Consider the following 57,671-nt stretch of genomic DNA (forward strand, 5'->3'; position numbering starts at 1 on the left):
AATTTGCTATCATAAATATAGACTATTTTTAAGAAAGAAAGGATCCAGATATGAAGAAGAAAAAAATAATGTTAACATTTGGATTAGCTGCAGCTCTACTAGCTGTTGCGGGTTGTTCAACAAATCAAACAACTACTTCAAGCACAAAAGCAAGCACTGCAGAAAGTACGACTGAAAGTAGCGTTGACCTAAACGCATTAGAATTACCTCAATTAACGAACGAAGTTGCTGCAAATGAAGCATTGGTCGAAATGACCACTAGCGAAGGAACGATCAAAATCAAATTGTTCCCTGAATTAGCACCAAAAGCAGTCGAAAACTTTTTGACACATGCCAAAGATGGCTATTATGATGGTTTGACTTTCCATCGAGTAATTAAAGACTTCATGATTCAAGGTGGCGATCCAAAAGGTGATGGCACGGGTGGTGAAAGTATTTGGGGCGAAGGATTTGAAACAGAAATTTCAAATCAGTTGTACAACATCCGTGGCGCACTTTCCATGGCGCGCTCTCAAAATCCAAACAGTAATGGCAGTCAATTCTTTATCGTCCAAAATTCTGATGACGTCCATGACGGCTTACTAAAAGATGACTACCCTCGCGCAATTATCGATGCGTATAAAAAAGGTGGCTATCCAAGTTTAGATGGTAGCTATACTGTTTTCGGTCAAGTCATCGAAGGCATGGATGTTGTGGATAAAATTGCTCAAGTTGAGACAGATAGCAATGACAAGCCAACAGCCGACGTAAAAATCGAAAGTATCAAAGTTTTACAAGAAGCTAAAACAAAATAAGCACGTAAAAAGAGGAGAGGACTTTTAAACAAGTCTTCTCCTCTTTTGTTTGATTATATTAAAAAAGCAGCGCATTAAGCATCTTGGTTTACGATAAAAGTGAATTCACATTCGCAGACTTTTTTGTCATCAACGTAAGCAGCTGATAGTGCAGTGCCCACAGCTCCTTTTAATTTTGTGATTTCAAAATGACATTTCATGACATCTCCAGGTACAACTTTTTGACGGAATTTGGCTTTATTGATTCCCCCAATATAGGCACGTTTCCCTAAAAATTCTTCTGATTTCAAAATTAAAATGGAACCAGCTTGCGCCAAAGTTTCTAAAATCAAAGCTCCCGGCATCACTGGATTATCTGGAAAATGTCCTTGAAAAAAATCTTCATTAATTGTCACGTTTTTAGTTGCAACTATTTTCTTTCCTGGTTCTAATGTGTCCACATAGTCAATATAGCAAATCGGGTAGCGATTAGGAATCAAATCCATTACTTCTGTAGCAGATAAAACATAAGACATATACATGCTCCTTCTTTCGTTTCAGGCAAATGCCAATTCATTTATTACTTTGATTATCAAAGTATCATATTCCTAATTATTTAGCAATCTTTTTTTTATTATCAAAAAAATAGTTTGACAATCAAAGCATTTTGCCTAATAATAAGAAATCAAGGAAGTTATTTTTTAAGCACTTATCTTTTTATCCTACTTTTTTACTAGACAACGAAATTTTTCGCGAAACAAAGGAGAGTCAATATGTCATTTTTAAAAGGAAAAAAAATCGTCATCATGGGCGTCGCAAACAAAAAAAGTATTGCATGGGGCTGTGCCGAAGCTATGCAAAAACAAGGGGCAGAAATCATCTATACTTATCAAAATGAACGCATGAAAAAATCTTTACTGAAATTAGTTGGTGAAGATGCTTTTACTGTTGAGTGTGATGTCGCTAGTGACGAAAGTATCGAGCAAGCAATGGATGCCATCGGCGCTTACGCTGGTGAGATTCACGGACTTGTTCACGCAATCGCTTATGCAAATAAAGAAGAATTATCAGGTAATGTTTCAGATATTTCAAGAGATGGTTATCAATTAGCTCAAGATATCAGTAGCTATTCCCTAATCGCTGTAACAAAATATGCACAAAAGTATTTAGCACAAAACAGCGGGATCGTCAGCATGTCTTATCTTGGATCAGAACGTGCAATTCCAAACTACAACATGATGGGCATCGCTAAAGCGTCACTTGAAGCAGCTATTCGTTACTTAGCTGCAGAACTTTCACCAAAAGGTATCCGCGTTAACGGAATCTCTGCTGGTGCAATTAAAACTCTAGCTGTGACAGGCGTCAAAGATTACCAAAAGCTAATTCAATTATCAGAATCACGTACACCAGATCAACAAGGTGTCACAATTGAAGAAGTCGGCAATGCTTGTGCCTTCTTGATTAGCCCACTTTCAAGCGGTATGATTGGTGACATCATTTATGTTGACAAAGGTGTTCACTTATCATAAAAACATCTAATATTCTTTAGAAACAATTTATAAAGCTGCGGTTGGCGAATACGTCATCCGCTTTTTTACATCTATCATTTGATTGAGCAACAACAAAAGAAGCTGGAAAATAACTTTCCAGCTTCTTTGTATGTTTAACTTTATTAAAAAGTAATGGTTCTTGTACTATTCCACTACTTGGATCCAACCTTCAGGTGCTTCTACATCCCCAAACTGAATACCCGTTAACTCGTCATATAAACGTTTCGTTACAGGACCCACTTCTGTTTCACTATAGAAAACATGGAGTTGATTATCATGATAGATTCCGCCAATTGGTGAAATAACTGCAGCTGTCCCACACGCACCTGCTTCAGCAAATTCATCAAGCTTGTCAATAAAGACATCTCCCTCGATGGCATCCATCCCTAAACGTTCTTTAGCCAACTGTAGTAATGAATATTTGGTGATACTTGGTAAAATAGATGGTGATTGCGGTGTGATGAATTTCCCATCTTTCGTGATGCCAAAGAAATTTGCCGCACCGACTTCTTCAATCTTTGTATGCGTTGCTGGATCTAAATAAACACAATCAGAATAATCTAGTTCATGTGCTTGTGTTCCAGGTAATAAGCTAGCTGCATAGTTGCCGCCTACCTTAGCTGCTCCTGTTCCTCTTGGTGCAGCACGGTCATAATCTGAAACGATAAAGTTCGTTGGTTTTAAGCCACCCTTAAAATAAGCACCAACTGGTGTACAGAAAACAACAAATAAGTATTCCGGTGCCGGATGCACACCAATGTTTTCCCCTACACCAATCAATAAAGGTCTTAAATAGAGCGTTGCACCCGTTCCATAAGGTGGTACAAATTCTTCATTTGCTTTGACAACCTCTTTGACTGCGTCAACAAACATTTCTTCTGGAACCATTGGCATCAACAAACGACGCGCGCTTTGGTTCATTCGGCGACTATTTTGTTCAGGACGAAATAGATTGATTTTCCCATCTTTCCGACGATACGCTTTTAATCCTTCGAAACATTGTTGTCCATAATGTAACGCAGGTGATCCTTCGTGAATCGTTAAGTAGTTATCTTCTGTTAACTCACCTTTGCTCCATTCTCCATCTTTCCATTTAGCAATGTAGCGCCAAGGTGTTTTGATATATGAAAACCCAAGATTATTCCAATCTATTTGCATGTTCGTGTCCCCTTCATGTTTTTCTCCATATTTTACCATTCGCTTAGTTGTTTGTCATTTTTATTTTGAAAGACACTTTTTCTCTTCCATTTTCTTTTTTTCTACTTCTTGATACAATGTTACAAAGAACGAGTGAAAGAAAAGAGGATTCTATGTATTTAGCACAAATAACTGAAACAAAAACAACATCAAGTGAAACAATTACCGATCAAGCCGTCCAACAAGTAAATGCCTTCCAGCGATTTTGGAATGAGATTGATTGGGACGAGATTCTTGCAACTTTTATTGAAAAAACACTGTATTTGATTTTTCTAGTCATTCTTTTTAGTGTTCTGAGCAAAATCGGAAAATATTTACTTGATAAATCATTTAGCCAATATTCAAAAAAAGCTAGTTTGAACGAAAGTCGTTTAAAAACCTTACACAGTTTACTTCATACGATTTTTCATTATACGCTTGGCTTCTTCTTTATCTATGCATTGCTTTCCGTCATTGGTGTGCCGATTGGCTCCTTACTAGCAGGTGCCGGAATTGCTGGGGTCGCTATTGGTTTAGGTGCGCAAGGCTTCATGAATGACATGATTACTGGTTTTTTTATTATCATGGAGCAACAAATGGATGTTGGAGATTATATTCAATTGGCAAATTTATCCATTGAAGGTACGGTTGTTTCTGTGGGAATCCGTACACTACAACTCAAAGCAACTGACGGAACCGTGCACTATATTCCCAATCGAAATATCACGACCATCAGTAACTTATCTCGAGCAAATATGTTAGTTCGTTTAGATATCCGAATCGTCCCTGAAGAAGGTTATGACAAAATTCAAGCAGTGATCCAACAAGTCAATCAACATCTAGCAGAAAAATATCAAAATGAATTACAAACTGAACCAACTATTTTTGGTCTCGTTGATCTAGGAAATAGTAACTTTGCAATTCGAACGATCTGCTATGCTTTAAATGGCAAACAATATGTCTTAAAGGAAGAATTTCTTAGCGCATATGTCCAAGCCTTGACAAAAGCTGGATTTACGATTCCGAATACACCCGTCGGACCCGTTGTATAAAATAAAGAAAGAATTTGTCAAAAAAGAAAGGATGAGATAGCTGCTTTTATCGTTTAAAAACTCTTTCGAAAAAAAGAGTGATCCTTTCATTTCCAGAATGATGATTCTGTCATTTTATTTTCTACTGTCTGATGTTGTTTTATGCCGTATGTCTCAGATTACGAGTAACACTTACTCTTGTGGTAACAACACGAAAAAGGAGAAAAAGAGTCTTTGCTCTTTTTCTCCTTTTTTAAACTGTGCTCTTCTCCAAAAAGTTTGGCTTTAGAGATATATATAATCTGTAACTCTTTTTATATTCACTTTTTATTGAACATTCACGTCCATAACTTGATAGAAAGCATTCACTGTATCACTAATGTTCCAAACAGCTAAAATAATGTGATAACCATTGCGATCTTGCGGAACAGAGATAGTATGGCTCACCAATTTTGGTGGTACTGTTGCATTGTCATTTACTTGACCAATTCGTTCGAAATCGCTAAATTTTAATGGCTGATTAGGATTCCAACCTGGTTTTGTCATATAGTAATCCCAAGTACTTGTGCGATGTTGGGCAGTTAATGTCCAAGAAACATTTAATGAACCCTTATTGATTTGACTCTTATGCCAACGCGTCGCTGTTTGTTCGTCTAAAGGTTCGAAACCAGTTACACCTGCACTTGCAATTTTTCCGTCGATAAATGTGTTTTTCAATGCTTCAATACTTTGTGGTTCCCACTGTGCACGACCAACATTTTGATTTAAGTTCCCTGCAGCTGCCGTTCCAAAATAGGCCCGACTACCAGGTTGGGTTACATAGCCATGTGCAAATCCGGGAACACTAAAACCAAACAAACCAATTCCGACCAAAACCAACAATAAGACTTTACCAAGCTTTTTCATAAATGAACCTCCTATGATTTGATAGCTACATTGTAACCGCTTACTCTGATTTTGGAAATAAATATGCTTGGCTGTTTGGTTATTAAGTTGCACAAAAAAAAAGCAGATAGCGGTAAAAACCTTGCTATGTCTGCTTTAAATCAACTATTTAACGTTTAAAATAACCGATAAAATAAAATCATCGTTTTTTTAATTTAACAGATTGATTGTTTCTTTTAGTCCTTCTGTTTTAGAAGTCAAAATGTTTCGTCTCTCTAATTCGTGAACCATGAAGTTTACTGCTTTTAATAATTCTTTTCGCGTGATGATTCCTTTAAAAACTTTGTCTTTTGTCACAACTGGTAAAAAAGGTGAGTCAACTAACAAATGCAATACATCTTCTAGTTCCCAATTTTCGTCAACCGTTGTAACATCTACTTCCATTACATCTGCGACTGTCAATCCTTCTAATGGTTCCATGCTGATATTTTGCAAATCCAGCATCTTATTCACGACATCAGATAAGCTGATCAATCCAACAAAGCGATCGTTTTTGTCTAAGACCGGGATTTTTGAATATCCGACTTTCGACAAAACAAGCAAGCCGTGAGAAAGCGGATTTTGGTAAAGAACGTTTGCTACATTCTCTGCTGGGATCAAAAATGTATCTTGATTTTCCAACAGCATTTCTCTTACTACAGGTCCAATCATTGAGTGGCCTCCATTCTTGTTTGTTCAACAATTTTATTTTACCGAAAACGGATGCAAAATCCATAAAGAAATGATGAACTTTTAGCAAAAATTAGAAATTAGTCCATAAAATCAGCGAGAAAAGTGAAAAACTAATTCTTCTACTGGTTGATGTGCACGATTATAATACTGAACATTGATTTCATCAGTTAAACTTTCAATGATTGCATACGACGGAATTTGAATGGGGCCGCGTGGTTGTGAAATACTGCCAGGATTTAAAAATAAAATACCTTTTTCCATCTCACAACCGATTTGATGTGTGTGACCAAAAAATGCCATATTTGCTTCGACTGATTGTGCTTCTAAAGCTAATTGAGTCAAATCAAACCGAACATTCGATAGATGTCCATGGGTAAGATAGATATTGTCACGACCAGTATTGATGACTTTTTTAGCTTCAAACCCTGGACCATAATCACAATTTCCTTGAACAACTTGAAAGTTTTCCCACAATAAATCATCTGCAGGTAACTCTGAATCTCCACAATGAAAGAAAAAATCAACGTCTGAACGATAACGTTTGACTAAGTCCACTAAGATATCACGGTCACCATGATTATCACTTACAACTAAATAGCGCATTTATTTTGCTCCTTCCAACCACTGTTGCCATTTTTGGCTCAATTTTTGCATTGCTTGTCCGCGATGACTCACTAGATTTTTTTCTTCACTAGACATTTCCGCAGCTGTGTGTGTTGAACCGTCTGGGATGAATAACGGATCATAACCAAACCCATTATCCCCTTCAGGAATTCTAGCAATTTTCCCAGGCCATTCGGCTTCCACCACTAAGCTATCTTTATCAGGCGCTGCAAACACTAATGTACAATGAAATTGCGCTGTTCGTTGTTCATTCGGAACATCCGTTAACTCGTGCAATAATTTTGCATTGTTTCCTGCATCACTTTTTGGTTCACCGGCAAAACGAGCAGAATAAACGCCAGGCATTCCACCGAGTGCATCGACTTTTAATCCAGAATCATCAGCCAGTACAGGCTGTTTCAAGATTTGTGCAATTGTTTCTGCTTTTAAGCGTGCATTTTCTTCAAAGGTTTTCCCTGTTTCTTCCACATCTGGTATTTCTGGATAGTCAAACAAGGTTTTGACTGTATATCCTTTTTTACCAAACATTTGGCGAAATTCTTCCGCTTTTCCAGGATTTTTTGTTGCAATAACAATTGTTTTTGTTCCATCCTCCATTTGAGTTGCTTTAGCTGAAAGTTCAGTCAACAGCGCATGCTTTTGTTCTGCAATCAGCTGTTCAATTGCTGACTTTCCATAAAAAAGCATGTCATTCAATTGTTCACCATCAAAGGTTGCTTCTTCACCTGTTCCTTGAATCTCCACAAATTTTCCAGATTCAGTCATCACTAAATTCATATCAACTAGCGCTGCAGAATCTTCTTCATAATCCAAATCCGTTACACATTGACCATCAGGCAAGATTCCTACACTAATGGCAGCCAAGTGTTCTTTCAATGGATCTTCTGTCACTTCTTTTTCTCTGACTAGTTTTTCGACTGCTAATGTTAAAGCAACAAATGCACCTGTGATACTTGCTGTACGTGTTCCACCATCCGCTTGGACAACATCACAATCAACAATGATGCTTCTTTCGCCTAGCTTTTCTAAATCGACCACCGCGCGTAAAGAACGTCCAATCAATCGTTGGATTTCCATCGTTCGACCGGTTAATTTTCCTTTGCTGCTTTCACGACGGTTTCTAGTATTTGTTGCTCGAGGAAGCATGCTGTATTCTGCCGTAACCCATCCGGTACCAGTTCCGCGTAAAAATGGTGGAACTGACTCTTCAATTGTTGCAGAACAAATCACTTCTGTGTCTCCAAAACTGATGACCACTGATCCCTCAGGGTGTTTGAATACATTGGTACGAATATCGACTTTTCTTAATTCTTGTGCTTTTCTTCCATCATGACGCATGCGTTAATTTCCTCCTAGTTCGATATGTTCAACTTCTAACTCATCAAGCGGTAACCAGTCTTGCGCAATTTCTTTGAACAATTTTGGTGAGCCGGTTGTATAAAATTTGTTGATGGTTCTTCCTGGAATAGGATTGTTACTAATTTCAAAATAATCGAGGAGCATAGAAACTTCTCCGACAGTCTCAGCACCCGAGTCGATCAAAGTCACACTTTCTCCCATCACATTTTGAATAATCGGGCGTAATAATGGATAGTGGGTACAACCTAAAATAAGTGTATCTAAATTTTTAGTTAATAATGGTGCTAAAGTTTCTGCTACGATTTTCTTTGCAACAGAGGAGTGATATTCATTGCTTTCGACCACCGAAACAAACTTTGGACAAGGTAAGCTATTAACAGTTAACTCCGGTGCTTTTTCTTTGAGTGCTGATTCATAGGCACCACTTTTCACCGTGCCTAATGTTGCAATCACTCCTACTCGTTTATTTTTCGTTGCTTTTAAAGCCGCGCGCGTTCCTGGAAGGATAACGCCAATCACAGGAATAGGTAACGCCGCTTTGATTTCATCCAGAGCTACTGACGTTGCCGTATTACAAGCAATCACAAGCATTTTGATTCCTTGATCCACCAAGTAATCGGTCATTTCCCACGTAAATTGAATCACTTGTTCAGCAGGTCGTGGACCATATGGACAACGCGCAGTATCTCCTACATATAAAATATTTTCATTTGGTAATTGTTTCAGTGCTTCTTTGACAACTGTAAGTCCGCCAACACCTGAATCAATAAAACCTATTGGGCGATTATCTGACAATGGAACCCATCCTTTTTTTTGATTTCATTCTATCTGTCTATTGTGGACTTTTTGAGGCAATTTTTCAAGTCTTGAACTTTTTGAGCGGGTTGCTTAACACACTTTTTTTACAAAGAAAAAAACCCCAACTCTTTGTTCTTTTTTAAACAAAGAATTTGAGATTTTTTATTTATTAATAACTGTACTTCCGTCGTTCTAAAAATCCGGATAATAATGATAATGCGTAACAAATGACAAAGTACATCAAAGTCATAGCGACAAACATTGGCAAAACATAATTTGTATTTTGCCCATAAATGATTCGTGCTTGGTGCGTCAATTCTGGTAAAGAAATAATTACCGCTAATGACGTATCTTTAATTAGCGAAATCAATTGACTGACGATTGCAGGAATCATTGATTTAAACGCTTGTGGCATGACGATTTTACGCATCGTTTCAACGTAAGTCAATCCGGTTGATAAACCTGCTTCCATTTGTCCTTTTGGTACGGCGTTCAATCCTGCGCGGAATATTTCTGATAGCATAGCTGATTCAAAAATTGTCAACGCAGCAACGGCGGACCAAAAGATATTCATTTGAATGCCCACTTGTGGCAAAGCAAAATACGTGAAAAAAATGATGAGTAACAATGGCAGATTACGAATAATATCAATCACCAAGCCAACGATTTTGGATAAATAAGGAATATTCGCAAAACGAATCACACCAGTTAAACCACCAATCAAAAAACTAAAGATGATAGAGACCAAAGAAACTTCGACAGTCACTTTCAACCCTTCTAGTAAAAAACGGATATTCATCCATGAAAAAGCACCACTAAAATCCATTCAACTTCCTCCTTCTATGAACGAACTGCCCATTTTTTCTCAAGATGAACCATCAAATAAGAAAGGGGCAATGTAATAATCAAATAAAATAGACCAACAATAATATAGGTATCAAATGTATTGAATGTTTCACTAGCAATCAAGTCCCCTTGATACATCAAATCTAATCCTGCAACCATTGCTAGAATAGAGGAATTTTTCACTAGATTGATGAACTGATTTCCTAACGGTGGGATAACTATCTTAAATGCTTGAGGCAAGACGATATACCGCATTGTTTCTGAGTAAGTAAAACCAGATGACATGCCTGCTTCCATTTGTCCACTAGGAACTGTTTGGATCCCTGAACGAACAGTTTCTGCAATAAATGCAGATGTATAAATCGTCAAGCCAATTGTTCCAGCCTGAAACCCATCTAATTGCATCCAGTACATCGGTACAACTACATAGAAAAACATGACAATGATCAGCAACGGAATATTCCGGAAAAATTCAACGTAAGCTTTTGCTAAACCATTGATCCATTTATTTTTTGACAACTGAAAAATTGCCATCAATGTTCCAATAACCAAACTAGCTATGAGCGCCAAAATACTGGAAAAGATTGTAATTTTGAATCCTTCTGCAAAGGTCGCTCCATAAGTTTGTATCAATTCACTCATATTGTCCCTCCTTAATCAACTTTGCCATCCGTTTCATTTGGAAACCAGTGTTGATAAATTTCATCATAGGTGCCGTCAGCAATCATTTCTGCTAATGCTTGATTGACTTCATCCAAAAATTCTTTCTGCCCCTTATTGATGGCAATTCCATACGGTTCATTGGTAAATGTACCTCCTGCCAACGTATAGCTTGGATTTTCATCCGCCATTCCTAAAAGGATCGCATTGTCAGTCGTCATTGCATCTCCTTGTCCCGATTGAAGTGCCGTAAATGCCTCTGCATAGTTCTCTAATTCTAAAATATTTGCATCGGGTGCATGTTCACGAATATTCGCTGCTGAAGTCGAACCTTTGACAGCCAAAACGGTTGTCGAAGCATCTAAATCAGTCACACTTTGGATACTGCTTCCTTTTTTAACTAGCAAAGATTGTCCAGCATCAAAATAAACGTCTGAAAAATCCACTTGTTTTTTTCGTTCATCGGTGATCGTCATCGTCGCAATGATTGCATCGATGTTTCCATTTTTTAACAACGGAATTCTAGTTTTCGAAGTCACTTCAACAAAATTTGCTTGTCCCTCTTTACCAAGTATTTTCTGTGTGATTGCTTTTGCAATATCGATATCAAAGCCTTGAACTTCACCAGACTTGATGTCCATCATTCCAAATAAACGAGTATCATATTTGACACCCCAAGTGATCTCATTTGTTTCTTTGATTCTTTCTGCGATATTTTCGTCCGCTACGCTTGCTCCCTTACAGCCAACCAGTGCAAGTAACACGATACTTAGCAGAAAGAGTAGACGAAAGCTTTTATGCTTTTTCATACAATTCCTCCTAAATTTTAATGGTTGATTACTTTACTAATAAATTGTTGTGCTCGCTCTTCTTGTGGATTGTCAAAGAAACCTTTTACATCGCGACTCTCTTCTAAAACTTCTCCTTCAGCCATAAAAATCACTCGATCTGCTACTTCTTTTGCAAATCCCATTTCATGAGTGACCACGATCATTGACATTCCTTCTCTAGCTAACTTCTTCATAACGTCTAGTACATCCCCAATCATTTCTGGGTCAAGCGCTGAAGTTGGCTCATCAAATAGTAGCATCTCTGGATTCATGGCTAAACCTCTGGCAATCGCAACACGCTGTTGTTGTCCACCAGATAGCATCGATGGGTAAGAATCTTTTTTGTCTAGCATATTGACTGTATCTAAAAATTTTTCAGCATTTTTGATTGCAGTTGCTTGATCTTGCTTCAGCACTTTAATTGGTGCTAGTGTGATGTTTTCTAGTACAGTTTTATTGGGGTATAAATTAAAATGTTGAAAAACCATCCCGATATTTTTACGCACTTCTGTTAATTTTGTCTGTTTATCTCTTAAATCTTTGTTATTTATCAGTAGTTGTCCTGAGGAAATAGTTTCTAAGCCATTGATGCAACGCAACATTGTACTTTTTCCAGAACCTGAAGGCCCGATGACAACAACTACTTCCCCCTTCTCAAATTCGAGGTTAATATTTTTCAAAGCATGGAATTTTCCATAGTACTTTTCCACGTTTTTAAATTCAATCATTGCCATATCATTACACTCCCATTATTATTTAGTAAGATTTCTTTTAAAGATACTTAATAAAACATATTATATCTGATAATAAAGGGAAATGTAAAGTTTCTACGTTATTTTCTACAAATCTATTTTGTTTTTGAATGTTCATTTCACTTCAATTTCCTTTGTACCCTTTCCGCGTTTTTTCATTTGACTAGTTGTTTCTTCCAAAAAAAAACGGTAAGATATAAAGTGCTAGTCTTACAAATCGTAAAGAGGTGTCTTTTTTGAAAAATATTATATTGACTGGAGACCGTCCAACGGGAAGATTGCATCTTGGCCATTATGTCGGTTCTTTAAAAACGCGGGTGGAAATGCAAGCTGACGAAAAGAATCAACTGTTTGTCATGATTGCTGACATGCAAGCTTTAACAGATAATGCAAAAAATCCTGAAAAAGTTTCTTCTAATGTGTTACAAGTCGCATTGGATTACTTGGCTGTTGGTCTTGATCCGACAAAATCAACTTTATTTATCCAATCACAAATTCCTGAGTTATCTGAGTTAGCCATGTATTACATGAACTTGGTCAGTGTTGGGCGTGTGAAAAGAAATCCAACAGTGAAATCAGAAATCGAACAAAAGAAATTTGGCGAAAGTATCCCAACGGGTTTCTTTGTTTATCCGATTTCACAAGCTGCTGACATCACAGCTTTCAAAGCAAATTTAGTTCCTGTTGGTGAAGATCAAAAACCAATGTTGGAACAAACACAAGAAATCGTGCAAAGCTTCAATCATACGTATGGTCAAGTTCTTGTTGAACCAAAAGGTGTCTTCCCTCCAAAAGGAATGGGACGTTTACCTGGGATTGATGGTAATGGGAAAATGAGTAAGTCACTGGGCAATGGTATCTATATTGCTGATCCAGCTGATGTTGTTCAGAAAAAAGTCATGAGCATGTACACAGATCCCAACCACATCCATGTGGAAGATCCTGGTCAAGTGGAAGGAAACATGGTCTTCACTTATCTGGATGTGTTCGGAACAGATAAAGAAACAATTGAAGACATGAAAGCACATTATCGTCGTGGTGGTCTTGGTGACGTCAAAATCAAGCGTTACTTGATTGACGTTTTAGAAGCTGAATTTGCACCAATTCGTGCACGTCGTGAAGAGTTTGAAAAAGATCCAGCAGCTGTTATGGAAATGTTACGTCAAGGCAGTTTAGCTGCAAAAGAAGTAGCAGCAGAAACATTAGCAGAAGTAAAATCTGCGATGGGGATCAACTATTTCAACTAATTATCAAAACAAAAAGCAAGGATCAAAATGAAGAATATCTTGGTCCTCGCTTTTTGACTAAATAAAACCCAGCCACGAGTTAGACTTTCCCGTCTGCCTCGTGGCTGGGTTTTTCTGGATAAGAAAAGAATCAACGAATACTTGCGTGCAAGTTTTCTGTTAATGCATGGGTTACTTTATCCATAGCTTTATTGATTTCTTCATCCGTCAATGTCGCTTCAGGATTTACAAATGTCAAGCTATACGCCATTGATTTGTTACCTGCTTCGATATTGTCCCCTTGATAGACATCAAATAATTGAATTTCTGTTAAAAATTTACCAGCAGATGCTTTAATTACTGTCTCTAATTCTTGATTTGTTATTTCTTCTTTAACTAACAAAGCAATGTCTCGACTAACGGCTGGAAATTTTGTCACAGCATGATAGGTGATTCCTGCTTGTGCTGCTTCAATCAGTGAAACTAAATCTAATTCTGCAACATACGTTTCCGGAATGTCATACGCTTTAGCAATCGTTGGATGAACTTGACCAACAAACCCAATGTATTGTTCACCAAGATAGATGGCAGCCGTTCGACCTGGATGCATTTCTGGCATAGTGGTTGCTTGATAACTCATTTGTTCAGTAATGGATAATTGGGCAAAAATGTTTTCTAACAATCCTTTGATTGTAAAGAAATCAACTGTTTCTGCTTTTGTTTGCCAATCTTTTTCTTGCCATGTACCAGAAATAGCTAACGCAAGATGTTTTACTTCTTGTGGCAAATGAGTCAAAGGATCATTTTCCTGATAGAACACACGTCCTACTTCATAGAAACCAACATCAGTATTTTTACGAGCGACATTGTAATTAACATTGTCCAATAACCCACTAATCAAGTTCATCCGAAGAACTGAACGCTCTTCACTCATTGGCCAGTCTAAACGAGTGATATTCGTTTCTTTCATTGCGAATTGACGAGATTTTTCTTCGGTTGTCAACGCATAACTAATTGCTTCATTCAATCCACTACCTTCAAGCAATGTACGAATGGTACGGGTACCTGCTTGCTCTGCCGTTAAACTTCCAGCAACTGTTTCACCACTTGGTAATGTAGATGGCAAACGATCATAACCATAGATACGAGCAACTTCTTCAATGATGTCTGCTTCAATTTGAATATCCCAACGTCTTGGTGGAACAACGACAACGTATGTTTCATTAGTTTCTTGATAATCAAAACCAAGTGCTTCAAAAATCTCGTTCACTTCTGCACTAGTCAAGTTTGTTCCTAAATATTGATTGATTCGTTGTAATGTGATTGGAACTGTTACATCTTCGACTGTCACTTCCGCACCAGCTACTGCACCCGTTAGAACTTCGCCCCCAGCAAGTGCGACGATCATAGCTGCCGCAGCATCGTTTGCTTCAGCAATCGTTGCATGATTGATTCCTTTTTCAAAACGTGCAGAAGATTCACTACGTAAATTGAATTGTTTCGCTGTTCGACGAATGGAAACTGGATCAAATAATGCTGCTTCTAATGCTACTGTTGTCGTTGTTTCAGTGATTTCTGAATCCAATCCACCCATGACACCCGCTAAAGCAACAGGAACCGAGCCGTTAGTGATTACCAAGTTTTCTGGTGTCAATTGGCGTGTTTCACCATCAAGTGTCACTAATTCTTCTGCTTCTTTGGCATGACGGACAACAAGTTCTTTCGAACCAAGTTTATCATAGTCAAATGCATGCAATGGTTGACCAAACAATAACAGGATATAATTTGTTACATCAACTACATTGTTGATTGGACGAATTCCTTCGTTCATTAAAAGGTTTTGTAACCATTGTGGACTTGGTTGAATTTTAACCCCTTCAATTACCCGAATTTGATACGCTGGAACAAGTTCTTTGTCTTCCACAGTCACAGTAATTTTTTCACTAGCCAAACGATCAACTTCGGTTAGTTTTTCATCATCGAATGTTGGTGTTTGGCGATAAATTGCGCCAACCTCATAGGCAACACCACGCATGGATAGTGCATCAGCGCGGTTCGGTGTGATCGATAATTCAATAATTGAATCATCCATACCAAGATATGAAAATACTGGCTCACCATTCACAGCATCCTCAGGAAGATAATAAATACCTTCTGCATATTCTTTTGGCACCACGCTATCAGAAAAACCAATTTCTTGTAACGCACAGATCATCCCATTGGATATTTCGCCGCGCATTTTTCCTTTTTTGATTTTCACATTGCCAGCAATCCGTGAATTGGGTAAAGCAACGATAACTTTGATGCCCGCTTTAACATTCGGCGCGCCACAAACGATTTGAGATAATTCCTCTTCACCAATGTCTACTTGGCAAATGGATAAGTGATCAGAATCAGGATGCGGTACACATTCTTTTACTTCACCGACGACAATTTTTTTCAAACCATCTTCTGGCACTTCGATTCCTTCGACCTCGATACCAGTAACAGACATTTTATCTGCTAATTCTTGTGGTGTCACTGCTGATAAATCAACATATTTATTTAACCATTTATATGAAACTAACATCCTTTTTTACTCCCCCTTGAACTGACTTAAAAAACGTAAGTCATTTTGATAGAAATTACGGATATCATTAACACCATAACGTAACATTGCTACGCGATCTGGTCCAAGTCCAAAAGCAAATCCTGAATATTCATTTGGATCGATCCCTGACATCTCTAAAACATTTGGATGAACCATTCCAGCACCTAAAATTTCAATCCAACCCGTATATTTGCAGACGTTACAACCCTTGCCTCCACATTTGAAACAGCTAACATCTACTTCAACAGATGGTTCAGTGAATGGGAAATAACTTGGACGCAAACGAATTTTGCGATCTTCCCCGAACATTTTTTTCATAACAACTTCCAATGTTCCTTTCAAGTCACCCATTGTTACATTTTTATCAATCACAAGACCTTCAATTTGATGGAATTGATGGCTATGAGTGGCATCATCCGTGTCACGACGGAACACTTTCCCAGGTGAAATCATACGTAATGCACCCTTTGAGAAATCATGTTTTTCCATTGTTCGTGCTTGAACAGGCGAAGTATGTGTGCGAATTAAAATATCTTCGGAAATATAAAACGTATCTTGCATATCTCGTGCCGGATGGTCTTTTGGTAAATTCATTCGTTCAAAGTTGTAGTGATCTGACTCTACTTCGTAACCTTCAACGATTTGATAACCCATTCCAACAAAAATATCTTCGATTTCTTCCATGATTTGTGTCAAGATATGGCGTGTTCCTTGCTTTACTTGACGACCGGGTAGAGTCACATCAAGTGTTTCTTTTGCTAAAGCAGCATTCAGTGCTTCTTCTTCAAGAACTTCTTTTTTACGTTCAATTTCTACTGTTAAAAAATCACGAATTTCATTTGCAAAGCTACCTACTTTTGGTCTTTCCTCTGGACTAAGGTCTTTCATTCCACGAAGAACTTCGGTAATTGGGCCTTTTTTCCCTAACGTTTCCACGCGGATTTGATTCAATTCTTTCAAATCCTGTGCGGCATTAATTTTAACAATCGTTGCTTCTTTCAAGCTTTCGAGTTGTGCTTGTAAAGACATTGCTGGTTTCCTCCTTCAAATTCAAATACAAAAAAAGACCTCATTCCTATCAAGGAACGAGGTCTTCGCGATACCATCCTAATTTGTGAGTAAAGCGATTAGCTACTCACACACTTACTTGATTAACGACAATAATTGCCGGCCTAGTAGCAAAAACTAGGCGAACTCAGAAAGTGAACTTCATTTTTCAAACACAGAATTTGCTCTCAGTCTATGGCAAATCTCCCTGATCTGGTTTAGCCAAACTACTCTTTTTCGTCATGGTTCTTTGTTTATTTACAATTTACAAAATCAATTCTACAAGAATTTTGTCCTGAAATCAACTGCATTCTTCCTCAGTAACCCACTTTTCACTCCAAACTTGTAACTGTTTGATTGAGTTTTGTAGATCTGCTCCTTTTTCAGTTAAAAGATACTCAGAACGATTAGATTCATTACAGGAGATATTTCGAGTAACAATTCCTTCTTTTTCTAACTCTTTTAGACGCTCGACCAATACTCGGTCGCTAACCATCGGAATCTTTGTAGCAAGATCAACAAAGCGTTGCGGACCATTTTCTAATAATACATCAATAATTAATCCGTTCCATTTTTTTCCCAAAATTGAGAAAGTTTTCTCAAACTTCGGACATAGAACAAAGTCTGTCTGTGTAAGCTCCATCTTACTCACCTCTTTTTGAAGAGTATAGCATAATACTTACAAAGTGTAAGCAACTTATGCTTATTCATAATCTTTTGTTAACATTTATGATTTTTTTGCCACGCAATAAAACTAAAAAGGTATTCGTTACAGGTTTTCCTAAAGAATCTGCTAATGCTTGTTGGTAAAGTCGAAGTTGTCCTAAATATTTTTGGACAACTTTATCAACCTCATCTGGATTATCTGGATTCATAAGAAAATCTGTTTTGAAATCATAAAGATAGATTTCATCTGCAAATTCAATATAGCCGTCAATGATTCCGTGAATAAGTAATTCATCGCTTTCATCTGGATAATTTTCAAACACTTCATCTGCTGTCATCAACATCGCAAATGGTTGCTCTCTTTTCACTTTTGCGGCATTCTTCAATAGTTGCTTTCCAAAGTCTGTTTCAAAAAACCAAAGAATTGCAGAAACGTCGACTTTTTTTGCCACCTGTTGATCTACTAACCTTTTTTTGACTAGCTCTACTAATAACGCTTGGATCGATTCTTCTGTTGGTGGCACCAATGGCAATAACTGCAACAATGTATGTGTGACTGTTCCAATTGCAGTTGCCGACACACCTTTTTGTAAAAATTTAGGTTCGGCTAGTTGTTCTTGTGTATAACGAAATTGATGATTTTTTGCTTTTGTTTGATTGTCTTCCCAACTTAACTTTGTTGCCTGACTATCATCTGGATCTTCAAATAATCGTTTGATTTCTGAAACAGATTGGTAACTAGTCGTTTGAGTAGCCGCCTGATAAGGATAAACATAGGTTAAACGTTGACGCAGAGTCTCTGATAAGCCATTTTGGTTTTCTTTCGGTTTAACTAAAGAAGGTTCTCGCTGTGCAAGTTGGTGTCGTTTTTCGACTAACACTTGTTGGTTCATCCATATAATGCTAAAAGAGTCCTTCGCATCAGCTAAAGTCATTGTTGACTCTTCCTCTAAATATTCGGACATTCGAGGATGACGAATCAAGCTATAACCAATCCAATTCATTAAACTTCCTCGACCTTTTAAACGGAGTGCTGGATCCAGAACAAGGTCTGCTGTATTTCGCGCTTCGTTCCACGTTTTGATTGTTTGTTCGCGACTCTTATAGGAACCCACAATAAACAGTTTTTGTTCCGCACGAGTCAATCCGACATATAACTTACGCATTTCCTCCGACAATAATTTGTTTTGTCTAGCTAATTTGATTGCTTGAAAAGGTAATGTATCAAATAACACACGAGTTTGCGGGTCCATGTAGCGGATTCCTGCCCCTAATTTTTCCTCAAAGACATAGCGTTTTCGTAAATCTTGTAAATTGAATTCTTTCGTCATGTCCAGCAAAAAGACAACGGGAAACTCTAGTCCTTTACTCGCGTGAATCGTCATCACCCGTACTGCATTGTCTTCCACAGCAATGACAGGTTCTGCCAAATCTTTGTCTTTTTCTTGCATTTTTTCGATGAAACGAACGAATTGATATAGCCCTCGAAACGAACTTTGCTCATAAGCTTTCGCACGATCTACTAGCGCATACAAGTTTGCTTGCCGTTGGACACCAGCCGGTAATCCTACCACGTATTCTAGGTAACCTGTTTCATAGTAAATAGTCCAAAGCAAATCTGCAATTGAAGAACGTCGCGCAAGTTCACGCCACTTGTCCAATAACTCTCTAAAATCAGAGAGCTTAGCGCTCAAGTGATCTTGATTCATTTTTTCATAAGTCAAAAGCGCATCAAAGAATGTATGGTTTCGATCAGCTAAGCGAATCTGTGCCAATTCAGGTTCAATCAAGCCAACGATTGGTGAACGTAAAATAGCTACCAAAGGAATATCTTGATAAGGATTATCAATGATTTGTAGTAATGAAATCATTGTCCGAATCTCCGTTGCTTGGAAATAATTTTGGGCGTCGTTCATTTCCAATGGAATATCTAATGTCTTGAACACATCTAAAATCGTTAAATTATTTTTTTTCGTCGGTGTTAGCAAAACAATATCGCCATATTCAACTGGTCGATTCGCTTTCAATTTTTTATCATAGATTTCCCATTTACTATCAACTAATTCACGAATTTTCAACCCTGTCATCAATAATTCGCCCTCTGTTTTATCTTCAAGGAAGTCATCCGAAGGCAACTCTTCCGTAGTTTCTTCCTGTTCTTTTTCATAAATCAAAATTTCTGGATCGAACTGCGTACTATTAGGAAAATCAGGAAAACCTAATGCTAATTTTGCAGCTTCATCATAGGTAATCTGGCCAACTTGTTCATCCATAATTTGACTAAAAATTAAATTGGTGAAATGTAATACTTCTTCTCGTGAACGAAAATTTTCTGCCAGAACGATTCTTCTACCACCGTCTGCCTTTGAAAAATCTTGATATTTTTTGATGAATAAACTTGGATCGGCTAAACGGAAAGAGTAAATGGACTGCTTGACATCTCCAACCATGAAAAGATTTCCGTTCGTTGGATCTGGTTCTCTTAACCAGTATAAAATTGCCTCTTGTAGCTGATTGACATCCTGATACTCATCAACCATTACTTCTTTAAATTTCTCTCGATAATAGTTCGAGGCTTCACTTGCTGCCCAACCGTTCGCAGTTCTTTTGGTCAAAATCATCAACGCTAAATGCTCTAGGTCATTAAAATCTAATACACCTTTTTCACGTTTTTTTTCACTAAATCCAGCCATAAATGCTTGTGTTACTTGACACATCTCTTCTACTAAAGGAAGAGTTTGTGTCATAATGGCTTCCATTTGCACGGGTGAAACAGCAAAATAATTCTTACTGATTTCTTGAATCATTTTTTTCGATCGATCTCGAAGAGTTTTTATTTCTGCTGATAACTCTTTCAGCTCTGCTTTTCGACTGCTTTTAAATGTGGAAAAGGTTAAGTTTTCTAAACCTTGATAAGCAACATCTAGTTGGTCTTGCATAAATGCCTCATAGATTGCGTTGACTCTTTCACGTTCCTCCAAAACCTGGTCATACATTTTTTCCAAGCCTTCCGTCTGAGCTAAACGAACCATTTCTTCGTAATCTTGTACACATTGAAAAACATCTGCCAAAATCAACGGGCGTAGTTGCTCTTGATATAATGCCGATTCGCTAAGTGAGCCTTCTAAGCGATAAGCGTCACTCAAATGTTTAAGCCAATTAGCTGGATCTGGATTGGCACGCGCAAATTCATAAAGAGAAAAGATCAAATCAGTCAATCCTTCATCTGATCGATCATTTGAAAAGTTCGTCGTTAATTGGAAAAACCGCTCATCTTTTTCTCCGTAAAGGCGTTCACGTAATTCGTCCCACACATCTTCTTTCATCAATAACGTTTCTGTTTCATCTGTTAACATTCGAAAAACCGGATCGATATCAATCAAGTAATAAAAACGACGAATGACAGTTAAACAAAATGCGTGTAGTGTCGAAATATTAGCAGTAGGAAGCAACATCAATTGTTTTGTAAAATGTTGTTGACGTTGTGTATCTGTTTCATCATTGATTGCCGACTGCAAAGCTTCTTGGATTCTTTCTTTCATTTCACGTGCAGCGGCTTCAGTAAACGTAACAATCAAGAGTTCATCAATGTTTACACCCATTTTAAGTTTTTCAATCACTCGACGAACAAGAACCGTCGTTTTCCCAGATCCTGCTGAAGCGGAGACCAGCAAATTGTCCCCGCGATCAAAAATGGCTTGCCATTGTTCATCTGTAAAACGTTCATTTTGGGGCTTTAACGGAATCTGACTCACTCTTCTTCACCTCGTTTCAAAATTCTGCGTAATGCTTCATCCTTATCCAATTTTTCTAAACGATGATAATTATTTTCTTTTAACATCACATCAAAAGTGCAGACACTTCGAAATGGACAAAATTGACAAGCAATACGCTGTTTATCTTTATACGCTGGATTCAGTTTGATTTCTCCCGAAGTGATTGCGTCACCAGCTAAACGCATATTTTTACGATTATGTGCCATAAACTGATGTAGTTCTTCTTCTGTGAAGAATTTTTCTTTACTGTAGCTGCCTTTTTGATATTCATCTTTCGCATTTTTTTTCACTGGATAGATTAAAGATTGTTCTTTCGCTTCTAGCGAATGATCAAGAACTTCCAACAATCCCGGATCGTCAACAAAAACACCATCATAACTAAATTTTTTCAACGTATTCTTTTCGATCTCTTCATTCTCTGTTAATACGGGATTATGGACATGTAAATAATAAGAACCAGCAGGCTTGACTGTAGCTTGTCCGGTTAAGCGTACTGCGTCCATCAAAGCAACATCTAAGTAAGTCAATAGTTGCATAGCCATCCCATAGTAAGCTTCCGTAACATCAAATGTTCGCCCACTTGATTTATAGTCCACGACACTTAACCATGTTTCATCTTGTTCTGTTGCCGTATCGATACGGTCGATTTTCCCGCGAACATGAAGTTTCCCGCCATTTTGCAAAGGTAATTCCAAACCGGGGATCCCTTTTGCCCCTGCGATTTGTCCAAATAAAATCTCTGTTTGTAATGGATGTAAACCCGTATTTTTACTTTGTTTTTGTAATGCCCATGCAACTTTTTGGATTGTTTGACTCAATTGATAACGAATATAGTTCATCCGAGCAGAGCTATCTAAAATTTCAAAGCGCAATTCACCAAACACTTCTTGGAGAACTTTTTCAGTGAATTCTTGGCGTTCTTTTTCCGTCATACTAACAAGTGAAAGTTGATTTGAAAATAATAGTTTAAAGAAACGATCCAATGACTCATGATAAAAATCCCCTGTTGCTGCGGGGGTCAATCCATAGATCATACGTTCTTTCAACTTCAAACCAAATTGAACAAAATATTTATATTCACAATTGTAGAAATTTTCCATGCGAGAAATAGATGTATAGATTTCTTTCCCGTATAACTGCTCTGCTAACTCTGTCGGTAATGAGACTGGGACATTCAAATGAGACTGACTCTCAAATACACGCAAAGCAAAATTGCGCCAAGTAGAATGAAGAACAACTTCTCTTAATTCAGCCCAAACTTTCGCTAATTGTTGTTTCTCATCCGCTGCCAAACGAAACATTCGATTCAACGCATCAATAGCACTCCGATACGTGCCAATATAATTTGCTGGATCACTAGTTACCGTTAACCGCGTTTTTTTCTCGATTGGTATTGCTAAGTAATGATTGATTCGTTGTAAATAAGGAGAAATTTTCAAACTTCGATCCGTATCATAACTTTGCGCATAGCTTAAATAAAGTCGCTTTGTGCCTGAAAGAAAGACCAAATAAGCTTGAAAAGGCTCAGAAGACATACTTTCCGTTGCAGGATCAAACAAATATTGACCTTCAGCCAATGCTTGATTCAACTGTTCTCGTTCTTCGCTAGACAACAACCCTTTAGTTTCTTGACGAGCTGGAAAGGTTTGATCATTCAAACCCAAAGCAAAAGTGATTTTTGCTTGATTTGGCCGAACCAATTCCAAGCGATTCACTTGAACTTGATCAATTGCTGTAGGAATCTTCCCATAACTTAGGTTTTCTAATCCACTACTGATAATATCTTGGAAGATTTCCCATTCGAAACTGGTTTCTCCATAAATCAATGCAAACTCATCCAATAAGTCAATCAATGCTCCCCACGTTTGCTCGTGATTTCTTGCTTGAGCTAAGTTTCCGCGAGCAACTTCTTGGTTTCGCCAAAATAAAAGTTGTTGCCGGACACCACTCGTTACTAAAAACTGATAAAAAACACTAGCAGCTTCTTGTCCATTTTCACAGCTTTTGATTTTTTTAAAGAAACTTGGAATATTACTCTGGAATAAGCGTCGAATTTCATTTGATTGCTCTTGTAGTTCTTGGACATCCTCCATTTCTTCTGATTCAAAGTTATAAGAAACAAACGTCCAATCCTTTGCACGGGTCCAATAATTTCCTTGATAATTATAAGCCAAAGCAACATTTTCTGTGAGATCCAATTTCTTACGAAAGTCATCTCTTATAACTTGCCAATGTTCTTGTTCTAATTCTGAATTTTCTGGAGCAATCAATAACTCCGTTTTGAAAAATCGCATAATATCAGTCAAACGATACGCGTAACGATCTAAAGCAAACAAACTATTGATCCATTCAACCAAGGGATGATTTTCCATCAATTGTTCTTCATCAAGATAAAACGGAATCGCCATTTCTTGAAAAATCGGTTTTAGTAAATTACCATAAAGCAGCATATCTTTCGTCAGTACTTGGATATCGCGATACCGACATTCTCCTTCGCTTACCAAACGACGAATTTCTACAGCAAGCTGTTGGACTTCTTCTGTCGGTGTCTCCGCCTCCCACAAATGAATCGTCTTTTGTGCACCGATTTTCCGTGAACGATTTTGCTTATGACTACTTGTTTCTTCCCACATATCTTGTAGTGTGGCCAACGCCTCTGGTACTTCTTTCGCTGGTGCATATTGATCAACTAAAATTGGCGCACGATGTTCCCTTGCTCCATTCAATAAGCGAAAATATAACTTTCCTGTTTCGTAAAATAAATTTAAAGGTTCAGGTACTTCATTCGGATAAGGACGATCAAGTAATAAATCGACAACCAGATTTCCTTTTGCCATCATCGCGCTTAGCAGTTGATATTCCTGCGCATTGACGCGAGAAAAGCCCGTCATCAAAAATTTCACATGTTTGAAATCATGTTGGTAGAGATATTCACTCAAAATCGTCAAAGCATCTTCGGCTTGTAACATACGGTTAAATAATTCTTCTTCATACGCAGAAAAAATCAATCGCAAATCTTGCATTTTCAATTGTTGATCTGCTTCTTTTGGTCCTTTCGTCGTTAAGCCAGCCGTTAAATCATTAGGCTGAATATTTCCTGTGCGCATTTCTTCATACAATTCTTGGAGTTGCTTGATAAACCCTTTTTTGTTGACCTCGCCACGAAAAATAGTCAACTTTTCGCGATTTTTTTCTAAAATCTGACGCAGAATCATGGCTGAGCCAGTTTCGGTGATACTATTACCTGAAAGCAAAGTTGTCTGCTGTAAAATGTACCATGCGAGTCGATAAAAACTGAAAACTTGGACATTTGTCGTACTAAAGTTTTTTGTTCCTTTGCGCTTACGTAACATTGCTAATAATTCTTGTTCTTGTTCAAATTTATTGTAATTAGGGACAAGGAAAAAGACTTGATTTTGAGGAGCTGCTTCTAACCAAGCCGTCGCCTCATCAATTAATGCTGTTCGATGATCTTTTTTACCTGAGCCGAGAATAAATTGTAAAGACATTTTACTCCTCCTTTACTTTTTGATGCTCCTCTATTATAACAAAAAAACTGAACATTCGTTCTACTTATCAAGGTTTTTGATGAAAAGAAATAACTTTTAAAAAAAGGTTGTGGCGCAAAGCGGTCAGCTTCGACAAAATAATGAGCAACTGACAATAATAGCTTTCCATATTTTTGGTCAATTACGAATTATTTCGAGAAGTTGCTTTGAGAATACCGTGGATAAGGTGGTAGCGCAAAATGTCTAGCTCCGACAAGATAGCGCGCAAGCACTCAAAATAGCTTTTCATGTTTTTTAGTGAATGCAAGCTATATGGAGGAATTGTTTTGGGAACACCGAGAAAAAGGTTGTAGCGCAAATCATTTCCCTTCAACAATAGCATACGCGATCACACAAAGAAATTCCTTTTATTTTAAAGTAAATACAAACTTTATGAGAAAGTTGCTTTAAGAACATCTCGATAAACTTGCCACAAAAAAAAGCCTAGGGCATCGATTGCCCTAGGCACTAAAAATTTTTAATGAATTGAACCCATCAGTTTCTTAATTGGTTCTTTGATTGTAAACAATAAAATCCCGCCAACAATGGCAACGACCCCAATGATTCCAAAATATGCTGATTCAGTTGCCGGTGTGTAAAAACGAGCGATTTGCGCATTAATTGCCTGTGATGAGGCATCCGCTAGGAACCAGATAGCAATCGTTTGTGATTCAAATGCGCGCGGTGCTAGTTTTGTTGTTACTGATAGACCAACTGGTGATAAACACAATTCCGCAATTACGATGATGAAGAAGCTCCCCACCAACCACATTGGACTTACTTTTCCAGCTGTTCCATATAATAAACCTGGTAACATCAATAATAAGTAAGAAAGTCCAGCAAATAATAACCCAAGTGCAAATTTCACAACAGTAGATGGTTGTTTTTGTCCCAATTTTGTCCATAAAGTAACGAAGACAGGTGTCAAAACAAAAATGAAAATCGGATTTAATGATTGGAACCAACTTGCTTGGATCGTTACACCAAATAAAGTTGATTGTGTTCGTTCACTGGCAAACAATGCAAGAATAGATGAGCCTTGCTCTTGTAATGACCAGAAAATAATTGCTGCTAAAAACAATGGAATATATGCTAACACACGTGGTTTTTCTTCTGCAGAAACATCTTTTGACGTTAACATTTTTACAAAATAGAAAATAGGTAACACAATTCCAAGTACGCTGATCGAATTAACAAAGAAATCAATCGAAAGATGACCAGTTAATTGTGCACCACCAAAAATAGCAATAATTACGACAATCGCAATAACAAAGTTACGAATAAAACCTTTACGTTCTTCTGGCGTTAATGGGTTTGGTGCTTTCGTTCCAACACCGTCTAATGTTTTACGCCCTTGAATGATATATTGCAATAAACCAAAGAACATCCCAAACGCTGCTAGTGAGAACCCTAAATGATAGTTATATTCTTGACCTAAAGTCCCAACGATTAGCGGTGCTAGTAACGCCCCCAAGTTTACACCCATATAAAAGATTGAGAAACCTGCGTCACGACGCAAATCTGTTTTTGAGTAAAGATGGCCTACCATTCCAGATACATTTGGTTTCAGCAAAGCTGTCCCCATAATGATCAATGCCATTGAAATAAATAATGCTCCTACTCCAAATGGTGTTGCTAAAACAATGTGACCAAACATGATGAATACTCCACCAAAAAATACTGTTCGCTTTGCTCCAAGTAAACGGTCAGAAATCCAACCACCAACAATACTTGACATAAACACAAGTGAACCATAAATTGACATGATTGCTAAGGCTGTTGTACGTGGTAATCCAAGACCACCATTTGAAACTGCATCATACATATAATAAAGAAGTAATGCGCGCATTCCATAATAACTGAATCGTTCCCACATCTCAGTGAAGAACAATGTTGATAACCCCTTCGGCTGGCCAAAGAAGCCCTTATCTTGTTGATTTTCCATAATCCATACCCCAATTCTTTAAATTTTCAGAAAATAATAAACATATTCACCAAAAAATTTAACTGAAAAACTTATCTAAGAAATATATACTTCTTTTCTATAAAAATAAGTAAAATTCAATGACAAAATAATAAGAATAAAAAAACACACATTTAATAATTATATAGGACCTTTCCATAAATAAAGCGGAAAAAGTCGCTAAAACAGTCAAGTAACCGCTATCACTCTTTTCGCTTTCTCATTCAATTTTTCTTCAAAAAAAGTTGAATTTTTTTGAGCATTTCTGTTTACTTACTTTTTGTAAGATGATATACTTCATTTTGTATTCAATTACAAAAAGTAAGTTAAAAAAACAACATTCAAAGGGAGAGTATATTATGACTACATTTACAGACACTTTAAAAAAACGCCGTTCTATCTATCATTTGGGGCGCAACGTTTCACTATCAAACACAGAGTTAGAAGCACTTATCAAAGAAGCAATCAAAGAAAGCCCAACTGCTTTCAATGCACAATCAACACGCGCTGTCATTCTTTTCGGTGATGCTCACGAAAAATTATGGGAAATCACTGAAGAAGCACTTCGACCATTAACGCCTGCTGAAGCTTTTCCTAACACACAACAAAAATTAGCTGGCTTCAAAAATGGTTACGGAACTGTTTTATTCTTTAAAGACACTGACATCGTTAAAGGATTACAAGAACAATTTGAACTTTATGCGGATAACTTCCCAGATTGGTCAGAACAATCAAATGGTATTGCAACAGCAAATACTTGGGTTTCATTAGTTGATCAAGGTCTTGGCGCAAACTTACAACATTACAATCCAGTAATTGACGAAGCAGTTGCAAAAGAATGGAATATTCCTGCAAACTGGAAACTACGTTCTCAATTAGTCTTCGGTTCTGTTGAATCACCTGCTGGCGAAAAAGAATACATGAACGACGAAGATCGTTTCCGCGTATTTAGCTAAGCTACGCATAAGGCAAAAAAGGACACGTTTAGGATAAACCTAAGCGTGTCCTTTTTCGTTTAAAATAATCTTTTTATAGAAAACAAAACTGATTGTATCATTTAAAATAGATGAATATTTTTGAGAGTTAAGCACCTTGTGCCACCTCCTTCATCTACGGTGTTCAAGAAGTAACTCCTTCAAAATAAGAACAAATTGTTCAAAATTTGAGGAACAATTTCTGCCAATTTATCCTTATTTATTGGCGCTGAACACTTCGCGCGACATCCTTTACTCTTCATCAATCATAATGTCAATTTGCGCATCATCATTTAATCGCTGCGCTAAAAATGGCACCAGTTCCTCTAAAGAAGTCGAAAATTTTAGCATTGGCCCACGCCAACCTTTACGGAAAAAGTTCATTTTTACTTCATTTGAACCTTGTGGTTGATATAAAACGATTCGATCGATCTCAGAAAAAGGAACGCCTCGTTTATCAAAGCTATTTAAAACTAAACCATCTTCTGTGATCCCGCGGCTATCCAATAAAAAACTGATAAAGATCATTGCTGATAAAACAGCCTTCACCAAATCGTCTAGCGTTGGCTGACTAATGACAGTAAACCAGATCACTAAGACCACTAGAAATGGCACTACCAGATAAACCCAACGATTTCGGACAGCTTTATAAACAATTTCTCTGCGGACGAACCATAAGAATAAAAACATGACAAAAACAAATGCAAATAATAACAAAGTAAAAGTCGTTATCATTGTACATCACCTCTCTTCTTTCATCTCAAGAAAACTTTTCTCTTTCTACTAAGTATATAGAACTTTTAAAAAAACAGCAAAAAGGACACGTAGCAACACTTTTCGCGTTAGAACTACTTGTCCTTTTTATTTTTTATTCAAATGTATCATATTTTGCAACAACCATGCTGGATTTCTCTTCCAATAACTTTTGATCTTCGTCAGCACATTGAGCAACTTTGACTACGGCACAATTTGTCATTTTTGATACTACTTCTCCAACAACTGGTTGTGTGAATCCAATTGGCTTACAAGAATATTTTTCTCCTAAATTTATCATTTCTTCCGTCATCAAAATCCTCCTACACTGCTGCCCCATTTTCTTTCCTGAAGTATTTTATTCAGGCAGAATGTTCATTGTCATCGCCAGTTAACGCTTGCTAACAATTTTTTGAACAAACCATATTGGCATTATAGCTTACTGGTTTCGTTTTCACAAATAAAACCCCTTCTAAACACGAAAGCTTCGCTGAAAATTCATAAAAAAGAACGGAATTATTCATTTTTTCTTTCTCTCAGTGATGAAGTTGAAATGGTTGAAAAAATAATTACTAGCTGTTAATTTTTTTATGTAAACTTTTTTCACCGATAATCGATGAAAAAGTATTTTACATTCTCAAAAAAAACTTTATAATACCAAGAATGTAAGATGTTCCCTTGTGGAATAATTGGAGGTCCTTATGAAAAAGAAAGTTGCAAAAAAATTAACAGGGATTGTTAGTATCAGTTTACTCACTGCTGGTTCAATTTATTGGTTAACAACTCCCAACTCAAACGAAACGTCGCAGCAAAATCAAGAGAATCAGAAACCTCCAGCTAAAAAAAAGTCAAATGGAGCGAATGAAATCATTTTAGATGTCCCACTTGCAAATCAGTTCGACGAACCAGCTTTAGAAAATGGCTGTGAAGTAACTGCCCTTTCTATGCTTTTAAATTACTATGGCTTTGAAACAAACAAAAACCAATTAGCAAATGAGCTTACCTATGTACCTGTATTCAATGAAGATGGCACCCATGGTGATCCAAATGAAGGATTTGTTGGTGATATTTCTGGTGGGGACTGGGCTATGGGTGTCTATGTTGCACCAATTGCTGCACTCGCACAAGAAATAGTACAAACCAGCTACCACGCTCAAGCAAAAAAGGAAGCGTCACTTACTGATATCAAAGAGGCCTTAAATGAAGATAAACCCGTTTGGACTAGTGTCACCATTGAATTTGAGGTTCCTGATGATAATGATTTCATGACTTGGACCACCCAAAATGGAGAAGTTTCTGTTACTCCTCTCATTCATGCTTGTGTCGTAACAGGCTATGATGAAGAAACGATTTACGTGAACGATCCCTATGGTGAAAAAAATCGAGCAGTTCCAATCGAAGATTTTACTGAGGTCTTTGAAGCAATGGGTGGACAAATGTTAACCTTGGAAAAAAGTAACTAGCGTTCTTTCAGAGAATGACATATACTTTAGACAAGAAGATTCTAGTTTGAAGGAGGAGGCATCATCATGGAAAGATTCAATCAAAAAAAACCGAATCCAAATGAAATTCCAATCATTTTTGTACGTGATGATTCTGGTAATGTTCAGGGAAAAGTTTCCGTTAATGAATGGACAAATCGTCACCGTCCTTCTTCATTGAATCAATTGGAGATCAAATTATATCGTCAAGCTTTGGCGTATTATGCTGAACAAGATTTTGAAAAAGCAATTGACATCCTGAAATTTTTGATTTTACAAACTGAATATACGCACTTTGAATATGTTGAGCGTTTAGCAAATATCTACCATTTGAAAAACGAACTATCCCTTGAATTAAAACTTCTTTCTTCAACTATTTCTGTGGCCGAAATAACAGGTTTACCATCTAGTCTGGTTAGAAAAATCGAACGTCGAATCGAACGAGTCAAAAAAAATAAGTAACGAACAAGTTAAATTAGTTGCGTTTTTCTTAATAAGTGCTAACATAAATTTGCATTGAGTCATTGGGATGTAGCCAAACTGGTAAGGCACTTGACTCTGAATCAAGCAATTGCAGGTTCGAACCCTACCATCCCAATTCTGGGTTTATATTTTCCGATCATTTTAAAAAGGAGTTGCGTCGTTTGTCGCAACTCCTTTTTATTTTTATGTTCATTATCCAATAAGTGCTAATGCTTTTTCAGGAACTTTGCTTTTTTCGACTTCTTCGTATGTTTCAACATGCGCACCTTTATTTTTCAACTTCAAATAACGCTCTTCTTTTAACACGCCAAGTCCGTTGAATTCAACGATTCGTTTTTTCCCGTTTTCATCTGCCGCTTCCTGAACATAGGTTGCTGTTCCGTAACTATTAACAGAATCTGGTTTTTTTGTTTTTACATAAACTTCTCCTTCTGTTACCAACGGATTCAGTTGATCCGCTATACCAGCAAATTCACCATGTTGGTTTGCCGTATACATCTTTAATCCAAACAAACTTAACCCGCCAATCAGAATAATTCCTACAAAAAATTTAACTACTTTCATTTTCCTACCTCCTATGTTATTGCATTTATTATAACTAGAAACAGAAAACAGAAACCTCCGACCTAGGAATGAGTTTTCTCTCATACTTTAGCAATGCAGTCAAATTTCATAACAACTATTATGTAAAAAAAACTTATTATCTGATAAACTAATAATGTAAAAGTAATCTGAACATGATATTAAAAGCATTTTATATTGTTATTCGTTACTTTTTAATAACTATAAAGGATGGGATAAAATGAATAAAGACGAATTAATTGCAAAAGTAAAAGAAATGGTTAATGAAGGAAACTTAGACGAAGCAAAACAATTTATCGAAGACCATAAGGATGAACTTGGCAACTATGTTGAGCAAGCAAAAAACCTTTTGAAAGATATCGATGTTGATGGTATCACTGATAAAATCAAAAGTTTGTTTAAATAAAGGTTGTGGCTCCAAGCGGTCAGCTCCGACTAGATAGCGAGCGACCATCCAAAATAGCTTCTCCTATTTTGCGAGGGTGTAAGCTATATGGAGGAGTTGCTTGGGGAACACCGTGAATAAGGTTGTGGCTCAAAGCGGTCAACTCCGACTAGGTAGCGAGCGACCATTCAAAATAGCTTCTCCTATTTTGCGAGGGTGTAAGCTATATGGAGGAGTTGCTTGGGGAACACCGTGAATAAGGTTGTGGCTCCAAGCGGTCAGCTCCGACTAGATAGCGAGCGATCATTCAAAATAGCTTCTCATATTTTGCGAGGGTGTAAGCTATATGGAGAAGTTGCTTGGGGAACACCGTGAATAAGGTTGTGGCTCAAAACAGTTCTCCTACAAATAAAGCACCTCCATTGAAGATTTTTCTGACATAGATTACCTACAGAAGCTATTTTACTGCATCAGATGGCAAGTAAAATAAACAATTTGATACGTTTCTTGTTTATTTTGCTAACATAGAATTGATTTTGAAAGGAACAAATTTATGGAAAAGCACATTGAGGATTTCAGAGATGGTATTTTTTCGCTTAAAACTCGGCGATTTGGTACGGTTGCAGAACTAATGATCAAAAATATTTATGCTTTGGATATGTCCACTGCACTCAATTATGATCTATGTAAAGACAAGATCAACTATGAAGTAAAGTTTTCAACTGTTCTTTCTCAAAACAAGCAAAAAATCACTCCTCAAAATATCATTAAGGAAATTTTGAATGCGACAATCGAACGGAGAATGATCAGCTTTCAAGACGTTCTCAATGGCGCACTATTCGATTGTAATATCCAACAAGTAAAACCTAATGAATTTCATTACTTGATTTATGGTCTCTTTTTTGAAGATCAAATTGCTATTTTCGAGGCGAAAACAGACCAAATCCAAATGATTCAAAACTATTCTAATAAACAGCATCGTGGAAATATCGGTGAGGGGCAGTTTCATATCAACCAAGGTACGATGGATTATCATTTTAAAAATCATTTCGTTCGTTGGCTTACTTATAAAGAACTCTATGATATTTTTTATCAAATATAATTGCTAGATAAAAGCATCTGTTTACATCAAAAAAAGACCACCAAAAAAATTTGGTGGTTTTTTTTTACGCGAATGTTTTTTCAACTAACTGGATCTCTTTTGGTGTTAAATCGAACAACTGATAAATTACCTTATCAAGTTTTCTCAATATCATTGGATCTTGCTTTTCTAAATAGTTAGCTACAAGATCACTGATTTCATTATCCTGTTTCGTACTGATTTTAGGAAATGGTAGTTCTTCTAAGTTTCCTCGCAAAATTTTAATTTCCCCAAACAAACAAGTATAAATATATGCATAGAGTGTTGAATTCAAAAGAGCCATAATTGTTTTGATTGAAGCATTTTTCGTATTTGGAATTAAGATATTTGCACTATTTAAAAACAGTGAACCCTCTTTATCATAGGCAAATACAAGTTTTTTAGAAATAAATTTATAGACTAATTTTTCTTTTGCTCGATAGATTTCATCTTTTGCTACTTGCTGAAAATTTTCTCGATCATAACGTATAAATTTTTTAGGAGCTAATAATTGATACGCTGTAATTTCTTTTCCTGTATAAATTGGCTCCAAACCAGACGCCATGTTATTTTTCAATTTATTTTTGTTATCCCCTGTTACAATTCCTAAGGCCCATTCACTCTCTTTCAAATCAAAGTTTTTCTTTTCTTTTATTTTTTCAATCAAGTGATAATCTTCCACAGCTATTAAGTTGTAATTGTAATTTTCTGTTTGATAAAATGCGTCAATCAAGACTTTCCAAGAGCGCTCTCCACGATATACTTCGATCAAATCATGCTGTTTTCCCAGCTCTAGTTGAATGCTAATATACTTCGTTGTCACGCCTGCAAAAAGTTTGTCATAAACATGGATATTCTTGATTTCATAGTTATTTAAAACATAGAGTCTCAAATCTTTATGTGTTTTGACATTCAAAAATGACTCTGGCAATAAATAGATCAAACAACCATTTTTTTTGAGGAAATTTTTTGAATGGACAAGGAAATGAGAGAAAGTTTCTTTTGAATTGATTTCAGTATTCTTAAATCCTTTGGGCAATGCTCCCCAAGGAGGATTGGTAATGATATAGTCAAATTTATTTGCAAAATCAGAAAGCTGATCATTTAAAAAATCACGTACATATACTTGTGGCTCAAACTCTAAATTTTTAAATTTCAATAACAGATTGATTTTTGTGATAAAAACAGCGATTTCATCATTATCAAATCCTACTAATTGCCGTGGGTCTTCACAAGGAATACTCAACAAAAAAGAGCCACTTCCACAACAAGGATCTAGAATAGCCTTTTCTTTGAGATCAATTTTCTTGGTCATTTCCTCAACGACATTTTCAGGTGTATAATAGGACCCTTTTTTATTTTTTTCGCCTTCTACCAATAAACTCTGATAAGTGATTCCTAGAATATCTCGTTCATCATCTGGAATAGTGAGCTGAAAGGTTACCTCTGATAATTCGTTATTCCTTTTGAACTCATCTAAAACCTTCTTTACATGTTGATGTTTTAAGATTCCAGCATTTGATAATAACTCACAAGCTATTTGATAAACAACACTCGCTATCGTTAATTGCTCCGTCTTCATCATATCTACGATTTCTGATGAAAAATATTTATTTTTCGGACGTTGATAATACTCAACAGGAACAATGTACTTCTCAGATAAAGTTTTATTTGCACGAGACTTTAGTCTAGTATCTTTTTCAGTCGACAGCCTTTGCCAATTTCTGATTGTAGCCTTAGAGATCGATGTTTCCATATGATTCCCCCCACCATAATAGCCGTATTGTAACACGGACGATTGATTTTTTTACCAAAATGATTGCTAAATTAGGTATAGAATAAACGCTTTTAATTGAAAACTGCACACAAAAAGGCTAAATAATCTCGTTATAAATTTCATTTACAAGGATTATTTTCGCCTATTAAACACTTTTAGTCTAGCTTTTTTATCATTTTGTTAATATAAGCGTGTTGGATCATAGTGATAGGTAACATTTCCATTCAAAGAGGCTTTTCCAACCACATATTTGCGATCTTCCAACTTTAGCCAAGCATCACGAAAGGTCATTACCTCCTCACGTTTGACTTCAATTTTTTCAATTTCTCCAGCAATCAATGCTTGGATTTGTTCATCATATGGATTCATTCTTTCTTCCTCCATCATTAATACGTAGTAAAAATTGGTTCATAACTTTTTTTCGTATCCAAATCTTTTCTGACTTTCACCGTTGTGTAGATGATTTTTTCAACCGGAATACTATAAAATTCTTCTTCGCCATTATTAAAGCGATGAACCTCTTTTTTTACTTAAAATACCATTGATTTTATTCGTCAACACACGTTTTTCTACACTGTTACTGACAACATAATAAATCACTCGTATATTATTTACTAAATGTAAGTCAATTTCTAATATCACATGGTCCATGAAAATTTTCATCCTCTCTTTCAAGTTCGATTATATCAGGAATTTACGAGACAATCAAAATCAAAGAGCGAATTTATTGTGTGCTCTTCACAAATAAGCTTGCACCATTCAACTTGACATGTTATTTTGTAACATGGGCTTATTTTGATATAGGAGGCTTACCATGCTGATCTTGGGTCAACTATTCTTTTACATTCCATTTTTTACTATGGCTTTGATTACTTTCTATTATACCCGCTGGACGAGAAAAAAAGTCTCCGTGCTGATTGTTTCTCTCCCTAGCGCTTATTTCACTTACCAAATTTTTTCTATTCGCCATTGGGAGACGACTTCTTTGTTAAGCAAGTATGTCTTGGGGCTTACGATTTCAGTTATTTTGTTGATTGTGTGGTTGTTTATCCTGTACAATAAAAAAAATTAACGTTGTAACACGCAAAAATTTGCTTGTTGAACGTTCCTTTTAAATCTTGCCTGATTGCTTGACCAGCTAATTTTACTTAGCTGGTTTTTGTATGCAAAAAAACGTGAATTGTTTCTCACAACTCACGTTCTCACTTTTCTTTTATTACTTTTCTTCTATTAATATAGAAGAAAAGTGTATTTATTCATTCAATTCTGCTTTTTTTGCAGAAATTCTTCCAGTTCATCTAAAGCTTGCTGCGTATGAACGAAATCCTGACTATAAAGTGCAGCTAATCTCTCAGGTAGAATAAACCACGAGGGATGATAACCATTCGTAGTTAGCGGAAATCCTTTATCTAAACGATTATCTCCATCCCACCGAACAGCGATCGTTTTCTTGTCCTTCCATTTTACAAATGCTGTTGAGTAACCTTTTTTGGTCTTCGTTCCATCTTCAATAATCGACAAAACTTTTATTTTTTCTTTAGGAGCCGTTACATCTTGTGGTTGAACCATTTTACATACCCGCTTTCCTTATTTAACTACCAAAACATTACACGGCGCATGTGTCACTACAAAAGAAGTTGTCGATCCAACTAATGCTTGTTGAATCGCTCCTTTCCCTGTTGCCCCCATCACAATCAAATCAATCTGTTCTTTATTGGGAATAACTGTTCCGATCAGTTCGCGAGGGTCTCCGGTTTCAACCACTGCATGGATCGAATCAATCCCGTACTCCTTTGCATCGTTGATTTTTTTCAACATTTCTAATTCAATTGCTTCTTTTTCTTCTGCATAAATTTTTGAGAATGCGTACGCACTGTGTGTTAATTCAACTTCATTGATAATCGACACAATAGATAAACTTGCATGATTTTGTTTGGCAATTGATAGCGCTTCAGAAAAAGCTTTCTCTGATTGCTTCGATCCATCAACAGCAACTAAAATATTTTGGTAATTGATAGTCATTGAAACCGCCTCCCTTTTCTTTTATTGTATCATCACCCACTGGATTTCAAAAATATATGCACTATTTTCTCAAAAATTCCTTCAAAAACAAATTTTTTTTACTTTTTACGTACAAAAACCAGAACATACTTTCTCATTTTTCTCTCCCGAAAAGTATTGCTGTGGTTGCTTTATGTGCTTTTTTTCATTTTACCCACATTTTTTGATAATATTTTTGTTACAAAAAACCCAACTCTGTTACAAAGTGTCATCAATCTTTTACCTATGAAATCTTTTCACATGATAAAGTATGTCCATGTTGAAAAACACTTAACAAAAACTTTTATGATTCGAAGGAGAATATATATTATATGAAATCACTTAAAACTGTACTATTAGGAACAACTCTGGCTGCCGGCGCTGCATTATTTATGGGAACAACGACACGCGCAGACGAAGCGTACACTGTTCAATCAGGCGATTCATTATCAACTATTTCACAAAAATATGTTGGCGATAACTCCTTGATTAACCAAATTGCTCAATCAAATTCAATTTCAGATATCAATCTGATTTTTGCAGGTCAAACTTTAACTATCCCAACTGCTGAGCAAGCAGCAACAACTTATGTTGCCCCTCAAACAGAAGCAGTTCAAGCCGAACCTGTTCAACAAGAAACAACTAAAGAAGTAGCTCAAGCTCCTGTTCAAGAAACAGTTCAAGCAACTCCAGCAGTTGAAACATCTACAGAAGCAGTCGCTACTACTTCTAACTCTGCAAAAGAATGGATCGCACAACGTGAATCAAGCGGTTCTTACACAGCAACGAACGGTCGCTACATCGGACGTTACCAATTAGATTCATCTTACTTAAACGGTGACTACTCTGCTGCCAATCAAGAACGTGTAGCAGACGCTTATGTGTCTTCACGCTATGGTTCTTGGGAAGCTGCTCAATCATTCTGGTTAGCAAACGGTTGGTACTAAGATAAAACTTAGCTAGCTCAATTAAAAAAAGGTCTGGAAGAATTCTTCCAGACCTTTTTTTGTCCAATTACATTAGAAATATAGACTCCAATCAAACTTAATCCATTTTACGGACAAAGAATGATACGATTAGCACTAAAATCACTGCACCAACAATTGACGGAATGATTGCCATTCCTGCCAAACTTGGTCCCCAGCTTCCTAGTAACCATTGTCCCAATGCGGAACCAACTAACCCTGCAGCAATGTTAGCAATAATGCCCATTGAAGAACCTTTCTTCGTAATTGCACCTGCCACAGCTCCGATGATACCACCAATAATTAATGACCAAATAAAGCCCATGTCACTCACTCCTTTTTAATTTTTACAAATTTTAAATGATATTATTATTCCACACGAGGTTCAGTGTTTTCTTTCACACGTTGTGTACCTTTATCAACTGCTTTTTTCGCTTTAGATGTTTGTTTTGAAGCAAACTCGCCTGTTGATTTTGCTGCATCTGTTACTTTATCTTGAACTGTTTCGCTTTCTTTTGCGTATTCTTCACGTGTTTTGATATCAACGACATTCACATTGACTTCAATCACGTCTAAGTGAGTCATATTCTTCACTTCACGTCCAATTAGTTCTTTCATTTGTTTGTAAATTTCTTCGATGTCTTTGCCATATTCAACAACAACATCCATATCAACTGCTACTTGTTTTTTACCCACTTCAGTGTCGATACCTGCTGTTACGTTGTCTGTATTGACTAATTTTTCAGCAATATTTGAGAAAAATCCACCATCGACAGTTAGCAATCCATCAACATCTTCTAAAGCAATTCCGATAATCTTTTGGATTACTTTGTCTTCAAAAGTTAGTTCACCATTCATTTGATCAGTTCCTTTGTTGTTTGGTTGTTTTACAGGTTTAAATTCGTTGTTTTCCATTCTCTATTCCTCCTAAAATTTAAAATAATCATCTAAAAGATGTGTTTCTTTAAGATAAAGACCAATTGCGACACCAATTGCAGTTAGAATCAAAATGAGTAAGGTTTTGAAAAATCCTACCGTTAACCACAAAATCGCTAAAATTAGCCCAAGACCCCCAAAGATAATAGGGAGCTTGTATGTTGAAAAGAATTGATTCATTTTTTGCCCTCCTACTCTACTCGAGAGTGCTTGTTTTCTTTTGTTGTTTTTTGAAATTGCTGATAAGCGACTGTCACTTGAACAGGTTCATTTACTCCCAACAAACGTTTGACTTCTGCTTCGATTTCTTTCATCAACTGATCCGTTTGGCCAATTAAAGAAGAAGTTCGTTTCAGCTCACCCTTAACTTTGATCTTGATTCGATTTTTTGTTGCGCGAACCACAATTCTAGGGGAATGAATAAATTCTTCTGCCCGTAATTTCGTTCGAACTAATCCCTCAATCGCTTTTTTATCTACAGCTAATGTTCCATGTTCACGCTTCAAGACAAAAGTCGTCTTGGTTTTTGGATAAAAAAGGATGAATAGAATAAGTATGGCAATAAGAATACTAAATACCACGGCTACCCAAAAGATATATTGTTGAAAATAAAAGTTAGTTGCAACAAAATATCGGATTTCTTCTAAAAACCTTGGTAACTGATACACTGAATAGAGCAATGCAGCCGTTAATGAGACCGAAAGGATGACCAAACTTCCAATGATTCCAATCACTTTAACCCCTTTATTCATTTTCCACCTCCTAAAACTTTTTAAACAACGGCAATTTGCCAATCATTTATTAGATAAGATAGATCAATTAAGAGAGTAAAAAAACAAAAACATGACAATTCACTCATAATTGAAGCGCTGTTTTGTTATACTTTTCTAATCTATCTTAATTCCAGACTATTACTTTCTGTTTTTTTTTGCAACAATTATGCTTATTAAAAAAAACAAATAGTCAAACAAAAATAAACCGTCCATTTATAAATGGACGGTTTATTGAAAGGTTTTTCTCTTACTTTTCTTAGTGACCTTTATAACTTAAATAATAGAAACCTGAAACAAATATGCCTCCGCCTACAATGTTTCCTAAGTAGACTAGTATGAAATTCCTAAAAAATTCTGTCCAACTTAATGAACCCTCGAAAATAGCTGCAGGAATAACAAATGCATTTGCCACACTATGCTGAAAACCAATCGCAACAAAAATCATTACGGGAAACCAAATACCTAAAATTTTCCCAGCAGCATCTTTCGCACCATAACACAACCATAAAGCTAGTCCAACAAACCAGTTACAACCAATTCCAGAAATAACTGCTTGTACCCAAGAAACGTTTACTTTGTGTTCGGCTAACGAAAGTACCTGGTTTAAATACACGCCACTATGAGTCAAACCTAAAACATGACCAAACGCAAATGCGACAAACAAGGCTCCCACTAGGTTGGCTAATGTGATTGTTAACCAATTGATAACAAGTTCTTTAAAAGAAACTTTCTTCGCCATCCAAGCTGTACTCACAGCCATCATGTTTCCTGTAATCAATTCTCCACCGGCTAATAAAATCACGATTAAGCCGATTGGGAAAACAGATGCGCCAACTAATGCCTGAACGCTAGCCAAGTCTGCAGGGATTGAAGCTGATACTCGAATATATGCTAGATAACCTAAAGAAATCATCGCGCCTCCAATGAAACCCAGAATACATTTGGCTACCCAAGTCTTTTCAATTTTTTTTTGACCATTCTCTATACTGATTGCTAAAATTTCACTTGGTGAATACACAAAAACCTCTCCTTTAATTTTTCTTTTCCTTTTACTACTTTACAGTTAAATCAACCGTTTTCAATAGTTTTGTACATTTTTTCACTAATTCCTCATTTCCGTGAAATTCTCTTCATTATGAAACAAAAAAAGGTAGCTATGATCTAAAATCGTAGCCACCTTTTTCATATTATTTTATAGATTTGAATCTTAACCTCAGTGTTGAAGAAGATTGTGATACTTCCGTTTGTTGATTCACAGAACCATTAAATGAAAGTTGCTTGATTTCTCTTGAATCGAGCGTTAACAAAGATTGAATTTGATTAAAACCTTGTTCATTTTCATATAACCTAACGGACTGATTGCCAGAAGTTATATTTAATAATAGGTTTTTCCCTTCCAGTTTTTGATCTGGTGTAAATTGATCGACCAATACTTCAACTGGTGTTGTCGAATTATTCTCCATTTTATAAACTGGAGAAATAATTTTTTTATCCTCTGAACCAAAATTCATTTTAGTTGGAATAGTTATATCTATCTCTGATGCATCCACTTCAGTAACTAAACTACCTGGTACATCGACTGTTGCTTCAGGGATTTCTTGTTCGGCTGTACTCTCATTGATTGCTTTACCAGTTACTTTCACTACTGGATTTTGATTTAGTGCTTGATCGGTCACTTTAACCATTAATTGATGAGTAAAAGTTTCACCCGCTGCTAATTCAGTTAAAGGAATTGTTTGCTCAGAACGCGTTACAGCTTCTAGTCCTTCCGGTAACTCAACAGATAAGTTTCCAGTCTTCAATATGCCGATAGGACTATCATTTGTTAGCGTATATGAATAAAGCAACTCATCACCAACTTTGGTTTCTTCTTCTGTCCTAGACAGATTTGTAACTGACAAGTTCGTTGTTAAGGTCAAGTTTGGTGCTTTGACCAGAAACGATACTGGATATTGATATTCAAAAGTACCACCGCTTTTTAATGTTTCTGAGACAGTAATAATCGATGTGCTTCCACCTACTTTTGACGTATCTGGATACATTGAAAATCCTTTGACTTGAATATTGTCATAATTTTCGGTTGAAAGAAACTCATTTACTCGTTTATCTAGTTCCTCCTCCGTTGTCCCTTGTTCGATTTCTTGAAGTTCTGTTGTCAAACGATTGATGTTCATCAAAGAGTAGCCGTTTGATGTCAATTCATAAAGCGCATCATCGTAACCCTCTGATTCTTTGACAAGAGCTTCATTTCGACTGATATACGTCTCAGTACCATTACAGTTCCAGCTAGGAGAATCTCTATGATAAGCAGAAACGATAAGGACATCCCCATAAGAGTAGTTCTGATTAGCAATCAAACTATTCCAAGTTTTCGTTAACTCCTCAGGTTTCTGGTAAACAGTATCCGTCTTTAGTACAGTAAGTTGATGTGCTAACGACCCACGGTAAATATTGACTAATGGGCGTAGACTTAATCTGTCTTTTGTTGGTCCCGGGGTTGCAACTAATTTCGGTGTACTTTTATCGGCTAATAAGCTGACTGCAATCGTTGGATCAGTTCCCATCACGATACTGTTACCATAAAGCACTTTGTAGTCAATGGTTACATCCACTGATTTGTTGAAAGTTGGACTTTTAACACGCACCACAGCTTGGTGTGCTCCCACTGTCGAAGCGTTAATCGGCTCACCGACCCACTCAAAAGTCAACTTACCTTCATCTTCTGGGGTAGAAGTAACTGTGACATATTCCTTTGCCTCATTTGACAATGTTGTACCTAAAGGAATATCCATTATTTGTTTTGCAGAAACATTTAAATCATTCAAAACATTGAAAGTGACTTGATATTCATAAGTATGTGTTTGACCGTCAATTGTTTCTTCTACCAATACTTTTCCTTGCGCCATTCCAGCTTTGGAACGATCTGGATATTGCGAGATTTTAGAAACTTTCAAATTATTACCACTTAACCCTAGAAAATCAATCATATCCTCTTTTTTCTGATCCAGTTCTGCATCCGTAGTACTAGTGAAAATCGTCATTTCATTCGTTTTCAATTGATTCAACCGATAAGGAACGAAGCCATCTGCGGTTACTGCAAAGTACGTAATCCCTTCATTTTGGGTTGAATATGTGATCGCTTTTTCATCTTTAAAATATGAGTTGCGCCATTGTTCTTCGTGCCAAATTTTGACAACATCGCCTAATTGAACAGATTGTTCTCCACTCGTTCCAAAATTCTCTACAACTTCTTTGGTTGTATCAGTACCATTTGTTTCTTTATAGTAAGTACTGCTAAGCTGTTCAATGTTCCCAGTGCCTCTCAACAAAGTGATTGAATGATAGGGAGTATCACCAAAAAAGTAATGAACTCCACTAGGAGAATAATTTTTATCTTGACCGTAATTCACACGAATAGAATAGGAACCACCAACATTTTTTAAAGTATATGCACCACTTGTACCACTAACATAACCACGAAGCTGAATCGTGTGTCCCCAAGACATTTTGACTGGTACTTGTAAATAGGTCACCGCACCATTTGACTTACGGGTGATTTCCACACCAATTTTATCCGTAACCGTCATATTATCGAAGCTAGGAACTGAGGTAATCTCCGCCGTGTAATCAGAAGAATCGATTGCCGATCCATCTTCGAGACGTACATTGGTAACCATCTTCGAGACGTCAGGTATCTCTCCTGACCATGTTCCGAGCTCGATCGTTTGTTCCACCACATCTGCCTTGATTTGCCGATCATCCGTAACTTTGAAAGGCACCTCATATTCATAAGTATATGTGTGGCCGTCAATTGTTTCTTCTACTAACACTTTTCCTTTTGCCGTTCCTACTTTTGATCGATCAGGATACTCAGTGATCTTAGAAACTTTCAACCCGTTTCCACTCATGCCTTTAAAATCAATCATATCATTTGCTTGTTTATCCAATTCTTCATCTGACATCGTGGTTTGAATCGTCATCTCTTTTGGTTCCAACTGATTTAAGCGATACGGCTCAAACCCCTTTTCAGTGACGGCAAAGTAAGCAACTGCTTCATCTTTTGGTAAATACTTGGTTTCTGTTTCATTTTTGACGTAGGTATTTCGCCACTGTTCCTTATGCCAAATTTTGACAACATCACCAATTTGAACTAGCTGTTGGCTATTTGTTCCAAAACTATTGACAACTTGATCAGCGGACACGTCCCCCTTAAATTCCTGATAATAGGTACCCGTCAACTGGTCGATTCTGCCTGATCCTCTCAGCAAAGTGATCGACTGATAAGGTGTCCCGCTGAAATAACTATGTATTCCAGATGTTCTATAATTTTTATTTTCTCCATAACTTGAACGTATATAATAGGAATTCCCTATTTTGTGTAACGTATAGGCGCCTGTCGTACTATTATTTTCTCCACGAAGCTGGATCGTATTTCCCCAAGACATTTTGACTGGCACTTGGATTTTGGTAACCGCTTTTGTCGTATTTCTTGTTAGTTCGACTTCGATTTTATCGGTTAATGCCAAATTATCAAGATTAGGCGCCCAAGATATTTTAACTGTATATTCGCTTGGATCTAGGGTGGTCCCGTCATCTAATCGAACATTGGTAACCATTTTATCTGCAGCTAGCTCCCCTGTCCAGGTTCCTAAGTCAATTGTTTGTTCCACTGGATCTGCCCAAATTTGTCGATCATCCTTCACATTAAATGTTACTTCATATTCATAAGTATGTGTTACATTTGAAATCGTTTCTTCTACGAGGACTTTTCCTTTTGACGTTCCTGTTTTGGACCGATCTGGATACTCAGTAATCTTAGAAACTTTCAATCCATTTCCACTCATCCCAAGAAAATCAATCAAATTACCTGCTTGTTTATCTAACTCTGCATTGGTGGTTGTGGTCGTAATTGTCGTTTCTTTTGGTTTCAATAGGTTTAAGCGATATGGGATGAAACCATCAGATGTTACTGCAAAATAGACATTTCCTTCATCCATGTCTGAATACCTAACACTGCTTCCATTCCTAGTGTAAGAATTTCTCCACTGTTCCTTATGCCATATTTGGACGACATCGCCAAGTTGAACTTCTTGTTGTGCGTTAAAACTATTTACTACCTCATTCGTAGTGACTTCTCCATTGAATCCTTTATAGTACGTGCTATTTAGTTGATCGATTCTTCCCGTCCCTCTTAGTAACGTGATTGACTGATAGGTCATTCCTTTACGATACTCATGAATACCAGTACTTCTATAATTTTTATTTTCTCCATAGCTGGAACGAATATAGTATGTATTTTCTATTTTATGAAGTGTGTATGCACCACTTGTACCATTGTCATACCCGCGAAGCTGAATGGTATTTCCCCACGACATTTTGACTGGCACGTTTACTGTACTTACCACACCTGTTGACTTACGTGTTAACTCTACTACGATCTTTTCAGTAATAGCCATGTTATCAAATGTAGGCCTCGATACAATCTGCGCTGTGTACTCAGAAGCATTGAGGGGGGTACCATCTTCTAAACGTACGTTTGTAATCATCTTTGAAATATCTGGTATTTCGCTTAAGAATAATCCAGCTCCAAGTACTATCGTTTGTTCTAGTGGATCTGCCCAAATCTGTCGTTTATCTGTCAGGTCAATAGACAAATTTGTAGTAACAGATGTAATATTTTCCAGGGGTAGCGCACTATAAAATGAATAACCATCACGCATCAGCATCTTCTCCCCACTCGCATCATGCTGTGAAGTAATACTTATTGAGTGATTTCCACCAACATTCCCGTTTTTTATGCGTTTCATTTGATAGGTTATATTTGTCCCCGTACTACCGACTTTTTCTAACTGAATATATGGAGTGGCAGTTGAATCAAGTGTTAACTGAAATTTATCAGGATCAACGATATATTTTCCTGCCATACTTGCATTATTGTAAGTGACACCATTTCCCTCAACCAATCCATTAATATTAAATGTGACAGAATCGCCAACATTCTGTCCCAATTTATTACAGTTTGACTCGATTTGTTTCACTGCTTCGTTAGCAATTTTGTTATGACCGCTTTCCTTCCACTTCTGATAGAGATCGTTATATGCACTAGGTATTCCAGCAGGCGCGACATTTGTCTGTTCTACCCAAACAGGATCATCATCATAATAAGTCAATGTGAGGGTCTTTGATTTACCATTTGGATACCAGTTAATATCCCAAACATACTCTGTTTCAGTCATTTCGACCTGAAAATAGTATCGAATTTGTGCAGAAACAGTAGATATAGTAGATGGATAATTACGTGTCACAGTGTTGGTAAAAGTAGTCGTTCCATTTCCTGGCTGAACTTTTACTTCAAATGAAGTAGCTGATGAATTATTACGTACCACAGATGCATTAACTGCTAGTAACTTGGTTTTATATTCCCATTTATATCGACCACTTTCTGCGGTAGTTGTTGGTGCAAACCCACTTCCTATAGCAAAGGATTCCGAAACTTGTGCTCCAGCATAATTTCCCAGCCGTTGTGTTGATGCTGCTTGACGACGAGCAATTTCATTCTGAAAAGCTTTAACGGCTTTGCTCAGTTGCTCTTTTTGTGTTTCATTGAAATCTGTTATAGCAGCCGGTTTTTTCTTACTCGTTGTCGTTGCTTCATCCGTTACTTCAGAAGTTGTTGCTATTTTTGAAGAAACAGATTCCTCTGCAGAACTTTTTTGCGTAGCAGATACTTGCTCCTGACTTGTCGCTATTGTCGAGTCCGTTGTCGATGGTTCTGTTGATGAAGCTTCTGTCTTTGATGTTTCAGCGGTTGTCTGCTCTTCTTGTGCCCATACAATTTGATTACTAATACTCACCAAATGAGTAATTTCTGAAAGTAGCAATGCTACTAACATCAGCCAGATGATCATCTTTTGTCTATTCTTCATTCTTGTTTCATCCTTTTTTGTTCAGCCCTTCTCCACCGTCCTCCATACATATCAACGCCTCCTTTATTAACTAACATATAAAACACCGTCGATTGTCGATTGATTGATTTCCTTTTCCTCATCATAGATCGTATAAACAATCGTTACTTCATGACTACCTTCGGACAGATCTTTTGCTAGCTTGGCTTCCATTAATTGTCGATTTGCAGGTATCAGTCCAGATTTGTAAACCTGTTCATTTCCTTCTTTCAGCAAATAGGCTACTTGGATGCTGTAAGCATTCGTCGGTTTGTTTTTCACCGCGATTTGAGCAACATTCGTTTCCTTTGAAACTGCGATCTCATGTTTCAAATTGATATTAAAATTGTCTTTGTCGACTTCTGTTTGCATGAACTTTAGCATTTCTTCATCTGTCATTTTTTCTAAATTTTGTTCAACGTCTGGCAATCCGCTGATAACTTTCGGTGTTTCTCTGAAAAAGTAAAATGAAAAAAATGCGCCTAATGCAACAAGTAACAATAGTAATAAAATCAATAATCGTCTTTTTTTCTTCTTATTTTCTTTTTGTTCCACCATTTTTGATATCCCCCTATGTCAAAACCCAGAAAAGGAGAAAGATTAGTCAATCTCCCTCCTTTACTTCAAAGCTCTTTATTTGCTTATTTTATTGCTGTAAAGTGTAGAGACATGTCATATGTAGGTCTCAATGCTGCCGCTGCGTCTCCCGTTGGAAAAGCACTTTGATCAATGTTTCCTGTGAATTCAAAGTTTTTCGTTGATGTTTTAGGAACAGTTACCAGCTTTGTTCTTGCATTAAGCATTTGGCCTGCTTTTGTTTGTAAAGAAACTGCTGCTTCACCTGTTGCTACAACTGATAAATCTTGTTTTATATCAACGGCATTTTTTGAACTAAATTTTTCAACAGAAACTTTTACATCATTTGATGTTGAGTTATTTGTTAATTTATATGTCGGTGAAATAATTGCTGATGTTGGCTTTCCAGCATCATCTACACTATTAGCATATAAAACGGTCGTTGGAATTGTGATGTCGATGACTGTTGGATCTTCTGGATCAGTTGGATCTGGAGATTCTGGATTTGATGAATCCCATGCACCAATCCAACCATTAACCGCTACATTCCCAGCATCTTGACCCTTGATCGTTTGTCCGCCAGCTTCATTTGGATCTGTTTCTCCTGCTTCCCATGCACTTGCCGTAATTGGAGCCAAAACAACTCCACCTAAAATTAAGGTACTAACTAATAATTTTTTTACCATTTTTATATCTCCCTTTTTTATTTTTTTCAATAAAACTATTTTTTAAATGAATACTTCCAAGCCAAATTCAGATAAGGTAAAACACTTTACTTCTAGTCTTACCTACACGAGGGTTACCTAAATTTGCTTATGCACTCATTATAAAAAAAGTATTATTTTCAAACATAATGTTTGGTTCCAAAGAAATTTGTCTTTTTTGCGTAGTATGCCTTGGAACACAAATTATACTAGCAAACGAACACAAATAAATTCCAATCAAATTTTACCTAGACATAGGAATACAATTCATCGGAAAAATTTCCACTTAGTTTTAAGTCATATTTTGTTTTTAAAACTAAACATACTAATTTATTGCTCGTTTTTCTAATAAACAAATATTTTCTCTAATAAAAAACATAAGTTATAAATATGTATTTTTGAAACGGCTGATTCTAAAAACAGTAATGTCACTGCATAAAAAATCAAATACTATATGTTCGCGTTTTCACTACGCAATATTAAAATAACTTAAAAAATACAAAATGTCAATAGAAACTCTTTTTATATCTATTATTTTACGATACTAAAATAATAGGTATTAGTTAAAAACAAAAAATATATTTACTAAAAAATAAAAAATGTGTTTGAAAAACAACTTTAAATAAAACAACTACAGACTCCGCGATAAAATGAAATTAAGATTAAAAAATCACACGTCACCACTAATAAAAACACAAAAAACTATTATTTGATTTTTAACTAGTGTTTTTTTATCATTTGTTTTGCGAGGATAGCTCTTATGCAGCAGAACAGCAAAAATGGAAGAATCTATTCCTTTTAGTTAAGGATTTTTCTTTTGAGTTCCTTAGGTAAAAGTGCTACGCTACTCACAAGGAGATGGTTCAATGTCTGAAAAAAAAATCATGCTCATGATGGATCAATTAAGTTCTGCTTATTCAGATGAAGAAGTTGCCAAGATGCCAAAAATCAAAGAAATGATTTTTAATGCTGCACAAGAATTAGAAAGAACGGAAAACACGAAACTAGTAGCTACAAAGCTTTGCCACGCAATCACGCTTAGTTGCCTTGAAAATAAGCAACAACTTCCAGAAGCAGTTCTCAAACTATATTATCAACTAAAACATGATGCAGAAATTTATCAAGGTACTGCTGTTGCCGCCATGCTACTTCCGCTCTGGTTTTAATCAAAACAAAACAGTCTGAGATAAAATTATCTCAGACTGTTTTCATAATTTGCTTTCAACGGATCGAAATTTTATTGATCCGTTTTTTTATTTTTACGATACCAGAATGTAAGTAAGACAAGCGTAATCGTACCAACTCCCGCCCATGCAATCAAGGGTTTAGACGCATCATTCGTTTTAGGAAGTTTTTTTTCGGACTCTTCAAAACTGTCATTTGTTGAATCAGACGAATGACTCGTGTTAACTACCAAACGAGTTCCTTTTTCGACCGAACTATTTGTATCAGAAACTCCCTTGTTGCTACTTGAGAATGACGGAGTGTTACTTCTATCTGTCGTGCTAGTACTTGTTGTATCTGTAGTACTGCTTGAATCTGTCGCGCTCGTGCTTGTTGTATCTGTGGTACTACTTGAATCTGTGCTATTTCTTGTTGTATCTGATGTACTACTTGCGTCTGTTGTGCTCGTACTTGTTGTATCTGTGGTACTACTTGAATCTGTCGCGCTCGTGCTTGTTGTATCTGTGGTACTACTTGAATCTGTGCTATTTCTTGTTGTATCTGATGTACTACTTGCGTCTGTTGTGCTCGTACTTGTTGTATCTGTGGTACTGCTTGAATCTGTCGTGCTAGTGCTTGTTGTATCTGTGGTATTGCTTGAGTCTGTTGTGCTCGTACTTGTTGTATCTGTGGTACTGCTTGAGTCTGTCGTGCTAGTGCTTGTTGTATCTGTAGTACTACTTGAGTCTGTCGTGCTCGTGCTTGTTGTATCTGTGGTACTGCTTGAGTCTGTCGTGCTCGTGCTTGTTGTATCTGTAGTACTGCTTGAGTCTGAGTTTTCTTCAGCCAAAATCATTTCAGTTTGAGCGTATGGGGTTAAGTGATTGCTGTCGCCTTCCACCCCGTCTTTAATTTTAATAGTAAATAAACATGGCTTGTTAGAATAAGCGTTTAACGTTACGGAAAAACTACATACGCCACTATTTCCATCGATTTTTAAGTCATCATGATCATTAATTGTCAGATTAGGATCTACATTTTCAAAAGCAACTATTGCTTGTTCGATTGCTTCCTGATCACCAGAAAAGCTAACAGATGTGTTAATATTGATTGTTTCCCCCACAGCTAATTTTTTTACACCGGAATTATAGTCTGAAAACTCTCCAGTAAACTTGATGTTATTGACATTCCCGTATGTTGACTGTGTCCAACTAGAAACTTGACTATTCGCCATTTCTGATTGGTTTGGTTGATAGAAAATTTCCCCGAGATTTACTAATGGACTGATTAATAATGATGATGCAAAGAATAAACTACTTATTTTCATATACAAAACCTCTTTTCTTTTCTATTCTGCTCTCAACAGTATCGATATCAGCAAAAGGTTTCAAGGTATAGACAATTATTCTAATCGATTATTTACGATAATGTGAAATTCTTTTTTTTATCTCATATTCCCTCTCATATAACGTTTTCGTGTCTTTTTTATAAAATAACTAACGAAAGAATTCGATTAATTGGCTAATTTCTTATAAATTTTTCACCTACAAAATAAGCTAGAATTCCATTTCATTTGTTTCTTAAAAAAATTCTCAATAACATGACTCGGTGCCTAATTTGCTGTTTCTAAATTGCACGAAAACTTTTTAACATTGGATGATTTTGATGAACATCTGACTAAAAACAGAACAAAAAAACTCCTTCACTAGCATCTGAGCTAATAAAGGAGCAACAATTTTCTGTTTTATTTAAAATGTGTAAATTCTTTATCTAATCCCCAAAGCAATTCGAGCATAACGACTCATCTTATCCGTCGTCCACGCTGGGTACCACACAAGTTTCACTTCGACTTTCTTCACTTCTTCGACTTCACGTAAAGCATCGTGAATGGAGTCTGTTAAGATATCTGCTAATGGGCAGCCCATCGTTGTTAAGGTCATTTTGATTACCGTGTCGCCATCTTCTGGATTGAATTCAATATCATAAATCAAACCTAAGTTAACGATATCGATTCCTAATTCGGGATCGATTACTGTTTCTAATGCAGAAAGAATTCGTTCTTTGATTGCTTCTGTTTCTTGTGCAGACCAGTCTTGGTTTGCTTCTGTCATAGTCGACACTCCTTCGTCCAATTTTGTTTATCATACTCTCTTTTTACTGATTTGTAAATGAGAATTATAACGTTCATTTCTCGTTTAGCGTTACGTTTTTTTATCTACCAAGAATTTATATTAAAGTTATTATTAACTGCTTATCTTTTTTTACGGTTTTGTTTATTTTTAGGTTCAGGTAAAACTCCTGTCGAGCGATAGGTTTTTTGTTCCTGTTCATTTGCAAAACGACCAAAAACAGATTGTGTTGGCAGAATGTTAATAAAGGCATCTTCATCAATTTCGTGAACGATTTGATCTAAATCGTACAACTCATAACGCGTGATCACCATCATGATCATTTTGCCTTCTTTTTTTGAATAGCCACCAACTGAAGGTAATAAAGTAAGTCCACGCACCATATTTTTCATTATTTCTTCGGTTACTTGGTCTGGTTTGACCGTCACGATCATTGCTGTTACTTTCTGGTGACTTGTATGGATCGCGTCGACTACCTGCGTCAAAGCGTAAATCGAAATAATTGTATATAATGCACTTTCCCAGTTGAAAAAGAAACCAGCAATTACAACAATGATACCATTTAAGATAAACATGTAATTACCAACAGTCTTCCCAGTTGTCTGCGATAAAACTAACGAAATGATATCCATACCGCCAGTTGTAAAGCCCATTTTAAGAGACAAACCTGCACCGATTCCTAGCAAAACACCACCAACTAAAGCATTCATCAAAATATTATCTGTTACGTGTCCTACTGGCATAATCGTTGTCATCAACGATACGCCTAGAACATTGATAAAACTTAAAATCGTCGATCCTTTACCAACTTTTAAAAAACCTAAGATAAAGACAGGGATATTTAATATAAAGATAAAGATTCCGGTATCAGCTTGGATATGGAACCACTCATACAACAAAGAAGCAATGATTTGCGCAATCCCGTTCATTCCCGCAGAAAAAACATTTGCTGGGATCAAAAAATAATTCAAAGCAACAGCTGCTGTTACCCCGGTTATCAAAATCACCACTAATTTCTTCAGCATTTCATTTTTTTGATAGACAGTCATCACTTTGCTCATGAGCACCTCTCCTCTACACCTTATTTCAAATGTAAGAATAACAGTTTCTTAATTAAAATAAAACACCTGTTAGATAAATGAGAAGAATTTTAACAAACGCTACTTTATAAATGAGGCACTATGCTACAATAAAAGAAACTGACTGTGAAAATAAGGAGGAGTATCCATGGCAAAAGATGCAAGTTTCGATATCGTTTCAGAGGTAAATATGGAAGAAGTAAAAAATGCAATTCAACAAACAACAAAAGAATTAACCAATCGTTTCGATTTCAAAGGGTCTACAGTTGAAATCAAATTAGAGCAAAATCGTTTAGTCGTTTTAGGTGATGATGATTTTAAATTAGAGCAAATCAAAGATGTTTTGCTAGGTAAATTGATTAAGCGAGGTGTTCCTATTAAAAACATTCATTTTTCTGACTCTGAACACGCACTGGGTGGAAAGACTAAACAAAATGCTGACTTAGTTAGTGGAATAGATCGAGAAAATGCGAAAAAAATCACAACAGCAATCAAGAATGCCAAGTTAAAAGTGAAGGCACAAATTCAAGAAGATCAAATTCGGGTAACGGGTAAAAGCCGTGATGATTTACAAGAAGTGATTTCTTTGTTAAGAAAACTTGATTTGCCGATTGAATTGCAATTTACTAATTACCGTTAAAAGTTATGATGTAAAATGATTAACTTCAAGTAATAAAGCGTTTTTTCTAAAAATAGCTTCTCCTATTTTATCTAAAGGAAACTTATTACTAAAGAAGGAGCCGACATTATCGATTGTCGACTCCTTTTTTGGTGTTTATTTTGTCGTTTGTTGCCAAAATTTATTTACCGTTTCATCAAGCCCACTTAATGTTTGGACCTTTGCAGCATTTTGCCAATGTCTAGGAAACAGTTGACTATAAGTTGGACTAGCAAAGCGGCGATCTGCTAATACGATAATTCCTTGATCGGTCATATCTCGAATCACTCGACCGGCAGCTTGCAATACTTTATTCATTCCCGGCAATTGATACGCGTAAGCAAATCCAAGTTGCTCCTTTTCATCATAGTATTCTTTAATCAATTCTTGCTCGTGATTCATTTGAGGTAACCCAACACCAACGATCATACTGCCAATCAAACGAGTTCCCTTTAAATCAATACCCTCTGAGAAAATACCACCCAATACGCAAAATGCGATCAATGTTTCTTGTGGATTTTCCTGAAAGTTCAATAAAAATGTTTCGCGCTCATTCTCATCCATTTTTGTTTCTTGAATCAATACTTTCACTTCAGGATACTGTTTTTTAAAGACCGTCACCACTTGATCCAGATAGCTATAAGAAGGAAAGAAAACAAAATAATTTCCTGTTTTTGCTTGTGTGAAATGCGCAATCGTTTCAACCAATGCCGGTAAGCTTGCTTCTCGTTTTCGATAAGTGGTTTCAAGATAACTTGCAACAATCACTTGCTGATTTTCCTCAGGAAATGGACTTGGTAAACGATACGCCAAACTATCTTTTCCACCTAATGTTTCTTGATAGTAAGATAATGGAGAAAAACTAGCAGAAAACAATACACTGCTCCGTCCTTTTGCTAGCGACTGTTCAAGAAAATAACTTGGATCGATGCAAAATTCCTTCACTACCAAATCGTACAAGTTCTTCTCAACTGTTGTTTCATAGTGATCATCGTAAAATTCACTGATTTTCAAAAAATGCAACACCTCAAAGTAATAAGATAATAACTGTTCTTGCACGGGATGCTCTGGATATTCAGCTAGCCATTCTTTGATGTATTCACTGACTTGGTACAGTGATTTGGTCAATGAGTCTGCAGAAGCTTTTTGATGGTGATAAGTTTTAGTCTCTAGCGCTTGCTCAATTTGTTTAAATTCCTTTTCTACCTTTGTCAATCTCCGCCGTAATTTAGCGTATTCTTTGGGAATAGCTTCTTTGACTTTCTTCGTTTTACTATAAGAGATCTCTGCTGAATACATCTCTCTTGAGCGCCCCACCAGATTATGTGCTTCGTCAATCAGAAAAAGATTTTCTTCATTTTTTTCTTCTTCAAAAAATCGTCGCAAATAAACAGTCGGATCAAACAAATAATTGTAATCACCAATAATCACATCACACCAAAGACTTGCATCTAAAGATAATTCAAACGGGCACAACATATGTTTTTTTGCATATTTTTCAATCACTTCTCTGGTCAGTTGATTTTCGTGATTCAATAGATCCCATAAACCTTCATTGATTCGATTATAATAACCATTGGCATAAGGACACTGATCCGGGTTGCAAGTCGTTTCTGTCAAAAAACAAATTTTATCTTTTGCAGTAATCGTGACACTTTTTGCTTGCGCCCCAACATCTTTCAATGCAACTAGAGCATCTTCGGCGACTTGTCGTGTGATTGTTTTGGCTGTCAAATAAAAAAGTCGTTCTCCTTCACCTTCGCCAATTGCTTTTAACGTTGGGAACAACGTGGAAATCGTTTTCCCCGTCCCTGTAGGCGCTTCGACAAAAAGTTTTTGCTTTGTCCGAATCGTTTTATAGGCCGCAACAGCAAGTTCACGTTGACCTTTGCGATACTGTTCGTAAGGGAATTTCAATGCCATCAACGACGCATTCCGAACAGTCCGCCAATTTTCAGAAAAAATCAGCCATTCTTGATAATCCTCAACTAATTTTGTAAAAAAAGTATCTAACTCATCAATCGTTTGGTGCTCGATTTTTCGAGTAATAATTTCTTCCGTTGTTTGGAAATAAGTCAATTGTAAATTGATTTCTGGCAAGTCATGCTCCTGACTATAGATATAAGCATACACTCGTACTTGATGAAAGAACAATTCAATTTGCTCTGGTTCTAAATCTTCAAAGCGTGGTTCAGAAGTCTTGATTTCATCGATATAGTAAATGCCCTCTTTTTGAAAGATCCCATCTGCTCTGCCTTCAATCGTTAATTGGTAACCGTCTAAATCTACCGTTTTTTTAAGAAACACTTCTTTTTCATAGGTTTCTCCGCCTTGCTTTTGCAACTTCCGGTGAATTTTTGCGCCTTCTAATGCGGTATGGTTACTCTTTTTGCGATTATCAATGCTTCCTCTTTTTAAAATGAATTCAACAAGATTTCGCACAGAGATTTTTGATTGTTTCACCACATCCGCCTCCTTCTTTCGTCTATAAGATTACCTGAAAAAAACTCATTCGCAAAGGATGAAACACAATAAACGAACTTTTTCTTTTTTGGGCAAAAAAATACCCTGCTGGATGGGCAGGGATATAGGATATAGAATTTGGATTTTTGGATGAGATAAATATAACAAGGTCAAATTAAAATGTGATGAAAACTCCCTATCCTTCCGTTTAAAATATGTAAATACTTTTCATATAGTCTGATAATTCAGATAAGTGGGCTTTTTTGTTCGATGAGGATGAATACGTTATAATATAGTAAGGATTAATAAGTCATTCGACTTGTTTGAAAACATATTGGAGGAATTCTTATGCACATTGAACGTCTAAAAACTGGGCCAATTGAGGAAAATTGTTACTTAGTCTACAACGATGAAGCGCTACTAATTATTGACCCAGGAGAAGACGCTGATTTGATTCGTCAACAAATCACTAAAACAACACAGCAACCTGTAGCTATTCTGTTGACGCACACACATTATGATCATATCGGCGCCGTTGAAGAACTACGTCATTTTTATGACATTCCTGTTTATGTCAGCCCACTTGAACAATCTTGGTTAGGTGATCCTATGCTTAACCTTTCAGGACTTGGTCGTCACGATGATATCAATAATATTATTGTCGCCCCTGCTGACTATGAATTCGAAATGAAAGAATATACACTCGGAGACATTCATTTCCAGGTCGTTCCTACTCCTGGACATTCAATTGGGAGTGTCAGTTTTATTTTTGATGATTTCGTCGTTTCTGGTGATGCATTATTCCGCGGAAGTATCGGAAGAACAGACTTGTACACTGGCAATCTAGAACAATTGTTGCACAGCATCAAAACACAGCTATTTGTTTTACCAAATGAATTCGCTGTCTATCCAGGACATGGTGACGCGACTACAATCGAATATGAAAAACAAACAAATCCATTTTTCAATGCATAATTTATTTTAGGAGGAATGTTCAAATGACTGAAACAACTCTTTATATTGTCAGACATGGGAAAACAATGTTTAATACGATTGAGCGTGTTCAAGGCTGGTGTGATACCCCACTTACTCGTGAAGGAAAAGAAGGCATTCGCCATCTAGGACTCGGATTACGAGAAATAGAATTTGCTTTTGCTCATTCAAGTGATAGTGGTCGCGCAATTGAAACTGCTCGTACTATTTTAGGGGAACATTTAAAAGGAAAAGAAATCCCATATTCAATCGATCCACGAATTCGTGAATGGTGTTTTGGATCACTTGAAGGTGGTTACGACAAAGAAATGTGGGGGGTCATCCCTCGTGTATTAAATTTTAAGACACCGGATGAAATGTTTACAACTGACGTAACCTTCGAACAAATTGCAAATGCTGTGTACGATCTAGATACTGCTGGATGGGCTGAGACTTACCAAACATTGAGAGAACGTGTATGGAATGGTTTTGAAGATATCGCACATCATTGCGAGAAACATGGTGGCGGAAATGTTCTAGTCGTTTCACACGGTTTAACGATCGCTTTCTTACTGAACTTGATCGATGAAAAACAACCTGTACGTGCGGGTTTAAAAAATGGTAGCGTGACAAAAGTTTCTTATCAAGATGGAAAATTTGCGATTTTAGGAATTAATGATGTCAGCTATATTGAAAAAGGAAAAGCACTTACTCGTGATTCTTTCCTATAATAAAAAATAAATTAAAAACAACTGCGTGAACATTCTTCACACAGTTGTTTTTTTGTGTGCTGAAAAGAACTTTAGAAATTTTTTCTTAATATTTCAAAACAGTTTGGTTTTCAAAAAAAAGAACGGTATACTATAACATGTATTTTGTTTGGAAAGGAAGGAATTTATGTTTTTTGCAAATGTTATTAAAGCAGTTATCTTGGGAATCATCGAAGGTATTACCGAGTGGTTACCTATTAGTAGTACTGGCCATTTGATTTTAGCTGATGAGTTCATCAAACTTGATGCTAGCACACAATTCATGTCCATGTTCAATGTGGTCATCCAATTAGGGGCCATCTTAGCCGTCGTTGTTCTTTATTTTCATAAGCTAAATCCATTTTCACCTAGTAAAACAGCAATTGAGAAAAAAGATACTTGGTCATTATGGTTCAAAGTGGTGGTTGCTTGTTTACCAGCTGTAATCATTGGGTTACCACTTGATGATTGGTTGGAGGAACATTTCCATAACTTTTTATCCGTTGCTATTGTTTTGATTATTTATGGGATCGCATTTATCATTGTTGAAAAAAGAAACAAAACAAGAAAACCTCGTTGGGAATCTTTAAACGATTTTACGTATCAAGCAGCTTTGATGGTCGGTCTATTCCAAGTATTAGCACTTGTTCCCGGCACTTCTCGTTCTGGTGCAACTATTTTAGGTGCAATCATCATTGGCGCTTCACGTTTTGTTGCAACTGAATTTTCATTCTTCTTAGGCATTCCAGTTATGTTTGGAGCTAGCGGATTGAAAATCGTGAAGTATTTGATGGAAGGCAATACTTTCGGGACTGAGGAAACCGTCGTTTTACTGGTGGGTACACTTGTTTCATTTATTGTTTCTATTTTAGCCATCAAGTTCTTATTAAGTTACTTGAAGAAGAATGACTTTACTGCTTTTGGTTGGTACCGAATCATTCTAGGAATTATTTTAATCGGTTATTGGTTTATTAATATGTAGAACATAAAAAGAAGCTGGGATCAATAGATTCTCGCTTCTTTTTTTATTTGTTTTATTGATAATAATTACTATCTGCAAAATAAATAAAATCATATAAAACAACTGATAACCATTATCGTTCTCAATTAGCATATTTTATTATCAATTAGG

Annotated in this window: 52 protein-coding genes, 1 tRNA gene and 1 pseudogene; 17 read left to right on the forward strand and 37 right to left on the reverse strand. The window is 36.5% G+C overall.

Annotated elements, in window-relative coordinates; genetic code table 11:
* The first annotated feature begins 50 nt into the window (after positions 1 to 50).
* Positions 51 to 794 carry a peptidylprolyl isomerase gene (locus tag AC4BD1_RS07100; protein ID WP_490466156.1) on the forward strand — a complete coding sequence of 248 codons (744 nt, stop codon included), beginning with the start codon at positions 51 to 53 and terminating at the stop codon, positions 792 to 794.
* A 74-nt stretch (positions 795 to 868) separates the two neighbouring features.
* On the opposite strand, the gene fabZ is transcribed toward AC4BD1_RS07100, so the two are convergent.
* Complete coding sequence (gene fabZ, locus AC4BD1_RS07105; protein WP_067482356.1) at positions 869 to 1,309, reverse strand: 3-hydroxyacyl-ACP dehydratase FabZ; 441 nt, start codon at positions 1,307 to 1,309, stop codon at positions 869 to 871.
* 237 nt (positions 1,310 to 1,546) lie between these two features.
* Here fabZ and fabI point away from each other — a divergent pair, with 237 nt between their 5' ends.
* Positions 1,547 to 2,302, forward strand: a complete 756-nt coding sequence (fabI, locus tag AC4BD1_RS07110) for an enoyl-ACP reductase FabI (protein WP_206908765.1) — start codon at positions 1,547 to 1,549, stop codon at positions 2,300 to 2,302.
* Between the two features lie 165 nt (positions 2,303 to 2,467).
* Here fabI and AC4BD1_RS07115 read toward each other — a convergent pair whose 3' ends face one another.
* Positions 2,468 to 3,520: a branched-chain amino acid aminotransferase gene (locus tag AC4BD1_RS07115; protein WP_490485389.1), complete on the reverse strand. Its 1,053-nt coding sequence runs from the start codon at positions 3,518 to 3,520 to the stop codon at positions 2,468 to 2,470.
* A 113-nt stretch (positions 3,521 to 3,633) separates the two neighbouring features.
* Between AC4BD1_RS07115 and AC4BD1_RS07120 the strand changes: the two genes are divergently transcribed.
* Positions 3,634 to 4,551 carry a mechanosensitive ion channel family protein gene (locus AC4BD1_RS07120; RefSeq protein ID WP_206908761.1) on the forward strand — a complete coding sequence of 306 codons (918 nt, stop codon included), beginning with the start codon at positions 3,634 to 3,636 and terminating at the stop codon, positions 4,549 to 4,551.
* 306 nt (positions 4,552 to 4,857) lie between these two features.
* Here AC4BD1_RS07120 and AC4BD1_RS07125 read toward each other — a convergent pair whose 3' ends face one another.
* The 9 genes from AC4BD1_RS07125 to AC4BD1_RS07165 form a co-directional block, all read right to left on the reverse strand.
* Entirely contained in the window at positions 4,858 to 5,436 is a 579-nt protein-coding gene (locus AC4BD1_RS07125) for a lytic polysaccharide monooxygenase (RefSeq protein WP_490485390.1), read from the reverse strand.
* A gap of 189 nt (positions 5,437 to 5,625) precedes the next feature.
* Complete coding sequence (cbpB, locus tag AC4BD1_RS07130; protein WP_206908757.1) at positions 5,626 to 6,126, reverse strand: cyclic-di-AMP-binding protein CbpB; 501 nt, start codon at positions 6,124 to 6,126, stop codon at positions 5,626 to 5,628.
* Positions 6,127 to 6,237: 111 nt separating this feature from the next.
* A complete protein-coding gene (locus AC4BD1_RS07135) occupies positions 6,238 to 6,750 on the reverse strand; it encodes a metallophosphoesterase (protein ID WP_490466160.1) in 513 nt (170 codons plus the stop codon).
* Complete coding sequence (gene rph / locus AC4BD1_RS07140; protein ID WP_490485391.1) at positions 6,751 to 8,109, reverse strand: ribonuclease PH; 1,359 nt, start codon at positions 8,107 to 8,109, stop codon at positions 6,751 to 6,753.
* A 3-nt stretch (positions 8,110 to 8,112) separates the two neighbouring features.
* The gene (gene racE, locus AC4BD1_RS07145; RefSeq protein ID WP_206908752.1) at positions 8,113 to 8,925 is read right to left on the reverse strand and encodes a glutamate racemase; all 813 of its coding nucleotides are present in this window, start codon (positions 8,923 to 8,925) and stop codon (positions 8,113 to 8,115) included.
* Positions 8,926 to 9,097: 172 nt separating this feature from the next.
* The gene (locus AC4BD1_RS07150; RefSeq protein WP_206908750.1) at positions 9,098 to 9,754 is read right to left on the reverse strand and encodes an amino acid ABC transporter permease; all 657 of its coding nucleotides are present in this window, start codon (positions 9,752 to 9,754) and stop codon (positions 9,098 to 9,100) included.
* A 14-nt stretch (positions 9,755 to 9,768) separates the two neighbouring features.
* On the reverse strand, positions 9,769 to 10,416 hold the full coding sequence (locus AC4BD1_RS07155; protein WP_206908743.1) for an amino acid ABC transporter permease: 648 nt from the start codon (positions 10,414 to 10,416) through the stop codon (positions 9,769 to 9,771).
* An 11-nt stretch (positions 10,417 to 10,427) separates the two neighbouring features.
* Entirely contained in the window at positions 10,428 to 11,243 is an 816-nt protein-coding gene (locus tag AC4BD1_RS07160) for a transporter substrate-binding domain-containing protein (RefSeq protein ID WP_206908711.1), read from the reverse strand.
* A gap of 17 nt (positions 11,244 to 11,260) precedes the next feature.
* Positions 11,261 to 11,998, reverse strand: a complete 738-nt coding sequence (locus AC4BD1_RS07165) for an amino acid ABC transporter ATP-binding protein (RefSeq protein ID WP_206908710.1) — start codon at positions 11,996 to 11,998, stop codon at positions 11,261 to 11,263.
* Between the two features lie 254 nt (positions 11,999 to 12,252).
* Here AC4BD1_RS07165 and trpS point away from each other — a divergent pair, with 254 nt between their 5' ends.
* Positions 12,253 to 13,263 (forward strand): tryptophan--tRNA ligase, encoded by a 1,011-nt coding sequence (trpS, locus tag AC4BD1_RS07170; protein WP_490466162.1) that lies wholly within the window; start codon positions 12,253 to 12,255, stop codon positions 13,261 to 13,263.
* A 130-nt stretch (positions 13,264 to 13,393) separates the two neighbouring features.
* On the opposite strand, the gene pheT is transcribed toward trpS, so the two are convergent.
* From pheT to AC4BD1_RS07200, 6 genes are all read right to left on the reverse strand, one after another.
* Positions 13,394 to 15,811 (reverse strand): phenylalanine--tRNA ligase subunit beta, encoded by a 2,418-nt coding sequence (gene pheT, locus AC4BD1_RS07175; RefSeq protein ID WP_490485392.1) that lies wholly within the window; start codon positions 15,809 to 15,811, stop codon positions 13,394 to 13,396.
* Positions 15,812 to 15,817: 6 nt separating this feature from the next.
* Entirely contained in the window at positions 15,818 to 16,861 is a 1,044-nt protein-coding gene (gene pheS / locus AC4BD1_RS07180; protein ID WP_206908704.1) for a phenylalanine--tRNA ligase subunit alpha, read from the reverse strand.
* Positions 16,862 to 17,180: 319 nt separating this feature from the next.
* Entirely contained in the window at positions 17,181 to 17,522 is a 342-nt protein-coding gene (locus AC4BD1_RS07185) for a winged helix-turn-helix transcriptional regulator (RefSeq protein ID WP_206908702.1), read from the reverse strand.
* 64 nt (positions 17,523 to 17,586) lie between these two features.
* Positions 17,587 to 21,300 (reverse strand): helicase-exonuclease AddAB subunit AddA, encoded by a 3,714-nt coding sequence (addA, locus tag AC4BD1_RS07190; protein ID WP_490485393.1) that lies wholly within the window; start codon positions 21,298 to 21,300, stop codon positions 17,587 to 17,589.
* Entirely contained in the window at positions 21,297 to 24,830 is a 3,534-nt protein-coding gene (locus AC4BD1_RS07195; protein ID WP_490485394.1) for a PD-(D/E)XK nuclease family protein, read from the reverse strand. The genes addA and AC4BD1_RS07195 overlap by 4 nt, the downstream gene beginning before the upstream one ends.
* A 517-nt stretch (positions 24,831 to 25,347) precedes the next feature.
* On the reverse strand, positions 25,348 to 26,814 hold the full coding sequence (locus tag AC4BD1_RS07200) for a peptide MFS transporter (RefSeq protein ID WP_206908698.1): 1,467 nt from the start codon (positions 26,812 to 26,814) through the stop codon (positions 25,348 to 25,350).
* A gap of 377 nt (positions 26,815 to 27,191) precedes the next feature.
* On the opposite strand from AC4BD1_RS07200, the gene AC4BD1_RS07205 reads away from it, so the two are divergent.
* The gene (locus tag AC4BD1_RS07205; protein WP_490466166.1) at positions 27,192 to 27,788 is read left to right on the forward strand and encodes a nitroreductase family protein; all 597 of its coding nucleotides are present in this window, start codon (positions 27,192 to 27,194) and stop codon (positions 27,786 to 27,788) included.
* A 270-nt stretch (positions 27,789 to 28,058) separates the two neighbouring features.
* Here the strand turns inward: AC4BD1_RS07205 and AC4BD1_RS07210 are convergent, their stop codons facing one another.
* Both AC4BD1_RS07210 and AC4BD1_RS07215 read right to left on the reverse strand, forming a co-directional pair.
* Positions 28,059 to 28,541, reverse strand: coding sequence for a hypothetical protein (locus AC4BD1_RS07210; protein WP_490485395.1), 483 nt, complete (start codon positions 28,539 to 28,541; stop codon positions 28,059 to 28,061).
* Between the two features lie 133 nt (positions 28,542 to 28,674).
* On the reverse strand, positions 28,675 to 28,872 hold the full coding sequence (locus AC4BD1_RS07215) for a hypothetical protein (RefSeq protein ID WP_490466167.1): 198 nt from the start codon (positions 28,870 to 28,872) through the stop codon (positions 28,675 to 28,677).
* 388 nt (positions 28,873 to 29,260) lie between these two features.
* Here AC4BD1_RS07215 and AC4BD1_RS07220 point away from each other — a divergent pair, with 388 nt between their 5' ends.
* The 3 genes from AC4BD1_RS07220 (at position 29,261) to AC4BD1_RS07230 (ending at position 30,638) form a co-directional block, all read left to right on the forward strand.
* The gene (locus AC4BD1_RS07220; protein WP_490485396.1) at positions 29,261 to 30,022 is read left to right on the forward strand and encodes a C39 family peptidase; all 762 of its coding nucleotides are present in this window, start codon (positions 29,261 to 29,263) and stop codon (positions 30,020 to 30,022) included.
* Positions 30,023 to 30,088: 66 nt separating this feature from the next.
* Complete coding sequence (locus tag AC4BD1_RS07225; RefSeq protein ID WP_206908690.1) at positions 30,089 to 30,502, forward strand: hypothetical protein; 414 nt, start codon at positions 30,089 to 30,091, stop codon at positions 30,500 to 30,502.
* Between the two features lie 63 nt (positions 30,503 to 30,565).
* Positions 30,566 to 30,638, forward strand: a tRNA-Gln gene (locus AC4BD1_RS07230).
* Between the two features lie 77 nt (positions 30,639 to 30,715).
* Here AC4BD1_RS07230 and AC4BD1_RS07235 read toward each other — a convergent pair.
* Entirely contained in the window at positions 30,716 to 31,087 is a 372-nt protein-coding gene (locus AC4BD1_RS07235; protein WP_206908688.1) for a YxeA family protein, read from the reverse strand.
* Positions 31,088 to 31,325: 238 nt separating this feature from the next.
* Between AC4BD1_RS07235 and AC4BD1_RS07240 the strand changes: the two genes are divergently transcribed.
* Both AC4BD1_RS07240 and AC4BD1_RS07245 read left to right on the forward strand, forming a co-directional pair.
* Positions 31,326 to 31,511, forward strand: coding sequence for a hypothetical protein (locus AC4BD1_RS07240; protein WP_206908679.1), 186 nt, complete (start codon positions 31,326 to 31,328; stop codon positions 31,509 to 31,511).
* A gap of 532 nt (positions 31,512 to 32,043) precedes the next feature.
* Positions 32,044 to 32,592, forward strand: coding sequence for a hypothetical protein (locus AC4BD1_RS07245; RefSeq protein ID WP_490485397.1), 549 nt, complete (start codon positions 32,044 to 32,046; stop codon positions 32,590 to 32,592).
* 64 nt (positions 32,593 to 32,656) lie between these two features.
* Here AC4BD1_RS07245 and AC4BD1_RS07250 read toward each other — a convergent pair whose 3' ends face one another.
* From AC4BD1_RS07250 to AC4BD1_RS07260, 3 genes and pseudogenes are all read right to left on the reverse strand, one after another.
* Positions 32,657 to 34,366 (reverse strand): TaqI-like C-terminal specificity domain-containing protein, encoded by a 1,710-nt coding sequence (locus AC4BD1_RS07250; RefSeq protein ID WP_490485398.1) that lies wholly within the window; start codon positions 34,364 to 34,366, stop codon positions 32,657 to 32,659.
* Between the two features lie 201 nt (positions 34,367 to 34,567).
* The gene (gene ykzS, locus AC4BD1_RS07255) at positions 34,568 to 34,756 is read right to left on the reverse strand and encodes a protein YkzS (protein WP_206908663.1); all 189 of its coding nucleotides are present in this window, start codon (positions 34,754 to 34,756) and stop codon (positions 34,568 to 34,570) included.
* A 17-nt stretch (positions 34,757 to 34,773) separates the two neighbouring features.
* Positions 34,774 to 35,038 (reverse strand): annotated as a pseudogene (locus AC4BD1_RS07260) (hypothetical protein).
* Between the two features lie 163 nt (positions 35,039 to 35,201).
* On the opposite strand from AC4BD1_RS07260, the gene AC4BD1_RS07265 reads away from it, so the two are divergent.
* On the forward strand, positions 35,202 to 35,459 hold the full coding sequence (locus AC4BD1_RS07265; protein ID WP_206908659.1) for a glucose uptake protein: 258 nt from the start codon (positions 35,202 to 35,204) through the stop codon (positions 35,457 to 35,459).
* A gap of 188 nt (positions 35,460 to 35,647) precedes the next feature.
* Here AC4BD1_RS07265 and AC4BD1_RS07270 read toward each other — a convergent pair whose 3' ends face one another.
* The gene (locus tag AC4BD1_RS07270; protein WP_490485399.1) at positions 35,648 to 35,956 is read right to left on the reverse strand and encodes a hypothetical protein; all 309 of its coding nucleotides are present in this window, start codon (positions 35,954 to 35,956) and stop codon (positions 35,648 to 35,650) included.
* An 18-nt stretch (positions 35,957 to 35,974) separates the two neighbouring features.
* Positions 35,975 to 36,409 (reverse strand): universal stress protein, encoded by a 435-nt coding sequence (locus AC4BD1_RS07275; protein WP_206908656.1) that lies wholly within the window; start codon positions 36,407 to 36,409, stop codon positions 35,975 to 35,977.
* Between the two features lie 350 nt (positions 36,410 to 36,759).
* Between AC4BD1_RS07275 and apf the strand changes: the two genes are divergently transcribed.
* Entirely contained in the window at positions 36,760 to 37,374 is a 615-nt protein-coding gene (gene apf / locus AC4BD1_RS07280; RefSeq protein WP_490485400.1) for an aggregation-promoting factor, read from the forward strand.
* Positions 37,375 to 37,471: 97 nt separating this feature from the next.
* On the opposite strand, the gene AC4BD1_RS07285 is transcribed toward apf, so the two are convergent.
* The 8 genes from AC4BD1_RS07285 to AC4BD1_RS07320 all read right to left on the reverse strand — a co-directional run bounded on the left by AC4BD1_RS07285 (position 37,472) and on the right by AC4BD1_RS07320 (position 47,307).
* Positions 37,472 to 37,717, reverse strand: coding sequence for a GlsB/YeaQ/YmgE family stress response membrane protein (locus tag AC4BD1_RS07285; RefSeq protein ID WP_206910879.1), 246 nt, complete (start codon positions 37,715 to 37,717; stop codon positions 37,472 to 37,474).
* A 44-nt stretch (positions 37,718 to 37,761) separates the two neighbouring features.
* Complete coding sequence (locus tag AC4BD1_RS07290; RefSeq protein ID WP_206910877.1) at positions 37,762 to 38,307, reverse strand: Asp23/Gls24 family envelope stress response protein; 546 nt, start codon at positions 38,305 to 38,307, stop codon at positions 37,762 to 37,764.
* 12 nt (positions 38,308 to 38,319) lie between these two features.
* Positions 38,320 to 38,508 (reverse strand): DUF2273 domain-containing protein, encoded by a 189-nt coding sequence (locus tag AC4BD1_RS07295; RefSeq protein WP_206899173.1) that lies wholly within the window; start codon positions 38,506 to 38,508, stop codon positions 38,320 to 38,322.
* Between the two features lie 11 nt (positions 38,509 to 38,519).
* Positions 38,520 to 39,080: an alkaline shock response membrane anchor protein AmaP gene (amaP, locus tag AC4BD1_RS07300; RefSeq protein ID WP_206910875.1), complete on the reverse strand. Its 561-nt coding sequence runs from the start codon at positions 39,078 to 39,080 to the stop codon at positions 38,520 to 38,522.
* A 277-nt stretch (positions 39,081 to 39,357) separates the two neighbouring features.
* Entirely contained in the window at positions 39,358 to 40,119 is a 762-nt protein-coding gene (locus AC4BD1_RS07305; RefSeq protein ID WP_206910873.1) for a formate/nitrite transporter family protein, read from the reverse strand.
* Positions 40,120 to 40,288: 169 nt separating this feature from the next.
* On the reverse strand, positions 40,289 to 46,027 hold the full coding sequence (locus tag AC4BD1_RS07310; RefSeq protein ID WP_490485401.1) for a COG1470 family protein: 5,739 nt from the start codon (positions 46,025 to 46,027) through the stop codon (positions 40,289 to 40,291).
* A gap of 66 nt (positions 46,028 to 46,093) precedes the next feature.
* On the reverse strand, positions 46,094 to 46,603 hold the full coding sequence (locus AC4BD1_RS07315) for a hypothetical protein (protein ID WP_490466173.1): 510 nt from the start codon (positions 46,601 to 46,603) through the stop codon (positions 46,094 to 46,096).
* 83 nt (positions 46,604 to 46,686) lie between these two features.
* Complete coding sequence (locus tag AC4BD1_RS07320) at positions 46,687 to 47,307, reverse strand: hypothetical protein (RefSeq protein ID WP_490466174.1); 621 nt, start codon at positions 47,305 to 47,307, stop codon at positions 46,687 to 46,689.
* A gap of 884 nt (positions 47,308 to 48,191) precedes the next feature.
* On the opposite strand from AC4BD1_RS07320, the gene AC4BD1_RS07325 reads away from it, so the two are divergent.
* The gene (locus AC4BD1_RS07325; protein ID WP_490466175.1) at positions 48,192 to 48,491 is read left to right on the forward strand and encodes a bacteriocin immunity protein; all 300 of its coding nucleotides are present in this window, start codon (positions 48,192 to 48,194) and stop codon (positions 48,489 to 48,491) included.
* A 71-nt stretch (positions 48,492 to 48,562) separates the two neighbouring features.
* Here the strand turns inward: AC4BD1_RS07325 and AC4BD1_RS07330 are convergent, their stop codons facing one another.
* From AC4BD1_RS07330 to AC4BD1_RS07340, 3 genes are all read right to left on the reverse strand, one after another.
* Positions 48,563 to 49,816 carry an LPXTG cell wall anchor domain-containing protein gene (locus AC4BD1_RS07330; protein ID WP_490466176.1) on the reverse strand — a complete coding sequence of 418 codons (1,254 nt, stop codon included), beginning with the start codon at positions 49,814 to 49,816 and terminating at the stop codon, positions 48,563 to 48,565.
* 439 nt (positions 49,817 to 50,255) lie between these two features.
* Positions 50,256 to 50,600 carry a metal-sulfur cluster assembly factor gene (locus AC4BD1_RS07335; RefSeq protein WP_067481306.1) on the reverse strand — a complete coding sequence of 115 codons (345 nt, stop codon included), beginning with the start codon at positions 50,598 to 50,600 and terminating at the stop codon, positions 50,256 to 50,258.
* Positions 50,601 to 50,740: 140 nt separating this feature from the next.
* Positions 50,741 to 51,679, reverse strand: coding sequence for a YitT family protein (locus AC4BD1_RS07340; RefSeq protein WP_242589842.1), 939 nt, complete (start codon positions 51,677 to 51,679; stop codon positions 50,741 to 50,743).
* Positions 51,680 to 51,845: 166 nt separating this feature from the next.
* On the opposite strand from AC4BD1_RS07340, the gene AC4BD1_RS07345 reads away from it, so the two are divergent.
* Positions 51,846 to 52,337 carry a YajQ family cyclic di-GMP-binding protein gene (locus tag AC4BD1_RS07345; protein ID WP_490466177.1) on the forward strand — a complete coding sequence of 164 codons (492 nt, stop codon included), beginning with the start codon at positions 51,846 to 51,848 and terminating at the stop codon, positions 52,335 to 52,337.
* Positions 52,338 to 52,472: 135 nt separating this feature from the next.
* On the opposite strand, the gene AC4BD1_RS07350 is transcribed toward AC4BD1_RS07345, so the two are convergent.
* The gene (locus AC4BD1_RS07350) at positions 52,473 to 54,821 is read right to left on the reverse strand and encodes a helicase C-terminal domain-containing protein (protein ID WP_490485402.1); all 2,349 of its coding nucleotides are present in this window, start codon (positions 54,819 to 54,821) and stop codon (positions 52,473 to 52,475) included.
* 345 nt (positions 54,822 to 55,166) lie between these two features.
* Here AC4BD1_RS07350 and AC4BD1_RS07355 point away from each other — a divergent pair, with 345 nt between their 5' ends.
* The 3 genes from AC4BD1_RS07355 (at position 55,167) to AC4BD1_RS07365 (ending at position 57,521) form a co-directional block, all read left to right on the forward strand.
* Complete coding sequence (locus AC4BD1_RS07355; RefSeq protein WP_206907476.1) at positions 55,167 to 55,793, forward strand: MBL fold metallo-hydrolase; 627 nt, start codon at positions 55,167 to 55,169, stop codon at positions 55,791 to 55,793.
* 23 nt (positions 55,794 to 55,816) lie between these two features.
* Complete coding sequence (locus AC4BD1_RS07360; RefSeq protein ID WP_490485403.1) at positions 55,817 to 56,521, forward strand: histidine phosphatase family protein; 705 nt, start codon at positions 55,817 to 55,819, stop codon at positions 56,519 to 56,521.
* A gap of 166 nt (positions 56,522 to 56,687) precedes the next feature.
* Entirely contained in the window at positions 56,688 to 57,521 is an 834-nt protein-coding gene (locus tag AC4BD1_RS07365) for an undecaprenyl-diphosphate phosphatase (RefSeq protein WP_206907483.1), read from the forward strand.
* Positions 57,522 to 57,671 lie beyond the last annotated feature (150 nt).

The organism is Enterococcus sp. DJ147D b (assembly GCF_058216655.1).

Excerpts from the sequence above, each read along its gene's own strand:
- AC4BD1_RS07165 (WP_206908710.1), bottom strand. The coding sequence starts at position 11,998 with ATGGCAATGATTGAATTTAAAAACGTGGAAAAGTACTATGGAAAATTC.
- AC4BD1_RS07325 (WP_490466175.1), top strand. The coding sequence starts at position 48,192 with ATGTCTGAAAAAAAAATCATGCTCATGATGGATCAATTAAGTTCTGCT.
- AC4BD1_RS07295 (WP_206899173.1), bottom strand. The coding sequence starts at position 38,508 with ATGAATCAATTCTTTTCAACATACAAGCTCCCTATTATCTTTGGGGGT.
- AC4BD1_RS07225 (WP_206908690.1), top strand. The coding sequence starts at position 30,089 with ATGGAAAGATTCAATCAAAAAAAACCGAATCCAAATGAAATTCCAATC.
- AC4BD1_RS07355 (WP_206907476.1), top strand. The coding sequence starts at position 55,167 with ATGCACATTGAACGTCTAAAAACTGGGCCAATTGAGGAAAATTGTTAC.
- cbpB (WP_206908757.1), bottom strand. The coding sequence starts at position 6,126 with ATGATTGGACCTGTAGTAAGAGAAATGCTGTTGGAAAATCAAGATACA.
- AC4BD1_RS07210 (WP_490485395.1), bottom strand. The coding sequence starts at position 28,541 with ATGATAACGACTTTTACTTTGTTATTATTTGCATTTGTTTTTGTCATG.
- AC4BD1_RS07315 (WP_490466173.1), bottom strand. The coding sequence starts at position 46,603 with ATGGTGGAACAAAAAGAAAATAAGAAGAAAAAAAGACGATTATTGATT.
- AC4BD1_RS07150 (WP_206908750.1), bottom strand. The coding sequence starts at position 9,754 with ATGGATTTTAGTGGTGCTTTTTCATGGATGAATATCCGTTTTTTACTA.
- AC4BD1_RS07275 (WP_206908656.1), bottom strand. The coding sequence starts at position 36,409 with ATGACTATCAATTACCAAAATATTTTAGTTGCTGTTGATGGATCGAAG.
- AC4BD1_RS07120 (WP_206908761.1), top strand. The coding sequence starts at position 3,634 with ATGTATTTAGCACAAATAACTGAAACAAAAACAACATCAAGTGAAACA.
- AC4BD1_RS07215 (WP_490466167.1), bottom strand. The coding sequence starts at position 28,872 with ATGACGGAAGAAATGATAAATTTAGGAGAAAAATATTCTTGTAAGCCA.
- AC4BD1_RS07340 (WP_242589842.1), bottom strand. The coding sequence starts at position 51,679 with ATGAGCAAAGTGATGACTGTCTATCAAAAAAATGAAATGCTGAAGAAA.
- AC4BD1_RS07155 (WP_206908743.1), bottom strand. The coding sequence starts at position 10,416 with ATGAGTGAATTGATACAAACTTATGGAGCGACCTTTGCAGAAGGATTC.
- AC4BD1_RS07245 (WP_490485397.1), top strand. The coding sequence starts at position 32,044 with ATGGAAAAGCACATTGAGGATTTCAGAGATGGTATTTTTTCGCTTAAA.
- AC4BD1_RS07220 (WP_490485396.1), top strand. The coding sequence starts at position 29,261 with ATGAAAAAGAAAGTTGCAAAAAAATTAACAGGGATTGTTAGTATCAGT.
- AC4BD1_RS07185 (WP_206908702.1), bottom strand. The coding sequence starts at position 17,522 with ATGGAGCTTACACAGACAGACTTTGTTCTATGTCCGAAGTTTGAGAAA.
- amaP (WP_206910875.1), bottom strand. The coding sequence starts at position 39,080 with ATGAATAAAGGGGTTAAAGTGATTGGAATCATTGGAAGTTTGGTCATC.
- AC4BD1_RS07100 (WP_490466156.1), top strand. The coding sequence starts at position 51 with ATGAAGAAGAAAAAAATAATGTTAACATTTGGATTAGCTGCAGCTCTA.
- AC4BD1_RS07250 (WP_490485398.1), bottom strand. The coding sequence starts at position 34,366 with ATGGAAACATCGATCTCTAAGGCTACAATCAGAAATTGGCAAAGGCTG.
- AC4BD1_RS07285 (WP_206910879.1), bottom strand. The coding sequence starts at position 37,717 with ATGGGCTTTATTTGGTCATTAATTATTGGTGGTATCATCGGAGCTGTG.
- AC4BD1_RS07195 (WP_490485394.1), bottom strand. The coding sequence starts at position 24,830 with ATGTCTTTACAATTTATTCTCGGCTCAGGTAAAAAAGATCATCGAACA.
- AC4BD1_RS07365 (WP_206907483.1), top strand. The coding sequence starts at position 56,688 with ATGTTTTTTGCAAATGTTATTAAAGCAGTTATCTTGGGAATCATCGAA.
- AC4BD1_RS07330 (WP_490466176.1), bottom strand. The coding sequence starts at position 49,816 with ATGAAAATAAGTAGTTTATTCTTTGCATCATCATTATTAATCAGTCCA.
- AC4BD1_RS07115 (WP_490485389.1), bottom strand. The coding sequence starts at position 3,520 with ATGGTAAAATATGGAGAAAAACATGAAGGGGACACGAACATGCAAATA.
- AC4BD1_RS07235 (WP_206908688.1), bottom strand. The coding sequence starts at position 31,087 with ATGAAAGTAGTTAAATTTTTTGTAGGAATTATTCTGATTGGCGGGTTA.
- AC4BD1_RS07240 (WP_206908679.1), top strand. The coding sequence starts at position 31,326 with ATGAATAAAGACGAATTAATTGCAAAAGTAAAAGAAATGGTTAATGAA.
- AC4BD1_RS07320 (WP_490466174.1), bottom strand. The coding sequence starts at position 47,307 with ATGGTAAAAAAATTATTAGTTAGTACCTTAATTTTAGGTGGAGTTGTT.
- AC4BD1_RS07345 (WP_490466177.1), top strand. The coding sequence starts at position 51,846 with ATGGCAAAAGATGCAAGTTTCGATATCGTTTCAGAGGTAAATATGGAA.
- AC4BD1_RS07125 (WP_490485390.1), bottom strand. The coding sequence starts at position 5,436 with ATGAAAAAGCTTGGTAAAGTCTTATTGTTGGTTTTGGTCGGAATTGGT.
- fabI (WP_206908765.1), top strand. The coding sequence starts at position 1,547 with ATGTCATTTTTAAAAGGAAAAAAAATCGTCATCATGGGCGTCGCAAAC.
- pheS (WP_206908704.1), bottom strand. The coding sequence starts at position 16,861 with ATGTCTTTACAAGCACAACTCGAAAGCTTGAAAGAAGCAACGATTGTT.
- apf (WP_490485400.1), top strand. The coding sequence starts at position 36,760 with ATGAAATCACTTAAAACTGTACTATTAGGAACAACTCTGGCTGCCGGC.
- AC4BD1_RS07290 (WP_206910877.1), bottom strand. The coding sequence starts at position 38,307 with ATGGAAAACAACGAATTTAAACCTGTAAAACAACCAAACAACAAAGGA.
- AC4BD1_RS07160 (WP_206908711.1), bottom strand. The coding sequence starts at position 11,243 with ATGAAAAAGCATAAAAGCTTTCGTCTACTCTTTCTGCTAAGTATCGTG.
- AC4BD1_RS07135 (WP_490466160.1), bottom strand. The coding sequence starts at position 6,750 with ATGCGCTATTTAGTTGTAAGTGATAATCATGGTGACCGTGATATCTTA.
- AC4BD1_RS07200 (WP_206908698.1), bottom strand. The coding sequence starts at position 26,814 with ATGGAAAATCAACAAGATAAGGGCTTCTTTGGCCAGCCGAAGGGGTTA.
- AC4BD1_RS07335 (WP_067481306.1), bottom strand. The coding sequence starts at position 50,600 with ATGACAGAAGCAAACCAAGACTGGTCTGCACAAGAAACAGAAGCAATC.
- AC4BD1_RS07360 (WP_490485403.1), top strand. The coding sequence starts at position 55,817 with ATGACTGAAACAACTCTTTATATTGTCAGACATGGGAAAACAATGTTT.
- ykzS (WP_206908663.1), bottom strand. The coding sequence starts at position 34,756 with ATGAATCCATATGATGAACAAATCCAAGCATTGATTGCTGGAGAAATT.
- AC4BD1_RS07310 (WP_490485401.1), bottom strand. The coding sequence starts at position 46,027 with ATGAAGAATAGACAAAAGATGATCATCTGGCTGATGTTAGTAGCATTG.
- fabZ (WP_067482356.1), bottom strand. The coding sequence starts at position 1,309 with ATGTCTTATGTTTTATCTGCTACAGAAGTAATGGATTTGATTCCTAAT.
- pheT (WP_490485392.1), bottom strand. The coding sequence starts at position 15,811 with ATGTTAGTTTCATATAAATGGTTAAATAAATATGTTGATTTATCAGCA.
- AC4BD1_RS07270 (WP_490485399.1), bottom strand. The coding sequence starts at position 35,956 with ATGGTTCAACCACAAGATGTAACGGCTCCTAAAGAAAAAATAAAAGTT.
- AC4BD1_RS07205 (WP_490466166.1), top strand. The coding sequence starts at position 27,192 with ATGACTACATTTACAGACACTTTAAAAAAACGCCGTTCTATCTATCAT.
- rph (WP_490485391.1), bottom strand. The coding sequence starts at position 8,109 with ATGCGTCATGATGGAAGAAAAGCACAAGAATTAAGAAAAGTCGATATT.
- AC4BD1_RS07265 (WP_206908659.1), top strand. The coding sequence starts at position 35,202 with ATGCTGATCTTGGGTCAACTATTCTTTTACATTCCATTTTTTACTATG.